The organism is Micromonospora sp. NPDC047557 (genome assembly GCF_043205095.1).
Lineage (GTDB): Bacteria > Actinomycetota > Actinomycetes > Mycobacteriales > Micromonosporaceae > Micromonospora.
On record NZ_JBIDDK010000016.1, the window covers coordinates 57,672 to 114,156 of the forward strand.

General features: G+C 71.6%; 50 protein-coding genes (2 of these 50 only partly in view). 27 read left to right on the forward strand and 23 right to left on the reverse strand.

Translation table 11 applies throughout. From position 1 onward, the window contains the following. Positions 1-200, forward strand: partial view of a UDP-N-acetylmuramoyl-L-alanine--D-glutamate ligase gene (gene murD, locus ACGGAQ_RS28055; RefSeq protein WP_393054299.1) — the 3' end only. The gene continues 1,150 nt to the left of window position 1, outside the view; 200 of the gene's 1,350 nt are visible here — the last part of the coding sequence; its start codon lies off the left edge, out of view; its stop codon occupies positions 198-200. Positions 201-219: 19 nt separating this feature from the next. Here murD and ACGGAQ_RS28060 read toward each other — a convergent pair whose 3' ends face one another. Continuing rightward, positions 220-1,188 carry a hypothetical protein gene (locus ACGGAQ_RS28060; protein WP_393054301.1) on the reverse strand — a complete coding sequence of 323 codons (969 nt, stop codon included), beginning with the start codon at positions 1,186-1,188 and terminating at the stop codon, positions 220-222. Positions 1,189-1,276: 88 nt separating this feature from the next. Between ACGGAQ_RS28060 and ACGGAQ_RS28065 the strand changes: the two genes are divergently transcribed. The 4 genes from ACGGAQ_RS28065 (at position 1,277) to ACGGAQ_RS28080 (ending at position 6,024) form a co-directional block, all read left to right on the forward strand. Further along, entirely contained in the window at positions 1,277-2,149 is an 873-nt protein-coding gene (locus ACGGAQ_RS28065) for a hypothetical protein (protein WP_393054303.1), read from the forward strand. A 19-nt stretch (positions 2,150-2,168) separates the two neighbouring features. After that, positions 2,169-3,035: a hypothetical protein gene (locus ACGGAQ_RS28070; protein ID WP_393054305.1), complete on the forward strand. Its 867-nt coding sequence runs from the start codon at positions 2,169-2,171 to the stop codon at positions 3,033-3,035. A 206-nt stretch (positions 3,036-3,241) separates the two neighbouring features. Continuing rightward, entirely contained in the window at positions 3,242-4,540 is a 1,299-nt protein-coding gene (locus ACGGAQ_RS28075; protein WP_393054307.1) for an aspartate aminotransferase family protein, read from the forward strand. Next, positions 4,537-6,024, forward strand: coding sequence for a CoA-acylating methylmalonate-semialdehyde dehydrogenase (locus ACGGAQ_RS28080; protein ID WP_393054309.1), 1,488 nt, complete (start codon positions 4,537-4,539; stop codon positions 6,022-6,024). The genes ACGGAQ_RS28075 and ACGGAQ_RS28080 overlap by 4 nt, the downstream gene beginning before the upstream one ends. Here ACGGAQ_RS28080 and ACGGAQ_RS28085 read toward each other — a convergent pair. Next, complete coding sequence (locus tag ACGGAQ_RS28085) at positions 5,996-7,438, reverse strand: acyltransferase family protein (RefSeq protein WP_393054311.1); 1,443 nt, start codon at positions 7,436-7,438, stop codon at positions 5,996-5,998. The genes ACGGAQ_RS28080 and ACGGAQ_RS28085 overlap by 29 nt on opposite strands. A gap of 191 nt (positions 7,439-7,629) precedes the next feature. On the opposite strand from ACGGAQ_RS28085, the gene ngcE (ACGGAQ_RS28090) reads away from it, so the two are divergent. The 6 genes from ngcE (ACGGAQ_RS28090) to ACGGAQ_RS28115 are packed head-to-tail and all read left to right on the forward strand — an operon-like array spanning position 7,630 to position 12,080. Next, on the forward strand, positions 7,630-9,042 hold the full coding sequence (ngcE, locus tag ACGGAQ_RS28090) for an N-acetylglucosamine/diacetylchitobiose ABC transporter substrate-binding protein (protein ID WP_393054313.1): 1,413 nt from the start codon (positions 7,630-7,632) through the stop codon (positions 9,040-9,042). A 60-nt stretch (positions 9,043-9,102) separates the two neighbouring features. After that, entirely contained in the window at positions 9,103-10,011 is a 909-nt protein-coding gene (locus tag ACGGAQ_RS28095; protein ID WP_393054315.1) for a carbohydrate ABC transporter permease, read from the forward strand. Next, positions 10,008-10,907, forward strand: a complete 900-nt coding sequence (locus tag ACGGAQ_RS28100; protein WP_393054317.1) for a carbohydrate ABC transporter permease — start codon at positions 10,008-10,010, stop codon at positions 10,905-10,907. Before ACGGAQ_RS28095 ends, ACGGAQ_RS28100 begins: the two co-directional genes overlap by 4 nt. A 46-nt stretch (positions 10,908-10,953) precedes the next feature. Then, positions 10,954-11,331, forward strand: coding sequence for a glyoxalase superfamily protein (locus tag ACGGAQ_RS28105; protein ID WP_393054319.1), 378 nt, complete (start codon positions 10,954-10,956; stop codon positions 11,329-11,331). Then, entirely contained in the window at positions 11,324-11,644 is a 321-nt protein-coding gene (locus tag ACGGAQ_RS28110) for a metalloregulator ArsR/SmtB family transcription factor (RefSeq protein WP_355139394.1), read from the forward strand. Before ACGGAQ_RS28105 ends, ACGGAQ_RS28110 begins: the two co-directional genes overlap by 8 nt. Further along, positions 11,637-12,080 carry an SRPBCC domain-containing protein gene (locus ACGGAQ_RS28115; protein WP_393054321.1) on the forward strand — a complete coding sequence of 148 codons (444 nt, stop codon included), beginning with the start codon at positions 11,637-11,639 and terminating at the stop codon, positions 12,078-12,080. Before ACGGAQ_RS28110 ends, ACGGAQ_RS28115 begins: the two co-directional genes overlap by 8 nt. Before the next feature lie 369 nt (positions 12,081-12,449). On the opposite strand, the gene ACGGAQ_RS28120 is transcribed toward ACGGAQ_RS28115, so the two are convergent. Further along, entirely contained in the window at positions 12,450-13,436 is a 987-nt protein-coding gene (locus ACGGAQ_RS28120) for an N-acetylglucosamine kinase (RefSeq protein WP_393054323.1), read from the reverse strand. 205 nt (positions 13,437-13,641) lie between these two features. Here ACGGAQ_RS28120 and ACGGAQ_RS28125 point away from each other — a divergent pair, with 205 nt between their 5' ends. The 5 genes from ACGGAQ_RS28125 to ACGGAQ_RS28145 are packed head-to-tail and all read left to right on the forward strand — an operon-like array spanning position 13,642 to position 18,661. Continuing rightward, entirely contained in the window at positions 13,642-14,595 is a 954-nt protein-coding gene (locus ACGGAQ_RS28125) for a MurR/RpiR family transcriptional regulator (protein ID WP_393054325.1), read from the forward strand. Further along, the gene (locus ACGGAQ_RS28130) at positions 14,592-15,341 is read left to right on the forward strand and encodes a sugar isomerase domain-containing protein (RefSeq protein WP_393054327.1); all 750 of its coding nucleotides are present in this window, start codon (positions 14,592-14,594) and stop codon (positions 15,339-15,341) included. The genes ACGGAQ_RS28125 and ACGGAQ_RS28130 overlap by 4 nt, the downstream gene beginning before the upstream one ends. Positions 15,342-15,368: 27 nt before the next feature. Continuing rightward, positions 15,369-16,808 carry an N-acetylglucosamine/diacetylchitobiose ABC transporter substrate-binding protein gene (ngcE, locus tag ACGGAQ_RS28135; RefSeq protein WP_393054329.1) on the forward strand — a complete coding sequence of 480 codons (1,440 nt, stop codon included), beginning with the start codon at positions 15,369-15,371 and terminating at the stop codon, positions 16,806-16,808. Between the two features lie 18 nt (positions 16,809-16,826). Then, entirely contained in the window at positions 16,827-17,732 is a 906-nt protein-coding gene (locus tag ACGGAQ_RS28140; protein ID WP_393054331.1) for a carbohydrate ABC transporter permease, read from the forward strand. After that, positions 17,732-18,661 carry a carbohydrate ABC transporter permease gene (locus ACGGAQ_RS28145; RefSeq protein ID WP_393054333.1) on the forward strand — a complete coding sequence of 310 codons (930 nt, stop codon included), beginning with the start codon at positions 17,732-17,734 and terminating at the stop codon, positions 18,659-18,661. The genes ACGGAQ_RS28140 and ACGGAQ_RS28145 overlap by 1 nt, the downstream gene beginning before the upstream one ends. Positions 18,662-18,665: 4 nt before the next feature. Here ACGGAQ_RS28145 and ACGGAQ_RS28150 read toward each other — a convergent pair whose 3' ends face one another. Next, a complete protein-coding gene (locus ACGGAQ_RS28150; RefSeq protein WP_393054442.1) occupies positions 18,666-20,363 on the reverse strand; it encodes an ABC transporter ATP-binding protein in 1,698 nt (565 codons plus the stop codon). Positions 20,364-20,413: 50 nt separating this feature from the next. Further along, positions 20,414-22,147: an ABC transporter ATP-binding protein gene (locus tag ACGGAQ_RS28155; protein WP_393054444.1), complete on the reverse strand. Its 1,734-nt coding sequence runs from the start codon at positions 22,145-22,147 to the stop codon at positions 20,414-20,416. A 99-nt stretch (positions 22,148-22,246) separates the two neighbouring features. Between ACGGAQ_RS28155 and ACGGAQ_RS28160 the strand changes: the two genes are divergently transcribed. Then, positions 22,247-23,956 carry a bifunctional 3'-5' exonuclease/DNA polymerase gene (locus ACGGAQ_RS28160; protein WP_393054446.1) on the forward strand — a complete coding sequence of 570 codons (1,710 nt, stop codon included), beginning with the start codon at positions 22,247-22,249 and terminating at the stop codon, positions 23,954-23,956. A 340-nt stretch (positions 23,957-24,296) separates the two neighbouring features. After that, positions 24,297-24,890, forward strand: coding sequence for an NTP transferase domain-containing protein (locus ACGGAQ_RS28165; RefSeq protein ID WP_393054448.1), 594 nt, complete (start codon positions 24,297-24,299; stop codon positions 24,888-24,890). Here ACGGAQ_RS28165 and ACGGAQ_RS28170 read toward each other — a convergent pair. From ACGGAQ_RS28170 to ACGGAQ_RS28235, 14 genes are all read right to left on the reverse strand, one after another. Further along, positions 24,887-25,534: a DJ-1/PfpI family protein gene (locus tag ACGGAQ_RS28170; protein WP_393054335.1), complete on the reverse strand. Its 648-nt coding sequence runs from the start codon at positions 25,532-25,534 to the stop codon at positions 24,887-24,889. The two genes, ACGGAQ_RS28165 and ACGGAQ_RS28170, sit on opposite strands and share 4 nt — an antisense overlap. Before the next feature lie 42 nt (positions 25,535-25,576). Beyond that, positions 25,577-26,533, reverse strand: coding sequence for a GlxA family transcriptional regulator (locus ACGGAQ_RS28175; protein ID WP_393054337.1), 957 nt, complete (start codon positions 26,531-26,533; stop codon positions 25,577-25,579). Positions 26,534-26,608: 75 nt separating this feature from the next. Then, complete coding sequence (locus ACGGAQ_RS28180; protein WP_393054339.1) at positions 26,609-28,006, reverse strand: GH1 family beta-glucosidase; 1,398 nt, start codon at positions 28,004-28,006, stop codon at positions 26,609-26,611. After that, positions 28,003-30,243, reverse strand: a complete 2,241-nt coding sequence (gene yicI / locus ACGGAQ_RS28185) for an alpha-xylosidase (RefSeq protein ID WP_393054341.1) — start codon at positions 30,241-30,243, stop codon at positions 28,003-28,005. The genes ACGGAQ_RS28180 and yicI overlap by 4 nt, the downstream gene beginning before the upstream one ends. Continuing rightward, complete coding sequence (locus ACGGAQ_RS28190; protein ID WP_393054343.1) at positions 30,240-31,121, reverse strand: carbohydrate ABC transporter permease; 882 nt, start codon at positions 31,119-31,121, stop codon at positions 30,240-30,242. Before ACGGAQ_RS28190 ends, yicI begins: the two co-directional genes overlap by 4 nt. Before the next feature lies 1 nt (position 31,122). Then, the gene (locus tag ACGGAQ_RS28195) at positions 31,123-32,091 is read right to left on the reverse strand and encodes a carbohydrate ABC transporter permease (RefSeq protein WP_393054345.1); all 969 of its coding nucleotides are present in this window, start codon (positions 32,089-32,091) and stop codon (positions 31,123-31,125) included. Positions 32,092-32,158: 67 nt separating this feature from the next. After that, complete coding sequence (locus tag ACGGAQ_RS28200) at positions 32,159-33,463, reverse strand: ABC transporter substrate-binding protein (protein ID WP_393054347.1); 1,305 nt, start codon at positions 33,461-33,463, stop codon at positions 32,159-32,161. Between the two features lie 84 nt (positions 33,464-33,547). Further along, positions 33,548-34,597: a LacI family DNA-binding transcriptional regulator gene (locus ACGGAQ_RS28205; RefSeq protein ID WP_393054450.1), complete on the reverse strand. Its 1,050-nt coding sequence runs from the start codon at positions 34,595-34,597 to the stop codon at positions 33,548-33,550. Positions 34,598-34,775: 178 nt separating this feature from the next. Then, positions 34,776-35,708 carry an amidohydrolase family protein gene (locus ACGGAQ_RS28210; RefSeq protein WP_393054349.1) on the reverse strand — a complete coding sequence of 311 codons (933 nt, stop codon included), beginning with the start codon at positions 35,706-35,708 and terminating at the stop codon, positions 34,776-34,778. Next, positions 35,705-36,514: a metal-dependent hydrolase gene (locus tag ACGGAQ_RS28215; protein WP_355067169.1), complete on the reverse strand. Its 810-nt coding sequence runs from the start codon at positions 36,512-36,514 to the stop codon at positions 35,705-35,707. The genes ACGGAQ_RS28210 and ACGGAQ_RS28215 overlap by 4 nt, the downstream gene beginning before the upstream one ends. A 102-nt stretch (positions 36,515-36,616) precedes the next feature. After that, a complete protein-coding gene (locus ACGGAQ_RS28220) occupies positions 36,617-38,251 on the reverse strand; it encodes a protein kinase (RefSeq protein WP_393054351.1) in 1,635 nt (544 codons plus the stop codon). 118 nt (positions 38,252-38,369) lie between these two features. Continuing rightward, positions 38,370-40,229 carry a protein kinase gene (locus ACGGAQ_RS28225; protein ID WP_393054353.1) on the reverse strand — a complete coding sequence of 620 codons (1,860 nt, stop codon included), beginning with the start codon at positions 40,227-40,229 and terminating at the stop codon, positions 38,370-38,372. An 83-nt stretch (positions 40,230-40,312) separates the two neighbouring features. Next, entirely contained in the window at positions 40,313-41,647 is a 1,335-nt protein-coding gene (locus tag ACGGAQ_RS28230; RefSeq protein WP_393054355.1) for a glycosyltransferase family 4 protein, read from the reverse strand. A 137-nt stretch (positions 41,648-41,784) separates the two neighbouring features. Beyond that, positions 41,785-43,728 carry an amylo-alpha-1,6-glucosidase gene (locus tag ACGGAQ_RS28235; RefSeq protein WP_393054357.1) on the reverse strand — a complete coding sequence of 648 codons (1,944 nt, stop codon included), beginning with the start codon at positions 43,726-43,728 and terminating at the stop codon, positions 41,785-41,787. A 42-nt stretch (positions 43,729-43,770) separates the two neighbouring features. Here ACGGAQ_RS28235 and ACGGAQ_RS28240 point away from each other — a divergent pair, with 42 nt between their 5' ends. After that, positions 43,771-46,479 carry a glucosidase gene (locus tag ACGGAQ_RS28240; RefSeq protein ID WP_393054359.1) on the forward strand — a complete coding sequence of 903 codons (2,709 nt, stop codon included), beginning with the start codon at positions 43,771-43,773 and terminating at the stop codon, positions 46,477-46,479. A gap of 136 nt (positions 46,480-46,615) precedes the next feature. Here ACGGAQ_RS28240 and ACGGAQ_RS28245 read toward each other — a convergent pair whose 3' ends face one another. Continuing rightward, on the reverse strand, positions 46,616-47,005 hold the full coding sequence (locus tag ACGGAQ_RS28245) for a hypothetical protein (protein WP_393054361.1): 390 nt from the start codon (positions 47,003-47,005) through the stop codon (positions 46,616-46,618). Positions 47,006-47,160: 155 nt separating this feature from the next. On the opposite strand from ACGGAQ_RS28245, the gene ACGGAQ_RS28250 reads away from it, so the two are divergent. The 3 genes from ACGGAQ_RS28250 to ACGGAQ_RS28260 are packed head-to-tail and all read left to right on the forward strand — an operon-like array spanning position 47,161 to position 48,744. Continuing rightward, on the forward strand, positions 47,161-47,334 hold the full coding sequence (locus tag ACGGAQ_RS28250) for a hypothetical protein (protein ID WP_393054363.1): 174 nt from the start codon (positions 47,161-47,163) through the stop codon (positions 47,332-47,334). Between the two features lie 37 nt (positions 47,335-47,371). After that, entirely contained in the window at positions 47,372-47,992 is a 621-nt protein-coding gene (locus tag ACGGAQ_RS28255) for a TetR/AcrR family transcriptional regulator (RefSeq protein ID WP_393054365.1), read from the forward strand. Positions 47,993-48,033: 41 nt separating this feature from the next. Continuing rightward, entirely contained in the window at positions 48,034-48,744 is a 711-nt protein-coding gene (locus tag ACGGAQ_RS28260; RefSeq protein ID WP_393054367.1) for an HAD family hydrolase, read from the forward strand. A gap of 366 nt (positions 48,745-49,110) precedes the next feature. Here the strand turns inward: ACGGAQ_RS28260 and ACGGAQ_RS28265 are convergent, their stop codons facing one another. The 3 genes from ACGGAQ_RS28265 to ACGGAQ_RS28275 form a co-directional block, all read right to left on the reverse strand. Further along, entirely contained in the window at positions 49,111-49,428 is a 318-nt protein-coding gene (locus tag ACGGAQ_RS28265; RefSeq protein ID WP_354860947.1) for a hypothetical protein, read from the reverse strand. Positions 49,429-49,474: 46 nt separating this feature from the next. After that, positions 49,475-49,903, reverse strand: coding sequence for a hypothetical protein (locus ACGGAQ_RS28270; protein ID WP_393054369.1), 429 nt, complete (start codon positions 49,901-49,903; stop codon positions 49,475-49,477). 185 nt (positions 49,904-50,088) lie between these two features. Further along, entirely contained in the window at positions 50,089-50,790 is a 702-nt protein-coding gene (locus ACGGAQ_RS28275) for a VOC family protein (protein WP_393054371.1), read from the reverse strand. A gap of 573 nt (positions 50,791-51,363) precedes the next feature. Here ACGGAQ_RS28275 and ACGGAQ_RS28280 point away from each other — a divergent pair. The 5 genes from ACGGAQ_RS28280 to malQ all read left to right on the forward strand — a co-directional run. Beyond that, positions 51,364-52,653 carry an ABC transporter substrate-binding protein gene (locus ACGGAQ_RS28280; RefSeq protein WP_393054373.1) on the forward strand — a complete coding sequence of 430 codons (1,290 nt, stop codon included), beginning with the start codon at positions 51,364-51,366 and terminating at the stop codon, positions 52,651-52,653. Then, positions 52,650-53,630 (forward strand): carbohydrate ABC transporter permease, encoded by a 981-nt coding sequence (locus tag ACGGAQ_RS28285; protein ID WP_393054375.1) that lies wholly within the window; start codon positions 52,650-52,652, stop codon positions 53,628-53,630. Before ACGGAQ_RS28280 ends, ACGGAQ_RS28285 begins: the two co-directional genes overlap by 4 nt. Before the next feature lies 1 nt (position 53,631). Then, positions 53,632-54,468: a carbohydrate ABC transporter permease gene (locus ACGGAQ_RS28290; protein WP_393054377.1), complete on the forward strand. Its 837-nt coding sequence runs from the start codon at positions 53,632-53,634 to the stop codon at positions 54,466-54,468. Positions 54,469-54,478: 10 nt separating this feature from the next. Beyond that, a complete protein-coding gene (locus ACGGAQ_RS28295; RefSeq protein ID WP_393054379.1) occupies positions 54,479-55,687 on the forward strand; it encodes an ABC transporter ATP-binding protein in 1,209 nt (402 codons plus the stop codon). Positions 55,688-55,870: 183 nt separating this feature from the next. Beyond that, on the forward strand, positions 55,871-56,485 hold the 5' end (the start) of the coding sequence (gene malQ, locus ACGGAQ_RS28300; RefSeq protein WP_393054381.1) for a 4-alpha-glucanotransferase. The gene runs 1,410 nt beyond the window's last position; only the first 615 of its 2,025 coding nucleotides appear in the window; its start codon is at positions 55,871-55,873; the stop codon falls past the right edge of the window.

The window sequence follows — 56,485 nt, forward strand, 5'->3', positions numbered from 1 at the left end:
CGGCGCTCGACGGGCTGCCCAAGGTGCGGACGGAGCTGGTCGACGACCTGGTGGAAGCGGTCCGGCTGTCCCGGGAGGTGACCCCGGCCGGTGGGGTGGTGCTGCTGTCCCCGGCCGCCCCGAGCTACGGCCGATTCCGCAACTTCGAGCACCGCTCCGAGGTCTTCGCCCAGGCCGTCGCCGACACCGCCGGGGCGTAGGGTCCGTCGGGTCGTCGGGTCACCTCCGGGCGACCTGGTGGTGCAGGGCGCGCAACGAGCGGATGGCCGAGCGGATCTCCTGCAGGTACCGCCCGGGGGTGAGGGTCTGCTCGGGTAGCACCGCCAGGTCGGCCAGCGTCGGGTCCACCCCGACGGTCTCGATGGCGCAGCCGTACGGCACGGCCAGGGTACGTAGCGCGTCGCAGTGCTGGAACGGCACGTAGATCGGCGCGGTGACCATCAGCGCCTCGTCACCCGGGGCGAGCCGGACGTGTCCGGCCCAGAACCGCTGGGTGTCGGCGGTGTGGGCGCGTCGCCGGTCGGGTTCGCTGGACGGCGCGGCCAGCACCCGTACCGGTGGCAGGCCCGTCGGCCGGTAGGTCCGCGACGACCAGGAGTGGTGGGGGTGGCCGGCGTCGACGCCGTCCTGCTCGGTCGGGGCGGTCACCCCGAACACCTGCCGGACCGCCGTGTCCAGCACGTCCACCTCGGTCTCGTCCGGGGGCAGGCCCGCGTCGGCGAGGGTGCCGCGTTCCCACTCGGACAGTTGTCGGAAGCTGCCCAGCACGGCGACCTCGCCGGTCACCCGCAGGCCGGCGCGCAGCAGATGCGCGGCGTACGCGACGCGACGCACGCAGGCGTGCGCCAGGCCGCCCAGCACGACCAGGTGGGCGTACGCCGAGCGGGCCGGCGGCGCCGCACGCGCCATGCCGAGCGCGGCGGCCGCGTCGAGGACCAGCCTGGACGTGAGCGCGTCGAGGATCGGCTCCCGCGCGTCCGGGCGTTCGCGCCCCTGCCGGAAGTCCCAGTGCCGGGCGGAGAAGTCGTCCAGGAACCGCAGCACGTCGGCGAGGTCGCCGGTCGGCCAGTCGCCGCCGAAGTGCCGCACCAGGCCGCGGAGCGCGGTGGAGTCGATCCAGGCCCGGACGTCCGCCGTGATCTGCTCGGCGACCGTGTCGGTCGACGGGGCCGCATCCGCGCTCTGCACGTGCCGGATGCTACCGCTCCGGTCCGGCGGGGTCGGCGGGTTGTGGCTGGCCTCTACCCTGGCGGCACCGGCGGATTGGGGGAGTTCGATGGTCCGTGACGTGGCCCGTCGGCGGCCCCGGCAGCGCGGCGGCGCCTCCGACGGCTTCGCGCGTCTGGTGGCGCACACCGACCCGGTGGCGTTGGTCGGCATCACGTTGTCGATCACCCTCAGCGTCATGCTCGACCTCACCAACGCCGCCTCCGGGGTGGAGTCGCTGCTGGCCGGCCTGATGGGCATCACCATCTCGCTGCTGGTGGACTCGCTGGCCCGCGCGGAGCGCCGGTTTCACCTGCGGACGCTGCTGGACGGTCCGCCGTGGCTCGTCCACACCACCACGGAGCTGGCCGGGGCCATGCGGGAGGCCGCCGAGCAGCACGCGGGCACGCGGGTCGCGGCGGAGGCGCAGCGGCGCTACGAGCAGTTCCGGCTGGAGGCCGAGCAGCTCGCGCAGGGGCGGATCATCAGGCGCGGCGACGAGGACGAGGACCTGGTCGGTGCGACCCGCGGCTGCGTGCACCGGCTCGACGCGCTGACGAACGTGATGCCCCGGGCGAGCGGGGAGCTGAGCTGGTGGCGCAGCGAGATCGGCCGACGGTACTGGGAGGCGAACGTCGCGGCCCTGCAACGGGGCGTCCGGATCACCCGGGTCTTCGTCTACGCCACGCTGACCGACGAGCTGTCCGCGCTCGTGCAGCGGCAGCGCGCGGCCGGGGCGCGGGTGGGTCTGCTGCCCTTCGGTGTGGTCAGTCCACAGCTCCTCGTCAATCTGACAGTCTGGGACGGGTCGAGCTGCTGGGAGGCCCGGATGACCGCGCACGGCGAGATCGGCGAGAACCAGTTCTCGGTCAACCGGACGGACGTCGACCGCCTCACCCGCGTGTTCGACGTCTGCGTGAACGCCGCGACCTTCCAGGACTGACGGCCGAGGCGGGGAAGCCATGACGGTGAGTGCGGTCCTGCTGGTGACGGCCGTGGTCTGGGCGGTCAGCGTGATCCGCTCGGTCCGGCTCCGGGCGCTTGTCTACAGCCTTCCGTTGCCGATGACGCTCGCCCTGGTCAGCACGCCGTACGGAGTGGGCGGCGCACAGGTGCTCGGCGTGCTCGGGCTCAACCTCTTCTTCGTCACCGTGGCGGTCACCCACCAGCGGCTGCGCTGGCCCATCCTGCTCGCCGACGCCGCGGGGATCGCTGTCTACGTGGGGCTGAGCGCAGGTCTGTTGGCCGTCGACATCCCGTTCGAGGCGGCCCTCGGCGCCACGCTCGTGCTCTGGCTGGCGGCCATGCTCCTGCTGCGCCGTCGCGCCCGTACGCAGGTCGCCCACGCCGGCGGAGCGGACGCCGCCGCTGCCGGCGACGCGGACTCCCGCGCCGAGACGCCGGCCGGAGGCCGTCCGGACGGTCTGCCGGCGCTGCTCAAGTTGCTGGTCATCTTCGTCGGGGCGATCCTCACCGCGGTGCTCGGCGCGGTGTTGCGCGGCATGGTGGTGACATTCCCGTACTCGGGGGTGCTGGTCGCCGTCGAGGCTCGCCGTCAGTTGGTCGAGTTCAGCGGGCACTTCGCGCGCAACAGCCTCGCGCTGGTCGGCTTCCTCACCGCGTACCACTACCTTCAGGACGTCTCGTCGGCCGTCGCGCTGGGCACCGGCTGGGCGGCCTTCGCGGTGGTCGCCACCGCCCTGCACCTGCCGCTGCGCCGCCGCGGAGCGGCCCGGGCCAGCCCGCCGAGTCGCGTGTCGAGACCCCTGCGGCCGGCGGCCGAGGCAGCCAGCCACCGTGCCGTGAGCCCGCCTACCGGGCGATCGTGACCAGGTCCGCGTCCGGCGAGGCTGCGGATCGAGTGGCGGTAGGCCGTCGACGCCGCGCGAAACAGCGGTGAAGAGGCGGGATCGTTCCGGAAACCGTTGACGTGCTGTCAGGCCGGAACGGCCTTGCGCTACACCCTGACAGTTGTCCGTGCGGGCCGGCGGTGGGAGCGTGCGGTATCCACGAACGCCGCTGAAGGGTTCCCACCATGACCGACGACCTGCTGGCCCGGCACCGGGCCGTGCTCCCGTCCTGGATGCCCCTCTACTACGACGAGCCGATCGAGCTGGTCTCCGGGTCGGGCCGCCGGGTCACCGACGCGCAGGGCCGCACCTACCTGGACTTCTTCGGCGGCGTGCTGACCAACATGATCGGGTACGACATCCCGGAGATCCGTGAGGCGGTCGAGCGGCAGCTCGCCACCGGCATCGTGCACACCTCGACGCTGTACCTGATCCGCCAGCAGGTCGAGTTGGCCGAGAAGATCGCCCAGCGCTCCGGCATTCCTGACGCCCGGGTGTTCTTCACCAACTCCGGCACCGAGGCGAACGAGGCGGCACTGCTGGTCGCCACCAACTACCGCCGCTCGCACCAGGTCCTGGCCGTGCGCAACAGCTACCACGGCCGGTCGTACGCGGCGATGGGTGTCACCGGCAACCGCACCTGGTCGGCCAGCGCCCTCAACCCGCTCCAGGTGGCCTGGCTGCACTCCGGTGACCGGGTACGCGGGCTGCTGGCCCGGCTCAGCGCCGACGAGCAGGTCGACGCGGCGGTGGAGGACCTGCGCGAGGTGCTGACCACCCAGACCTCCGGTGACGTGGCCGCGTTGATCGCCGAGCCGATTCAGGGCGTGGGCGGCTTCGTGCACCCGCCGGACGGGCTCTTCGCCGGTTGGAAGAAGGTCCTCGACGAGCACGGCATCCTGTTCATCGCCGACGAGGTGCAGACCGGCTGGGGGCGTACCGGGGAGCACTTCTGGGGTTACCAGGCGCACGGCGTCACCCCGGATCTGCTCACCTTCGCCAAGGGCGTCGGCAACGGGTTCGCTCTCGCCGGGGTGGTCGGCCGGGCCGAGGTGCTCCAGGCGGTGCCGGGGATCAGCTTCTCCACCTTCGGCGGCAACCCGATCTCGACGGCGGCCGGCAACGCGGTGCTCGACTATCTGGTCGCGCACGACCTCCAGGCCAACGCGGCCCGCGTCGGCGCGATCCTCGCCGATGGCCTGCGGTCCGCCGTGGGCGGTCTCGACTGCGTCGCCGAGGTACGCGGAAAGGGGCTGATGCTCGGCGTCGAGTTCGTCCGGCCGGGCACCAGCGAGCCGGACCCGACGCTGACCAACCGGGTCTTCGAGGCGTGCCGGGACGGTGGCCTGCTGGCCGGCAAGGGTGGCCTGTACGGCAACGTGCTGCGGATGGGACCGCCGTTGACGCTGACCGAGGAGGAGGCCCGGGAGGGCCTGGCGATCCTGGTCGACGCGATCCGTTCGTCGGCGGAGGTGGCGGCATGAGCATCGGCCACTTCGTCGACGGCAAGCGGGTCGGCGGCACGTCCGAGCGACGCGGTGACGTGTTCGACCCGGCGACGGGTCGGCGTACCGGCGAGGTGGAGCTGGCCTCGACCGCGGACGTCGACGTCGCGGTGCGGTCCGCCGCCCGCGCGGCCCGCGACTGGCGCGACGCGTCGCTGGCGAAGCGGTCGACCGTGCTGTTCGCGTTCCGCGAGCTGGTGCACGCCCGGCGGGACCGGCTCGCCGAGGTGATCACCGCCGAGCACGGCAAGGTGCTCGCCGACGCCGCCGGCGAGGTGCAGCGCGGCCTGGAGGTCATCGAGTACGCCTGCGGCCTGCCGTCGGCGCTGCGCGGCGCGTTCAGCGAGAACGTCTCCACCGAGGTCGACTCGTACACCCTCCGGCAGCCGGTCGGGGTGGTGGCGGTGATCTCCCCGTTCAACTTCCCGGTGATGGTGCCGCTGTGGTTCGTGCCGGTGGCCGTGGCCTGCGGCAACGCGGTGGTGCTCAAGCCGAGTGAGAAGGACCCGAGCGCGGCGCTGCTGCTGGCCGAATGGTTCGCCGAGGCCGGCCTGCCCGACGGGGTGCTCAACGTGGTCAATGGCGACAAGGAGGCCGTCGACGCGTTGCTGGACCACCCGGAGGTGCGGGCGGTGTCGTTCGTCGGCTCCACCCCGATCGCCCGGTACGTCTACCAACGCGGCACGGCCGCCGGCAAGCGGGTGCAGGCGCTCGGTGGGGCGAAGAACCACATGGTGGTGCTCCCCGACGCCGACCTGGACCTGGCCGCCGACGCGGCGGTCAACGCCGGGTTCGGCTCGGCGGGGGAGCGGTGCATGGCCATCTCGGTGCTGGTGGCGGTGGAGCCGGTGGCGGACGCGCTCGTCGAGCGGATCGCCGCCCGGGTCACCGGGCTGCGTACCGGCGACGGCCGACGGGGCTGCGACATGGGGCCGCTGGTGACCGCCGCGCACGCGGCGAAGGTGCGCTCCTACGTGGACGCCGGGGTGGCGGCCGGCGCGGTGCCGGTGGTCGACGGCCGGGACGTGACGCCCGACGGCGACCCGGACGGCTTCTGGCTCGGCCCGACCCTGTTCGACCGGGTGACCCCGGACATGTCGATCTACACCGACGAGATCTTCGGGCCGGTGCTGAGCGTGGTCCGGGTCGGCTCGTACGACGAGGCCGTGGAGCTGGTCAACGCCAGCCCGTACGGCAACGGCACGGCGATCTTCACCAACGACGGCGGCGCGGCCCGGCGCTACCAGCACGAGGTGGAGGTCGGCATGGTGGGGATCAACGTGCCGATCCCGGTGCCGATGGCCTACCACTCGTTCGGCGGCTGGAAGTCGTCGCTCTTCGGCGACCTGCACGCGCACGGCGAGGACGGGGTGCGGTTCTTCACCCGGGGCAAGGTGGTCACCAGCCGGTGGCTGGACCCGCGCCACGGTGGGGTCAACCTCGGGTTCCCCACCCAGACCTGAGCAACCGCAGCACGCCCGCCCCGGCCAGGTACGCCAGCAGCGCCGCGACGGGTGTGCCGAAGGGTTCCCGGGCGTGCGACGGGGTCGCGCTGTTGATCAGCAGCGCGACCACCACGGCGATGTACCCGGCCACGGTCAGCGCCGCGCGGGTGGTGGTGCCCCGGCCAACCCGCGGTGCGGTGCGGTGCCGGGCGCTGCGCGCCTCGACCGGGCCGAAGATCGCGACCAGCGGCGCCAGGACGGCCGCGAGCAGCAACAGCCAGGGGACTCGCCACGCCCACCAGGCGCCTGAACCGGCGGCCGGAGTGGGCAGCGTCCCGGTCGTGTCGAGCAGCCCGATGAGCAGGATCGCGGCGGTCAGGTGCCAGAGGAAGATGGTCAGCACCACCAGGTTGACCCCGATCACCAGCTGCCACGGGCCGGTGCGGCGCAGCAGGCGTTCCGCCGGGCCGCGCAGCAGCAGGATCAGGCCGAGCTGGGCGGTGGCGACGGCCAGCAACGCGAGGCTGGGCGGGCTGAGGTTGTCCAGGCGCTCGCCGGGCACGTGCAGCATCGCCACCGGCCACGGGCCCGGCCCGGTGAGCAGCAGCAGGGCGGCCAGCCCGCTGGTCAGGAACGCCAGCCCGGCCCGCCGGGAGGTGGGCAGCCGCCGCCGGCGTACCCCCGGCTGGTCGGGATCCGACGGCTCGCCGGCGTCGGCGGCGGCTGACGGTGGCGCGGTTTCGGTGGTCGGCGGCGCTGCGGGGGCGGTCGGCGGGGTGGCGCGGGTGTCGTACCAGGCGAAGCCGAGCTGGTGTATGGCCAGCCAGCCGAACAGGTAGCTGCCGTAGCTCAGCTCCACCGACCCGGTCAGCCGGGCCAGATCCCCGAGGCCCACCAGGGCGACCAGCACCAGCGGGACGGCCAGGCCGAAGCGGCGGTGCAGCGCGTACATGGCTGGGGTGAGCACGACGACCGCCAGGTAGGCGACCAGGAACCACAGGGGGATGGTGGCGAACCAGACCACCTCGCGGATTCGGGTCGGGTCGACGCCGCGCAGCCGTGCCACCGCCGCCGCCCCGGTGAGCACGAGCAGCAGCGCGCTCGTGGGGCGGACCAGTCGGGCACTGCGGTCGAGCAGCCAGCCGGCGGCGTTGCCGCCCCGGGCGCGCAGCCGGGTCAGCGAGGCCGCGTTGGCGTAGCCGCCGACCAGGAAGAACACGGGCATGACCTGGGCCACCCAGGTCAGCGGGTACGCCCAGCGCAGGTCGCCGAGCGCGGAGTGCCCGGTGGGCCGCCCGGCCGCGTCCCGCCCGATCGCCGTGACGCCCCAGTGTCCGATAACGACCATGGTGATGGCGAGCGCGCGGAGCAGGTCGACGTACCGCTCCCGTCCGGCCGGGGTGCGCTCGGCGATCTGACGCAGGCGGCGCATCGCCCCAGGTTAGGTGACCCGGTACTGCCCGGTGGTGATAACGGTTCGACCGTCAGGACTTGAAGTCGGGGCCGCACTGTCGTAGAAATTCTTCAGCAACAACGCGTTAACTGAAGAGAATCGACGTGCCTCGCGCGGCGGACGCCTTCCCCCACTTCGGCGATCCGCCCGACCCGACCCGAGGAGATCTGATGAACAGGCGTGACATCTTGCGGCGCAGCGCCGCCGCCGGCCTCCTGGCCACCCCCGCCGCCGGCCTGCTGACCGGTTGTGCGACCGGCGGCGGCGACAAGGGCGATGCCGAGACCTACCAGGGCACCAAGAGCGCCGAGAACCCGCTCGGCGTCAAGGAGGACGCCCCGCTCGAGGTGGTGATCTTCGGCGGCGGGTTCGGTGAGGAGTACGCCAAGGCCCACGAGGCCATGTACACCGCGAAGTACCCGAAGGCGAAGATCAAGCACACGGCCACCCAGGAGATCAGCAAGACCCTCCAGCCGCGTTTCGTCGACGGCACGCCCCCCGACGTGGTCAACAACTCCGGCGCCAGCCAGATCGACTTCAACGGCCTGGTCAGCCAGAACGCCATCGCCGACCTGGGCGAGCTGCTCGCCGCGCCGAGCCTCGACGTTCCCGGCAAGACCGTCAAGGACACCCTGCTGCCCGGCGCGGTCGAGGTCGGCTCGTACGACGGCACATTCCTGGTGCTCAACTACACCTACACCGCCTACGGCATCTGGTACTCCGAGAAGCTGTTCGCCGACCGCAAGTGGGAGTACGCCAAGACCTGGGACGACCACATCGCGCTCTGCAAGCAGATCAAGGCCGCCGGCATCGCCCCCTGGACGTACGCGGGCCTGCACCCGCGCTACATGAGCTGGCCGCTGATCGCCACCGCGATCAAGCTCGGCGGGCCGTCGGTGGCGACCGCGATCGACAACCTGGAGCCGAACGCCTGGAAGTCCGACTCGATGCGGACCGCCGCCGACGCGTGGCACCAGATCGTCAAGGACAAGTTCATCCTGGAAGGCTCGCCCGGCCTGGACCACAAGCAGTCGCAGACCGCCTGGTGCCAGGGCAAGGCCGCCTTCATCTCCTGCGGCTCCTGGCTGGAGAGCGAGCAGAAGGACGTCACCCCGGCCGGGTTCAACATGACCATCGCGCCCACCCCCAGCCTGGGCAGCGGCGACAAGCTGCCGTTCGAGGCGATCCGGGGCACCGCGGGCGAGCCGTTCATGGTGCCGGCCAAGGCCCGCAACGTCGCCGGTGGTCTGGAGTACTTCCGGACCATGCTGTCGTTCAAGGGCGCCCAGGACTTCACGAAGAAGGTCGCCAGCCTCACCGTGGTCGCCGGCGCCACCGAGGGCGTCGAGCTGCCGTACGGGCTCAAGACCGTGGTCAAGGCACTCGACGCGTCCGGGGCCAACGGCTTCAACTGGGTCTACAACAACTACTACCGCAAGCTGGAGCGCAACCTCGTCGACGCGGCGTGCGGCGAGTTCTTCAGCGGCCGGATCGGCCCGGCGGAGTTCCTCGACCAGTGCCAGAAGGGCGCCGACTCGATCGCCCAGGACAGCTCGATCAAGAAGTACAAGCGAGCGGCTTGACAGCACGGCAGGTGGGGGCGACGCCCGCCCCCACCTGCCGCATCCTGGGAGAGGTCCACAGTGAAACATGGCAAGTGGCCGCTGATCGTCACGTTCCTGGTGCCGCCGGTGCTGCTGTACGTCTTCTTCGTCGTCTCCCCGTACCTGCAGGCGTTCCAGATCTCCACCACCGACTGGCTCGGCTACTCGGCCGACGCCAACCAGGTCGGGCTGGCGAACTTCACGGCGCTGTGGCACGACGACTACGTGTGGAACGCGCTGAAGAACAACGCGATCCTGCTGGCCCTGGTGCCCGTGCTGACCATCGGGTTCGGGCTCTTCTTCGCCACCATGCTCGCCCTGGGCGGGCGTCGGGGCCGCGCCGGAGTCACCGGGGTCCGCGGTGGCACGTTCTACCGCACCGTGTACTTCTTCCCGCAGGTGCTCTCCGTGGTGATCATCGCGCTGCTGTTCAAGGAGGTCTACCACCCCAACAAGGGGCTGCTGACCAGCGCGCTGCACGCCGTCGGCCTGCCCGCGCCGACCTGGCTCGGCGACCCGGCGACCGCCTTCTGGTGTGTGCTGGCGGTGATGGTGTGGAGCAACGTCGGCTTCTACGTCGTCCTGTTCGGCGCGGCGATGTCGGCCGTGCCGAAGGAGATCTACGAGGCCGTGCTGCTCGACGGCGCGTCCCGGTTCACCACGCTGCGGCGGATCACCCTGCCGCTGCTCTGGGACACCGTGCAGGTCGCCTGGGTCTACCTGGCCATCTTCGCCCTGGACGGGTTCATCCTCGTGCAGCTGATGACCAACGGCGGGCCGAACTTCTCCACCGACGTGATCGGCGTACGGATGTACGACACCGCCTTCGGCAGCGAGACCAAGTTCGGCTACGCCTCGGCCATCGGCGTGGTGATGTTCTTCCTGACCCTCTCGGTGGCGGTGCTGTCGCTGCGGGTCGGCCGGCGCGATCGGATCGAGTACTCGTGACCACACTGGACCAGCCCACCGCCGCCGCGCCGACGCCGACCCCGGGTCGGGACCGTCCCGTCCGCCGGGAACTCGGCGTCGCCAACGCCCTCTCGCACGGCTTCCTGCTGCTCTGGGGCCTGCTCACCGTCCTGCCGTTGCTGTGGATGTTCCTCAGCTCGTTCAAGACCAACGGCGAGATCCTGGCCGACCCGTGGGGGCTGCCCTCGGCACTGACCTGGGACAACTGGGCCCGCGCGTGGACCGGGGCGCACATCGGCCGGTACTTCCTCAACAGCCTCGTGGTGGTCACCGGCTCGGTCAGCCTCACCATGCTGATGGGCGCCGCCGCCGCGTACGTCTTCGCCCGGTACGAGTTCCGCGGCCGGCAGATCGTCTACTACCTGTTCGTCGGCGGCCTGATGTTCCCGGTGTTCCTCGCCCTGGTGCCGCTGTTCTTCGTGGTCCGCAACGCCGGCCTCTTCGGCACCTGGACGGGACTGATCCTGGTGTACGCGGCCTACTCGCTGCCGTTCACGGTGTTCTTCCTGACCGCGTTCTTCCGGACCCTGCCGACCTCGGTGGCCGAGGCGGCCATGGTCGACGGCTGCGGTCACTTCCGGCTCTTCTTCCGGGTGATGCTCCCGATGGCGCGTCCGGGACTGATCAGCGTGGCGATCTTCAACTTCCTCAGCCACTGGAACCAGTTCCTGCTGCCGCAGGTGCTGATGCAGGGCGACGAGTCCAAGTGGATGCTCGCCCAGGGGCTGTTCGCGCTGTCGGTCAGTCAGGGCTACGCGGGGGACTACGCTCGGCTCTTCGCCGGGTTGAGTATCGCGGTGCTGCCGGTGCTGGCGATCTACGTGGCCTTCCAGCGGCAGGTTCAGACCGGCCTCACCGCGGGCCAGCTCAAGTAGGGTCTCGGCTTGACCGGTAGGAAATCTCCTACCTATTGTGGTCGGCATGACCGTGACCCACGTGCAACTACTCTCCGTACCCGTCACCGACCAGGATCGGGCCCGGGACTTCTACGTCGACGTCCTCGGGTTCGACCTGGTCTGGGACAACCCGATGGGCCCCGACGGCGGGCGCTGGGTGCAGGTGGCGCCCCCGGGCGCCGCCACCGCCCTCACCCTGGTCACCTGGTTCCCGACCATGCCGCCCGGGTCGCTCAAGGGCCTGGTGCTGGAGACCGACGACCTGGACGCGGACGTCGCCCGGCTACGGGAGCGGGGGGTCGTCTTCGCCGACGGGGGCATCCGGTCCGCCCCCTGGGGCCGGTACGCCACCTTCGACGACCCCGACGGCAACGGCATCGTCCTCCAGGCGACCCGTGTCTGAGTCGGCCGTCTTCGCGGCGCTGGCCAACCCGACCCGGCGTGAGCTGCTGCGGCTGCTGCGCGACGGCGGGCAGCAGCCGGTGCAGCGGCTCGCCGACCACTTCGACATGCGCCGGCCGAGCCTGTCCGAGCACCTCAAGGTGCTCAAGGAGGCCGGTCTGGTGGTCGAGCGGCCGGTCGGTCGGCAGCGGCTGTACGCGCTACGGCCGGAGCCGCTGCAGGAGGTCGCCGACTGGCTCAGCCCGTACGAGGCGTACTGGCGCGGTCGACTCGGGGCGCTGCGCGACGTGCTGGACGAGCTTGACGATGAGTGAGCGCGGCACCATCCGAGTGGACCAGTTCCTGACCCACCCGCCGGCCAAGGTCTGGCGGGTGCTGACCGATCCTGATCTCATCGCGCGCTGGCTGATGCGGACCGACTTCGTGCCGGTCGTCGGCCACCGGTTCACCTTTCGCACCGACCCGCGCCCCGGGTTCGACGGCATCGTGCACTGCGAGGTGCTCGACCTGGACCCGCAACGCCTGCTGCGCTGGTCCTGGCGCGGCGGATCGCTGGACACCGTGGTGACCTGGACCCTCGTCGCCGAGGGGCGGGGCACCCGGCTGTTCCTCGAACACTCCGGCTTCGACCCGGACGACCCGCTCCAGCAGCGCACCTACGCCCTGCTCGACGGCGGCTGGCGCTCGCACGTCTGGCGCCGCCTCACCAAGGTCCTCGACGCCCTCCAGCCCTCGACGAATAATCCCTAACCTTTGCCGGGGCGGTGGGCGCAGCCGGCGGCCGGCGGTGACCCTCGGTCACCTCCTGGGGGCGGATGCGGTCGTCAGCGGTATACCTCAGAGTCATATTCATACCTCTGAGGTATACCGCTCAGCAGCACATCGACACGGCGGGCAGCCAAAGCGGATGATCATCGCTCCCGCCCACAGCTCTGCACGCCCATGATCGCGCTCGATCCTGGAAAGAGTCCCACTGCTTCCTGGATCGGGCGCGATCTTGCACGCCGCCAGCGACGCGTCGCCGCCGATGCGTGTCCCGGCGAGGTGGCGTCTGGCAGGGGTGCGGTGGCGCGGCGGGCGCGGTGGCCCGGCGGGGCGCGGCGGGGGGCGGTGGGGTGGTCAGGGGGCGGGGAAGAGGCGGGCGTGCAGGGCGGCCGGGTCGGTGACCTCGGGTAGGGCGCGGGCGGCGAGCCAGGCCGCGGCGGCGGCCCCGTCACCGGCGGTGCGCAGGGGCGCGGACGGCCAGCGTCGGCCGATCTCGGCGCGGACGGCGGTGGCCAGCGGGGTGTCCGCGGTGAGCAGCCCGCCGCCGAGTACCACCGGCGTCGTCGCCCCGGCGGGGCGAATCCGGCCGACGCTCCCGGCGAGGTGGGTGGCGGCCTCGGCGATCAGCGCGGTGGCGACCGGTTCACCCTCGGTCGCGGCGGTGACGACCAGTGGCGCCAGCCGGGCCAGGTCGATCGGCGGCCGGCGGGTGACCGCCTGGATCGTGGCGTCCACGGTGTCGCGGGGGCGGGGAGCGATGTCGGCGCTGCCCACCAGGTCGGTGAGCACCGCCGTGCCCAGCGTGCCCGGCGCGTGGCCGGCGTCCAGGTCGGCGAGGAGCCGGCGGACCGCCTCGCGGCCGAGCCAGAAGCCGGACCCGGCGTCGCCGAGCAGCCAGCCGTGACCGTCGGCCACCCGGTCGAGTCGCAGGTCGACGACCTGCGCGGTGATCGCGCCGGTGCCGGCGATGAGCACCGTCCCGTCGGGCTCGGCGGTGCCGGAGGCGTAGGCCACCAGGGCGTCGCCGTGCACGGCGTACGGGCAGCGCAGGCCGGCGTCGTGCCAGGCCCGGTCGAAGGCGGCCCGTCCGGCGGGGTCGGCGAGCAGTCGGGCTGCGCCGGCCAGCCCGATGGTGCCGGCCGCCACCCGGGTCGGGTCGACGTTGGCGAGCGCGGCGCGCAGCGCGGTCAACAGTTGGACGGCGGCCCGGTCGGCGCCGTGGCTGGTGGGGTTGCCGCCGCCGGCGCGGCCGGTGCCGAGGCGTTCGCCGGCGAGGGTCAGGGCGGTCGCCCGGGTGGACGTACCCCCGACGTCGAGACCGACCACGACGGTGTCGGACATCGGCACGGGCCTCCTTGCGCTGCGCGGTGCTGGGCCTGTTCATGCTGGTCGGCGGTGCCGCGGAGGGCAACTTCGGGCCGGCGTCCAGGGCTGTGCGCCAGGTAACAGTTTGAAAACTTCGCCCACAGTCTTGACACAGAGGGCCGTTCAGTAAGAACTTTTACCACTAACAGTTAACAGTCTTTTCGGAAAGGTGAGGCGACCCATGGTTGATCACGAGGTGGACACCGTCGCGGGGACCGCGGTGGTCGACGCCCACGTGATCGACCGGAGGAACTCACCCTCCGACGGGGTGCTGGCCCGGGTGCGCAACGGGCTCGCCGAGCTGACCGGCGCGCTGCGCCGCGTCGCCGAGCACGTGCTCAGCGACCCGGAGGCCGCCGCTCGCTCCACCATTGTGGAGCTTGCCGAGCGCAGTGGCACCTCGCCGGCCACCATCACCCGCTTCTGCCGGGCGATGGGCTTCGAGGGGTACGCCGACCTGCGCCTCGGCATCGCCGCTGAGACCGGCCGGGCCCGCTTGGCCGGCTGGACCGTCGACATCGGCCGCGAGATCCAGCCCACCGACCCCCTCGCGCGGGTGCTCGACCAGATCATGGCGGCCGACACCCGGGCCATGCACGACACCGCCGCGCTGCTCGACCTCGGCGAGGTGGAACGCGCCGCGGTGGCCATCGCCGGGGCCAGCCGGGTGAACATCTTCGGGGCCAGCGGCAGCGCGCTGGTGGGCGAGGAGATGCAGTTCAGCCTGCACCGCATCGGGGTGGCCGCCTGGGCCTGGAGCGACGTGCACGAGGGGCTGGCCAGCGCCGCGCTGCTCGGCGTCGGCGACGTCGCGCTCGGCATCTCGCACACCGGCCAGACCCGGGAGACGATCGAGATGCTCGCCGAGGCGGGCAGCCGGGGCGCCACCACTCTCGCCCTCACCGGTTTCCCCCGCTCGCCGCTGGCCGAGCTTGCCGACATCGTGCTGCTCACCGCCAGCCAGGCCACCACCTTCCGGCCGGACGCCCTATCGGCCCGCCACCCGCAACTGGTGGTGCTCGACCTGCTCTACATCGCCGTCGCCCAGCGCACCCACGACCGCGCCCACGCCGCCTTCCGGCGTACCGCGCAGGCCGTCGACGGGCACAAGGCCGCGAAAGGGGCCCTCTCATGATCAGTGCCCAGGGGTACGCGGACGCCGTCCGCCCGGTGCTCGACCGCCTGCTCGACTCGGAGGCCGACGGGATCACCCGGGCCGCCGACCTGATCGCCGACAGCCTGCGCGCCGGCGGCGTCCTCCAGGCGTTCGGCGCCGGGCACTCCGAGGCGTTCGCCGCCGAGCTGGTCGCCCGCGCCGGTGGGCTGGTCCCCACCAATCGGCTCTCGGTACGGGACCTGGTGGTGCACGGCGACGCCCCGCGCGACGTGCTCGCCGACCCCAAGCTGGAACGCGATCCGTCCATCGCCCACCAGATCTACGCGCTCGCGGCGCCTCAGCCGCGCGACGTGTTCGTGGTGGCGTCCCAGTCCGGCATCAACGGCTCGGTGGTCGAGCTGGCGGCGCTGGTCATCGAGCGCGGTCACCCGTTGATCGCGGTCACCTCGGTCGAGCACACCGCACGGGTGGCGCCACGGCACCCGTCCGGTCAACGGCTCGCCGACCTCGCCGACGTCGTGCTGGACAACGGCGCGCCGTACGGTGACGCACTGCTGCCGCTCGAGGGCGGCGGCGCGGTCTGTGCGGTCTCCTCGGTCACCACGGCGCTGCTGGCGCAGTTGCTGACCGCCGAGGTCGTACGACGGTTCCACCAGGCCGGGGAGGTACCCCCTATCTACCTCTCCGCCAACGTCCCCGGCGGGGACGAGCACAACATCGCCCTCGAGTCCCGGTACGCCGGACGTCTCCGGCGTACCGCCTGACCCGAAATTCCACAAGGAGAGACGACGATGTCGATTACCCCCGAGCACCCGGCCGCACTCGACCGTCGCACGGTGCTGCGTCGCGCCGCCGCCGTGGGCATGCTCGCCACTCCGGCCATCGGCCTGCTCAGCGCCTGCGCGACGAGCAGCGGCGGTGACAAGGACAACGAGAAGGCCGCCGAAGGCACCAAGAGCGCGACCAACCCGCTGGGCGTCAAGGAGGACGCTCCGATCGAGGTGATCATCTTCAACGGCGGCTACGGCGAGAAGTACGCGACCGACGTGCACGAGCCGCTGTACAAGAAGGCGTTCCCCAAGGCGGAGGTCAAGCACCAGTCCACGCAGGCCGTCTCCACGGTGCTCCAGCCGCGGTTCGCGTCCGGCAACCCGCCGGAGTTCGTCAACAACTCGGGCGAGAAGCTGATCGACTTCGGCTCGCTGGTCGCCGACGGTCAGCTCCAGGACCTCACCGAGCTGTGGGACGCCCCGTCGGTCGACGACCCGGCCAAGAAGGTCCGCGACACCGTGGTGCCGGGCACCGTCGAGGCGGGCTCGTTCAACGGCAAGCCGTACGTCCTGTACTACGTCTCCACCGTCTTCGGCATCTGGTACTCGGCCAAGCTGTTCAAGGACAACGGCTGGGCGCCGGCAAAGACCTGGGACGACTTCATCAAGCTGCTCACCGCCATCAAGGCCAAGGGCATCACGCCCTACGGGTACGCGGGCGCGAACGCGGCCTACTACCAGTGGAACGTGATCCTCACCCAGGCTGCCAAGATCGGCGGCGTCGACGTGCTGAAGAACATCGACAACCTGGAGGACGGCGCCTGGAAGCAGGACGCGGTCAAGCAGGCCGCCGCGGCGTGGGCCGAGGTCGGGGCGAAGTTCAGCGACAAGAGCTTCGAAGGACTCAAGCACACCGACGTGCAGCTGCGGCAGAACCAGTACAAGGTGGCCCTGTACCCCAGCGGCGACTGGCTGGAGGGCGAGCAGAAGCAGGACACCCCGGCCGGCTTCGACTACCAGCTCATGCCGGTGCCGAGCCTCACCGCGTCGGACAAGCTGCCGGCCACTGCCCTGCGGGCCACCGCGGGCGAGGGCTACTTCGTCTCGGCGAAGAGCAAGAACCCCCGGGGCGGTCTGGAGTACATGCGCCAGATGCTGTCCAAGGCGGGCGCGAAGGGCTTCACCGAGGTGGTCAAGGCCCCGACCGTCGTCACCGCCGGTTCGGAGGGCTTCGCCTTCCCGCCCGGTGTGGCCAGCTCGCAGGCCGCGCTCAAGGCGGCCGGCCAGGACGTGTTCAACCTGTACTTCGACGGCTGGTACAAGGAGCTCGACACGGAGGCGCGCAGCGCCACCAACGAGCTGATGTTCGGCCGGATCAACGCGGACGCCTTCGTGGAGCGGATCCAGAAGCGCGCCGACGCGATCAAGAAGGACAGCTCGGTCGCCAAGTTCAAGCGCTGATCGATCGGAGCTAGGGTCATGCGGCACGGCAAGTATCCATTCGTGATCGGGTTCCTGTTCGCCCCGGTCGCGCTGTACGTGACATTCGTGATCTGGCCGTACGCGCAGGCGTTCCAGATCTCGATGACCAACTGGCGAGGGCTCTCCGCCCCGCAGTGGGTGGGCTTCGACAACTACCGGAGGATGCTCGACGACGGCGCCTTCTGGAAGGCGGTCCAGCACCACGGCGTACTGCTGCTTGCCCTGCCGCTGATCACGATCGCCATCGCGCTGTTCTTCGCCTTCCTGCTCAACGTGGGCGGCAAGAGCAGTGGCGGTCAACGCCAGGGGGTCTGGGGGTCGAAGTTCTACCGGGTGGTGTTCTTCTTCCCCCAGGTCCTGGCGGTGGCGATCATCGCGGTGCTGTTCCAGATGGTCTACCGGCCGAACGAGTCCGGACTGATCAATGGCGTGTTGATGAAGCTCGGCCTGGAGCCGATCCTCTTCCTCATCAAGCCGAACCTGGCGCTGTGGTCGATCATCGCGGTGCTGGTCTGGCAGGCCGTCGGCTTCTACGTGGTGCTCTTCTCGGCCGGGATGGCGTCCATTCCCGGTGAGATCTACGAGGCCGCCGAGATGGACGGCGCGAGCAGGGTGACGCTGTTCTTCCGGGTCACCCTGCCGCTGCTTTGGGACACCCTCCAGGTGGCCTGGGTCTACCTGGGCATCGCGGCGTTCGACGCGTTCGCCATCGTGGCGGTGCTCTCGGTGGACAGTGGCGGCCCGGACGGCGCCACCACCGTCCTGGCCGTGGAGATCTACCGCAACTTCACGTACCAGAAGTACGGCTACGCCTCTGCGATGGGTGTGGCGCTCTTCTTCCTCACCATCACGTTCGCGGCGCTGACGCTGCGGCTCACCAAGCGGGAAAGCGTGGAGTACTGATGAACCCGCAGTCGACGCTGCCGCCGACGCCGGCGGCGCTACCGCCGAAGACCGGCGACCCGTCCGCGACCGACGGTCGGCGTGGCAGGGGCCCCCGCTCGGAGGTACGGCTCTTCGCCGGCCTCGGGCACATCGCTCTCGCCGTGTGGGCGGTGATCGTGATCGTCCCGATCCTGTGGACCTTCCTCGCCGCGTTCAAGAACACCAGCGAGATCTTCAGCAGTCCGTGGACGTTGCCGGCGGAGCTGCGCTGGGAGAACTTCGGCCGGGCGTGGACCAAGGCGCACGTCGGCAGGTATTTCCTCAACAGCGTCTTCGTGGTCGCGTGCAGCACGTTCGGCACCATGCTGCTCGGCTCGATGGCCGCGTACGTGCTGGCGCGGTACCGGTTCTGGGGCAACCGGGCGATCTACTACCTGTTCGTCTCAGGGCTGGCGTTCCCGGTTTTCCTGGCCCTGGTGCCGCTCTTCTTCGTGGTGAAGCAGCTCGGCATGCTGGACACCTACCAGGGCGTGATCCTGGTCTACATCGCCTACTCGCTGCCGTTCACGGTCTTCTTCCTGGCCGCGTTCTTCAAGACGCTGCCGTCCTCGGTCGCCGAGGCGGGGATGATCGACGGCTGCGGTCACACCCGGCTCTTCTTCCGGGTGATGATGCCGATGGCGAAGCCGGGCCTGATCAGCGTGACGATCTTCAACATCATCGGGCAGTGGGCGCAGTACCAGCTCCCGCTGGTGCTGCTCTCCAACGCCAAGGACAAGTGGGTGCTCACCCAGGGCATCGCCGACATCTCGGTCAACGCCGGCTACGAGGCGGACTGGTCCGGACTGTTCGCCGCGCTGACCATCGCCATCCTCCCGATGATCATCGTGTACGCCGTCTTCCAGCGTCAGATCCAGGCCGGCCTCACCTCCGGCGCGGTGAAGTAGGCCGTCACCTCTGGCGCTCGTCGGCGTGGGCGTGCCATGAGCGCCAGAGGGCGGCGTACGCCCCGTCGGCCGCGACGAGGTCGTCGTGACTGCCGATCTCGGTGATCCGGCCGTCCGCCAGGACGGCCACCCGGTCGGCGTCGTGCGCGGTGTTCAACCGGTGCGCGATGGCGATGACGGTCCGCCCGACGAGCACGGCTGCGAGGGCCCGCTCGGTGCGCCGGGCGGTGCTCGGGTCGAGCGCCGCGGTCGCCTCGTCCAGGATCAGCGTGTGCGGGTCGGCGAGTACCAGCCGGGCCAGCGCCAGTTGCTGGGCCTCGGCCGCGCCGATCTGTCGGGCGCCGTCGCCGAGCGCGGTGTCCAGACCGTCGGGCAGCGCGTCGAACCAGTCGGCGCCCACCGTGGCCAGCGCGGCGCGCATCTGCTCGTCCGAGGCGTCCGGCGCGGCGAACGCGAGGTTGTCGCGTACCGAGCCGATGAAGACGTGGTGCTCCTGGGTGACCAGGGCGATCCGCCGCCGGCGTTCGGCCGGGTCCAGGTCGGTGACCGGGCAGCCGCCGATGCTGACGACGCCCCGCCGTGGCGCGTCGATGCCGGCCAGCAGCCGGGCCAGGGTCGACTTGCCCGCGCCCGACGGGCCGACGACCGCCAGCCGTTCGCCGGGCCGCACCTCCAGGTCGATGCCGTGCAGCACGTCGTGCCCGTCGGCGTACGAGAACCGCGCCTCGCGCACGACGAGCCGCTCACCCCGCGAGGTGGCCGTGGTCCCCGGCGGCTCCGGTGGGACCAGCCCGACGCCGAGCACCCGGGCGTACGACGCGAAGCCGCGCTGTGCCTGCTCCGTCCACTGCAACAGCCGGTCCAGCGGGTCGATGGCCTGCTGGAGGTAGAGCGCGGCGGCGACCACCGCGCCGAGCGAGACCCGGTCGGCGGCGAACAGGTAGCCGCCGACGAGCAGGACCATGGCGACGGGCAGCGGATAGCTGGCCTCCACGACCGAGAAGAACACGGTCCGCAGCGCGAGCGTCGCCCGGCGGGCCTGCCACACCCGGGTGACGCGGGTGGTGCCGTGCCGGATCCGGTCGTCGGCCAGCCGCAACGCCTCGACCGTGCGGGCCCCCTCGGCGGTGGTGGTCAACGCCTCGGTCAACTCGGCCGCCTCCGCGCCCTCGGTGAGGTACGCGGAGCTGGCCCGCCGCAGGTACCAGCGCGTCACCGCCACGATCGACGGCAGCCCGGCCAGCGCCGCGACCCCGAGCAGGGGATGCAGCAGGAAGACCGCCCCGAACAGCAACGTCAACTGCACCGAGGCGATGACGATGGTGGGCACCACGTCCCGGACGGTGGTCCCGACCGTCGCCACGTCGACCGAGCTGCGGGTGGCCAGGTCCCCGGAGCCGGCGCGCTCGACGACCGAGACCGGCAGCCCGAGCGTGCGGTTGACGAACTCTTCGCGCAGCTCGGCGACGGCCCGCTCGCCGAAGCGGTGGCCGGCGTACTGGGCGTAGCGCGAGAGCAGGGCGCTGACCACGACACATCCGGCGATCGCCAGTGCCAGCCGGTCCACGGTGGCCACGCCGGCGCCGGCGCTGACCCGGTCGACGATCGCACCCAGCAGCCAGGGCGGGGCGAGGCCGGCGACGGCGGCGGCGCTGTGCAGCGCCAGCACGACGCCGACGGCCCGGCGATGCCGGCTGATCATGTCCCGAAGGGCACGGCGTACGGTGCCGCGGTCCGCGATCGGCAGCCGGGTCACCGGTACGCCTCCTCGGCGTCGGCGGGCCGCTCGGCCACCGGATCGTCGCCGCCCCGGGCCACCAGGTGCCGGTAGCCCGGGTCGTGGTCGAGCATGTCCTCGTGCGTGCCGGTGGCGGTGATCCGGCCTCCGCTCAGGTGCGCGACCACGTCGGCGCGGCCGAGCAGCAGCGGCGACGTGGCGAGCACCACGGTGGTCAGCCCCGCCCGAGCCTTCCGCAGCCGCTCGGCGATCCGCGCCTCGGTGTGCGCGTCCACGGCCGAGGTCGGGTCCACGAGGATCAGCACCTCCGGCTCGGCGAGCAGCGCCCGGGCCAGGCGGACCCGTTGGCGTTGACCGCCGGAGAGCGTCCGGGCCCGGGCGTCCAGCGGGGTGTCCAGCCCGGCCGGGAGGGCGTCCACGATGTCGTCGGCCGACGAGGTCCGCAGGGCGGCGCCGAGCCGTTCGTCGCCGGCCCCGGGGCGCAGCACGTCACGCAGTGTCCCGGCGAAGAGGTACGAGTCGTGGTCGGCGACCAGGATCCGGGCACGGACCTCGTCCAGGGCGACCCGGGTCAGCGGGATGCCACCCCAGGTGGTGTCGCTGACCACGTACCGGCCCAGCCGGTCGGCCAGCGCCTCGGCGGCCGCCGGATCGTCGGCGGCGACCGCGGTCAGCCGGCCGGCGCGTACGATCAGCCCGGTCACCGGGTCGTGCAGGTCGGCGGGGCCGTTCGGCGCGGCCACCGCGTGCGGGTGACGCGCGTCGGGGACGGCCGACGGCCACCGGCGACCCGGCCCGCCGACGTCGTCCGGGGTGAGCCGGAGCAGGTCGGTGATCCGCCGGGCGGCGACCCGACCCCGGATGAGCTGGTGGCTGCCCTCCAGGAGGAACCAGACCGGCACGATCAGGCTCGCGACGATGCCGTAGACGGCGACGAGTTCACCGACGCTGACGGTGTCGCTGACCACCATCCGGGCCGTCAGCCACACCACCGCCGCCAGGAACAGGCCGGGGATGGCGACGGTCGCCGCGTCGATCCAGCTGATGACCGCGCCGACGCGGTAGCCCTCGGTGCGCAGGTCCGCAGATCGGGCCGCGTACCGTCGGGCGAAGAGGTCCCGGCCGCCCACCCCGGCCAGCACGCGCAGCCCGGCCACGATGTCGCCGGACCTGGCGGTGAGCGCACCCTGCTGCCTCCGGTAGACCGACTCCGCGCGTTCCAGTCGGCGCAGCAGCGGCCCGACGACCAGCGCGACCGCCGGCATACCCACCAGCACGCAGAGCGCGAGCAGCGGGGAGATCGACCAGAGCACCACGGCGATGACCCCGTACGCGATGATCGCGCCGACCCCCGGCCCGGTCAGTGTCAGCACCTGCGCCGACCAGTCGATGTCGGAACCGCCCACGGTGGCGACCTCACCGGCGGCGGAACGGCGCGGCAGCGCCGCGCCGACCCGGGACAGCTGGCGCAGCAGCACCTCCGCCGAGCGGGCCTTGGCGTCCTCCCGGATGAAGGTCATCGTGCGGTGTCGCATGATGCCCAGGTACGACAACGCCACCCCCGCCACGACGATCGCCACCACCCACAGGGCCAGGGCGCGGCTGTCGCGGGCGCGCAGGCCGTCGTCGACGGCGCGGGCGATCAGGTAGGGCCGGGCCGAGAGCCCGACCATCCAGGCCGTGCCGAGCAGACTGCCGCGCAGCACCCGCCAGGGCTGGCACCGGACCAGCCACCACAGGTACCGCATCGGACCGCGGGTGTCGGGGGTACCGGGGTCGGAGTGCGGGATCTGGGGAGGCACCTGGCCACGCTATCGAGCACCGGGCCGACGCACCGACCTGTTTTCCTGTCGGAGGGGGAAGGCAGAATCACATTCGTGCTGGTGGCGGTGGTGGCGGGCGAACGCGGTGGGGGAGAGCTGCGTCCGCTCGACGCCGCCGGCCGACCCGTCGGCCCGATCCAGACCGTCAGCGACCTCGCCGCCGCGATGGCCGCACGGGAGGCGGCCGAGCACCCGCGGTGGGTCTGGGCCACCGCGGGCGCGATCTACCCGGCGCTGCTGCGGGCCGGGGTGCGCGTCGAGCGGTGCCACGACGTGGAGTTGACCGAGGCCCTGTTGCTCGGGCAGGCCGGCCGTTGGGGTGAGCCCCGCTCGCTGGCCGCCGCGTGGGCCCGCCTGACCGGTGCTCCGGTGCCGCCCGACCCGCCGCCGCGCGCCGCCGCGCCGCCCGGGCACGGCCAGGGCGCGCTCTTCGACACGCTGCCCGGTCCGCCGGGGCCGGGCATCGAGGCACTGACCCGGGTGTACGCCGATCAGGTCGCCCGGCTGGCCACCACCGAGCACCCGGGCCGGTTCCGGCTGCTGGTGGCCGCCGAGTCGGCCGGCGCGTTGATCGCGGTGGAGATGGGCGTCGCCGGGCTGCCCTGGCGGGCCGAGGTGCACGACGCGGTCCTCGCCGAGCTGCTGGGGGAGCCGTCCCCGGTCGGCGGGCCGCCGCGCCGGTTGGCCGAGTTGGCGGCCCGCATCGCCGACGCGTTCGGCGTCCGCCAGCTGCACGCCGACTCCCCGGCCGAGCTGCTCAAGGCGTTCGCCCGGGCCGGGGTGGAGCTGCCCAACACCCGGGCCTGGGTGTTGCGCGGGGTGGACCATCCGGCGGTGCCCCTGGTGCTGGAATACAAGGAGCTGTACCGGATCTGGACGGCGCACGGCTGGTCCTGGCGTGAGCAGTGGGTGCGCGACGGGCGGTTCCAGCCGGAGTACGTGCCGGGCGGGGTGGTCTCCGGCCGCTGGGCGACCCGGGGCGGTGGCGCGTTGCAGATCCCCAAGGTGATCCGCCGGGCGGTGGTGGCCGACCCGGGCTGGCGGCTGGTGGTCGCCGACGCCGGCCAGTTGGAGCCCCGCGTCCTGGCGGCGGTCTCCGGGGACGCGCGGCTGGCGGCGGCGGGCGGCGCCGGTGACCTGTACGCCGCGCTCGCCCGGGACTCGTTCGGTGGTGACCGTCCCCGGGCCAAGGTGGCCCTGCTCGGGGCCATGTACGGGCAGACCGGCGGTGCGGCGGTGCCCGCGCTGGCGGTGCTCAAACGCAGCTACCCGACGGCGTTCGGCTACGTCGAGGCGGCGGCGCGCACCGGCGAGGCGGGCGGGTTGGTGCGCTCGTGGCTGGGGCGCACCTGCCCACCCGGCTCGGTCGGCCTCGGTGACCCCGACGAGGGGCCGACCGATCCGGACGCCGCGGCCGATCGGCAGAGCCCCCGGGCGCGGGCTGCCCGGTCCCGGGGGCGCTTCACCCGCAACTTCGTCATCCAGGCCACCGCCGCGGAGTGGGCTTCGACGCTGCTGGCCACCCTGCGCACCGAGCTGGCCGGCACCGACGCCGAGCTGGTCTTCTTTCAGCACGACGAGGTGATGGCGCACTGTCCGGCCGAGCAGGCCGAGGCCGTGGCGGCGGCGGTGAGCCGGGCGGGTGAGCGGGCCACCGCGCTGCTGTTCGGTGACACCCCGGTGCGCTTCCCCCTGGATCTGTCCATCGTCGACTGCTACGCCGACGCGGCCTGACCGGCTCGCAGGCGTGGCGGAGGTCATCGCGCGATGATCGCCTCCACATCGACGATGAGGCAGCATCCACGTGCCTGAATACCCCCAGGTGGGCGACGTGGAGTCGATCGTCCACCCGGGAGTGCGTCCGCCGGTAGCCGGGCCGTTCGGTGCTGCGGCGGTCGCGGAGGAGGCCATCGCGGGCCTCGCCGCGGCGGTCCGATGCGTAACGGTTGCGCTATTTTCCCTTTTCGCCCCGCTACCCGTGCGCGACCCTCCTCGTTGCAGTGTCCGTAGGAGGGGCCGGCCGGTCACGGTCGGTCCCGTGCTTGAGGGGGCGCAGCTGAACCGGATCGCAGGAATGATCATCGCCGCAGGTGGGGGACGCCGTATCGGGGGTCCCGAGGCGCTGCTGCACCAGGGAGAAAAGCCCCTGGTCAACCAGATGATCGACACGATGACCGAGGCGGGCTGCGAGCAGATCGTGGTCGTGCTGGGGGCCGCCGCCGACCAGGTCCGGGAGACCGCCGACCTGGCCAAGGCGACCGTTGTGATCAACAAAGCGTGGGGCACCGGGGTCGGCTCGTCCATCCGCGCCGGTCTGGCCGCCATGGACGACGCGGGGATCGAGGCGGTGGTGGTGGTGCCCGTCGACATGCCGGGCCTGACCGCCGCGGCGGTCCGCCGGGTGGCCGCGCTGCCGTACCCGGATGTGCTGGTCTGCGCCACCTACGACGGGCTGCGCGGGTACCCGATGCTGTTCGGCCGCCGGCACTGGCCCGGCATCGCGACCCTGGCCAGCGCCGACGTGGGCGCCCGGCCGTACCTGTTGGCGCACAAGGACCAGATCGTCGACATCGCCTGCGACTCGGTGGCCGACGGCAGCCGCGTCGACACCCCGGAGTTGATGGCGCTCTACGGGCTCACCGTCCCGCCGCAGCGCGTCGGGGTCTAGCGCGCCACTCTGGCCGCGCTCTCGTACGCCGCCGCTCGTGCGATCACCTCGGGGGTCGCGCGGGAGGGGTGGCCGCTGTCGAAGGGCGGTTGCGGGTCGTACTCCATCCAGAGCTGTATCGCTTCCGCCGTCGTCCGGTCGGTGAGGAGTTCGACGAGTCTCAGCCCCATGTCGAGGCCACTCGACACGCCGGCGGCCGTGATGATGCGGGCGTCCGGCTCCTCGACCACTCGCTGGTCCGTCGGCTCGGCACCGAAATGGATCAGCTTCTGCGTCACCCGGTAGTGGCTGGTGCCCCGTCGTCCCCGCAGCAGTCCGGCGGCCCCGAGCAGGAGCGAGCCGGAACACACGGAGGTCGTGAACGTCGTCGTGGCGTGGATCCGCCTGATCCAGGCCGGCAGAGGGCCGGTGAGAGCGGGACCGGTCCCCGGTCCTCCCGGAACGACGAGAACGTCGGCCGCCTGCACGTCGTCGAGCGCGGCCTCGGCCACGAGGGAGACCATCCCGCAGTCGTCGCGGACGGGACCGGGACGGTCGGCCACCAGGACCACGTCGACGCCCGGTGTGAGGGCCAGTGGCTGGTAGACGCCGATGACGTCCAGAGCGGTGAAACGTTCGTACAGCGGGATGACGACGTGGGTCACCAGAGGTCCCTTTCGGTCGTGTGCGGAGGCCGTGGACTGCGGTCAGAGGGTCGAGAAGCGCGCGCGGAACGCGCCCGGCGTCGTGCCGAGCCGTTCGCCGAAGACACGTCGGAGCGACTCGGCGGACCCGAACCCCGCCCGGACCGCCACGACGTCGAGAGCGAGGTCGGACTGCACCAGAAGGCGTTTGGCGGTCTCCAGACGAAGCTCGGTGCGGTAGCGCCCGACGGTGAGTCCCGTCTCGCGTGCGAAGAGACGCTGGAAGTGCCGGGGCGACATGGCGAGCTGCGCGGCAAGATCGTCGACACGGTGTGTCGCGGCCGGATCGGCGTCGATGGCACGCTGCACGGCGGCTACCCGCCGGTCGGTGGCGCGTTCCAACCACACCGGTCCGGAGAACTGTGCCTGCTGACCGGGGCGGTGCAGGAACATCACGAGCCAGCGGGCGATCTCCTGTGCGACCCGTGCGCCGTGATCGGCCGCCACGACGGCAAGCGCCAGGTCAATCCCCGAGGTGACACCACCCGACGTCCACACCGGACCGTCGTGCACGTAGAGGGCGTCATGGTCGACGGTGAGGTCGGAGAATCGCCGAGCGAGCTCCCCGGACAGCGACCAGTGGGTGGCCACCCTGCGACCACCGAGCAGTCCGGCCCGTGCGCACAGGAACGCCCCGGAACAGATCGACACCAGGCGTGTCGGCCGGCATCCCCGCAACCAGGTGACGAGGTCGTCGTGCTCGTCCCCGGCGGCCGCCGTACGGCCACCGGGGACGACGAGGGTGCCACCGCTGACGGGCTCTCCGAGCGCGTCGGCGACCAGGACGAGGCCGCTCTCGGACGCCACCTCGGCCTCCGTGCCCACCAGCCTCAGGTCGTACGCCCGGTGGTGACCCCGTGCCGTCCGATACCGGTTCGCCCCGGTGAGGACCTCCCACGGCCCAGCGATGTCGAGGGACTGCACACCCCCGAAGGCGACGACGGTGACGCGCTCAACCATGCCCTGAGTCTGTCGGCAGGGCCGGCGTGGCGCCATGACGCGCTACCCACGGATAGTGACACCGCGCGGGACGCGTCAGTCGAGACGACCGGTGGCCGCGAGCCGCCCGTACCAGTGCGCGCTGTCCTTCCAGATGCGTTCCTGCGTGTCGTAGTCGACCCGGATGATCCCGAACCGGCGGTCGTAGCCGTAGCCCCACTCGAAGTTGTCCAGCAGCGACCAGACGAAGTAGCCCCGCACATCCACGCCCTGCTCGCGGGCGTCCGCCACGGCGGAGATGTGCCGGCGCAGATAGTCGATCCGCAGGTCGTCGTGGATCCGGCCGTCGGCCGACACGGTGTCGTCGAAGGCCGCGCCGTTCTCGGTGATCATCAGCGGCTGCCCCGGGTACTCCCGGCCCAGCCGCAGCAGCAGCTCGGTCAGGGCCGGCGGGTCGATGTTCCAACCCATCGCCGTGTACGGGCCGGGCTGCGGCAGGAAGTCGACGTCGTCGGCGCCGACCCACGGCGAGTGTGCCGACGCGCCGTGACCGTCGGCGTCCGAGCGCGCCGAGTGCCCGTCCCAGGCGCGGACCAGGGTGCTGGAGTAGTAGTTGACACCAAGCACGTCCAGGGGCACGGCGGCCACCTTCTCGTCGCCCTGGTGCACGAACGACCAGTCGGTGACGCCCGCCGTGTCGGCCAGCAGGTCGGCCGGATACGCCCCGTTCAGCATCGGGCCGAGGAACGCCCGGTTGGCCAGCGCGTCGATGCGGCGGGCCGCGTCGACGTCCGCCGCCGAGTCGGACGCCGGGCGGATCACGTGCAGGTTCAGCGTCACCGACAGCTCGGCGGTCGGGGCCAATTCCCGGACCACCCGGCCGGCCAGGCCGTGCGCGAGGTTCAGGTGGTGCACCGCCGCCAGCGCGGCCACCGGCTCGGTCCGTCCCGGCGCGTGCACACCGGAGCCGTAGCCCAGGTACGCCGAGCACCACGGCTCGTTGAGCGTGGTCCAGGTGTGCACCCGGTCGCCGAGCGCGGCGACGATCCCCGACGCGTACTCCTCGAAGCGCAGCGCCGTGTCCCGCACCGGCCACCCACCGGCGTCCTCCAGCTCCTGCGGCAGGTCCCAGTGGTACATGGTGGCGACCGGGCGGACGCCGCGCTCCAGCAGGCCGTCGACTAGCCGGGAGTAGAAGTCCAGGCCGGCCTGGTTGAACCGGCCGGACCCGCCCGGCTGCACCCGCGGCCAGGAGATCGAGAAGCGGTACGCGCCCAGGCCCAGCTCGGCGATGTGGTCGAGGTCCTGCGGCCAGCGGTGGTAGTGGTCGGCGGCCACGTCACCGGTGTCACCGTTCAGCGTCCGCCCGGGGGTGTGGCTGTAGGTGTCCCAGATGGACGGCCCTCGGCCGTCCTCGGTGGCCGCGCCCTCGATCTGGTACGCCGCCGTGGCCGAGCCCCAGAGGAAGCTCTCCGGAAAGGTGCGTGCCGTCATCGTCCTGCTACCTCCGTCCCGGCGACCACGCAGTGGTACGCCGACGAGTCACCCGCCACCAGTTCCGCGGTGGCCACGCCGTCGCGGAAGCTCACCTCGAACTCCGCGCCCGGCCCTTCGCCGGGCGACGGAATCCGTACCCGTTGCCGTTGCCCCTGGGCCGGAGCGTAGAGGCGCAGCTCGACACCGTCCGCCCACTCGTAGTCGGGCCGGTCGGAGCGCGATCCGAACGGGATCACCGCGCCCGGCCGGACGAGCACCGGCAGGCTGTCGAACTCGTGCTTCTCGGTCACCCAGGCCGGGCCGGTGAGCTGCGCGCCGGTCACCAGGTGCGTCCACGTGCCGGCGGGCACGTAGAAGGTGACCTGGCCGTCGGCGCTGAGCACCGGCGCGACCAGCACGTCAGGGCCGAGCATGTACTGCCGGTCCAGGTGCGCGGCGGCCGGATCGTCCGGGAACTCGACGATCATCGGGCGCATCACCGGGATCCCGTCGCGGTGCGCCTCCTGCGCGGCGGCGGCCAGGTACGGCATCAGGCTGAGCTTGAGCCGGGTGAAGTGCCGCAGCACGTCGACGGCCTCCTCGTCGTACGCCCACGGCACCCGGTACGAGCCGGAGCCGTGCAACCGGGAGTGCGAGGAGAGCAGCCCGAAGGCGATCCACCGTTTGAACACGGCCGGATCGGGGGTGCCCTCGAAGCCGCCGATGTCGTGGCTCCAGTAGCCGAAACCGGACGACGCCAGGGACAGCCCGCCGCGCAGCGACTCGGCCATCGCGACGAACGTCGCCTCGCAGTCGCCGCCCCAGTGCACCGGGAACTGCTGCCCACCGGTGGTGGCCGAGCGGGCGAACACCACCGCCTCGCCCTCGCCCCGCTCGGTCTCCAGCAGCTCGAAGACGGCCTTGTTGTAGAGGTAGGAGTAGTAGTTGTGCATCCGCTGCGGGTCCGAGCCGTCGTGCCACACCACGTCGGTTGGGATGCGCTCGCCGAAGTCGGTCTTGAAGCAGTCGACGCCCATGTCCAGCAGGACCTTGAGCTTGCCGGTGAACCAGCGGACCGCGTCCGGGTTGGTGAAGTCGACAAGGGCCATGCCGGCCTGCCACTTGTCCCACTGCCAGACCGACCCGTCCGGGTTGCGGACCAGGTAGCCGGCCTGGCGGCCCTCCTCGAAGAGGTACGAACGCTGCGCGATGTACGGGTTGATCCAGACGCACACCTTCAGGTCGCGCTCGTGCAGCCGGCGCAGCATCCCCTCGGGGTCGGGGAAGGTCGCCGGGTCCCAGACGAAGTCGACCCAGTGGAACTGGCGCATCCAGAAGCAGTCGAAGTGGAACACCGACAGCGGCAGGTTGCGCTCGGCCATCCCGTCGACGAACTCGGTCACCGTCTTCTCGTCGTACGAGGTGGTGAACGACGTGGACAGCCACAACCCGTACGACCAGGCGGGCACCCGGGCCGGCCGGCCGGTCAGCGCCGTGTACCGGCGCAGCACGTCCTTCGGGGTGGGCCCGTCGATGACGTAGTAGGTGAGCGACTGGCCCTCGACGCTGAACTGGTTCTGCGCCACGACCTCCGAGCCGACCTCGAACGACACGTGCTCGGGATGGTCCACGAAGACCCCGTAGCCGGCGCTGCTGAGATAGAACGGCACGTTCTTGTACGCCTGCTCGCTGGCGGTGCCGCCGTCGGCGTTCCAGATGTCGACGGTCTGGCCGTTCTTCACGAACGGGCCGAAGCGCTCGCCCAGCCCGTACACCGTCTCGCCGACGCCGAGCGCGAGCCGCTCGTGCACGTACCGGCGGCCCTCGCCGTCGGTGACGATGCCCACGCTGCGCGCGGTGGACGCGGTGATCAGCCGGTCGCCGTGCTGGAACTCGACCCGCCAGCCGTCGATGAGCGCCACCCGGGCGGTCAGTTCACCGGTGGTCAGCGACGCGGTGATGCCGGTGATGTCGACGGTGACCGGGTGCGCGTCGTCGGTGCTCAACCCGAAGTGCGGCTCGCGGGGCAGCCCGCCGCTGTGGTGGCCGATGGTCACCCCGACGACGCCAGCGGCGGGGGAGAAGAACCGGACGGTGACGACGGGCCGGTTGAGGGTGTCGCCCCGACCGGTGATCTGACCGGCCGGCGCGAAGACGGTGAAGCCGCGCTCGTCCGGCTCGACCGATTCCACTGTGCCGGGGCGCAGCACGCTGACCCCCGGGCGCAGTTGCCAGTACCCGTCGGTGAACTTCACTTCTCGGCTCCTGCCGTGATGCCGCGCGCCAGAGTGCGCTGGAAGATGAGGAAGAAGAGGATGGCCGGCACCAGACTGATCAACGCGCCGGCGTTTGTCGTCGGGGCGTCCATCAGCCGGTCGCCCTGCAACGACGCGAGCGCGACCGGGATGGTCTGCGTCTGGTTGTCGATGAGCATGACCAGCGGGATCAGGAACTCGTTCCAGGTCCAGATGAAGAAGAAGATGAGGAGTACGGCGAGCGTGGGCCGCAGGTTGGGGAAGACCACCCGCCACAGCACCGTCCACTTGCCGGCGCCGTCGAGCGCGGCGGCCTCCAGCAGTGAGCGCGGGAACGTGCCCAGGACCGAGGCCAGCAGGTACGTGCCGAACGCGCTCTGGATCACCGTGAAGATGATGATCACCGAGAGCCGGGTGTTGTAGAGGCCGATCTCCTTCGCCACGTAGTAGAGCGGGTAGATCAGCGCCTCCTGCGGCAGCATGTTGGCCAGCAGGAACAACCCGACGATCCACAGCCGGCCGCGGACCCGGCCGATGCCCAGGGCGTACGCGTTGAGCAGGGACACGACGACGCCGAGCACCGCCACGGAGCCGGCGATGAGCGCCGAGTTCCACAGCTTGAGGGGGAAGTTCACCTCGGTCCAGTACGTCCGCAGACCCTTGGTGTAGAACTCGCCCGGCCAGCTCAGCGGCCCGCCCGACGAGTAGTCACCGGGCGACTTGAACGCGTTGAGCAGCATGAACGCGAACGGCACCAGCATGACGAGCGCGCCGAGCGTGACCAGGACGAGCACGACCCAGCGGCTGACTCCGCGGTGGTGCCGGTCGCGGACAGGCCGGTGCACCGGTGTGGGCACCGGCGTGAGCGTCACGGTCATGTCAGAACCCCCGGTCCCGGCGCTCGCTGCGCGCCTGCATCCAGATGAAGACCACGGCCACCACGACGATGATCAGCGTGAGCACGGTGGAGATCGCGGAGCCGTAGCCGACCTGGAGTTTCTTGAAGAACGTGTAGTACGCGAAGTACGACGGCACGTTCGTGGCGTTCTCCGGGCCACCCCGGGTCAGCGCGAAGATCGGCCCGAACACCTTCAGCGCGGCGATGGTGCAGGTCAGGGCCACCACGAAGGTCTCCGGCCGGATCTGCGGGAGGGTGATCGCCCGGAACCGGTGCAACCAGTTCGCGCCGTCGACCTCGGCCGCCTCGTACAGCTCCGGGTCGACCCGCTGCAACGCCGCCATGAAGACGACCACCGGGTAGCCGATCTGCACCCAGATCATCACCGCCATGACGGCCGGCAGAGCCGTGCCCGGGTCGCCGAGCCAGTCGTGGCGCAGCGCGCCGAGGCCCACCGCGTCGAGCAGGCTGTTGAACGCGCCGTCGGGGCGCAGGATCCAACCCCAGACGATGCCGGCCACCACCACGGGCAGCACCTGCGGCAGGTAGAACGCGGCCCGCAGCGCGGCGGCGGTACGCGGTGTGAACCGGCGCCCGATGACGTCGAAGAGCACCGAGGCGAGCAGCAGCCCGAGCAGGGTGGGCACCACCACCATCGCGACGATCATCGCCACGGTGTTGCGGAACGACGCCCAGAACACCTCGTCGTGCAGCAGGCGCTGGTAGTTGTCGAACCCCACGAAGGTGGGGTCGCCGATGCCGGACCACTTGGTCAGCGACAGGTAACCGGTGCCCACCAGCGGCGCGCCGATGACCAGGACGAACAGTACCGCTCCGGGGAGCAGGTAGAGCCAGTACGCCGCGGTGCGGCCGCGCGGTGCGCGGCGGGGCTTGCGCGGGGTGGGGGTCGCCGTCGGGGGTGGGGCGGCGACGGTCTCGGAGACTGCCATGGAAGATCCTTCCCGGCGGGGCGGGCGGGCACGCCGGTCGTGCCGGTCGTGCCCGCCGCTCGCCGTGTCACTTGCCGGTGATCTCCTTGACGCCATCGGCGTACGGCTTGGCGATCGTGTCGAGCACCTGGTCGGGGGACTTCGACCCGTTGATCAGGCCCTGGAAGCCACCGACCAGCACGTCGTAGTAGCCGGGCACCGGCCAGTCCGGGTAGAAGGCCAGGCCGTCCTGCTTGCTGACCGTGTTGAAGTCCTCGATCAGCTTGCGGTCCTTCGGGTCGCTGATCTTCGACGCGTCAGCGGCGACCGGGACGCCACCGTTGTTGCCGATCAGGTCCTGGATCTCCGGACGCAGGGTGATGTCGATGAAGTCGTACGCCAGGCTCTTGGCCTTGCTGTTCGACGGGACCACCCAGATGTTGCCCGACGACCCGGCGTTGAGGGTGTTGCCGGGGAAGAGGAACGTGTCCCAGTTGGCCTTCATCTCGGTCTTGAACCGGCCGTACCACCAGCTGCCCGAGACGATCATCGGGGTCTTGCCGGCGATGAACGCGGTACCCATGTCCTCGGCCTTGAGGCTCGCCGAGTTCTTGGCCACGTAGCCCTTGCGCACCCACTCGGCGAAGGTGTCCGCGCCGTACTTGAGCGGGTCGGCCTTGAAGTCGACCGGGTTCTTGTAGAGCTGGTAGTTGTCGACGAACTGCCGGTCGGCCTTGGAGAGCGCCAACTGGTAGAAGAGCTGCCCGGCCGGGTACTCCGCGCCGGCCATGCCCAGCGGCGTGACGCCCTTGCCGACGAAGGTGTCCATCGCGGCGGTCATCTCGGCCAGGCTGGTCGGCACCTTGACGCCGTTGCGGTCGAACAGGTCCTTGTTGTAGTAGACCGTGACGTACTCGCCGTAGTTCGGCACGCCGAACCAGTTGCCCGACCCCATCACGCCCTTGTCGCTGTACCGGGCGGTGGTCTGGAGGCTGGGGCTGAGCTTGCCGGCCCAGCCGCGCTTGTCGGCCTCGGCGCTCAGATCGGTGAGCAGGCCCTGCGACGACAGCAGGCCGGCCGTCGCGTTGCCCTTGTTGTACTCCATGATGTCCGGGCCCTCGGACGAGTTGATGATCATGCCGGCGTTCTGCTGGATCTGTTCGAACGCCTTGCGCTCGAAGCGCACCTCGACGCCCGGGTGCTCGGCCTTGAAGATCTCGATCGCCCGGTTCCAGCCGACCCCCATCGCGCTGTTCTCGCTCTCGTAGTGCCAGAGCTTGAGGGTCTTGGCCCCGCTGTCGTCCTCGCTCTCGCCGCCGCCGCACGCGGCCACGGTGGTCGTCGCGGTCGCCGCCAGGGCGATCGCCGCGACGATCCGGCGGAATCGCTGCATTGCTATCCTCCTCGTTGAGTATCGAGCCCGGTACTTCTGGGTCCGTCGTCGCGTTGCCGCGCGGCGGCGGGCCGTTTTCGCTGGTCAGCCCCCGCCCGTCGGGGGCGGTTCGGTGGTGACTCGTGCCGGCCGACGTGGCCCGGCGGTCGATCCCCGGATCTCCAGCGCGCACGGCAGCAGCTGCTGGTGGCGCTCGTGACCGGGCCCGTCCAGGTGGCGCACCAGCGCCTCGATCGCGATCCGGCCCAGGGTCGACCCGGGCGACGTCATCGCGGTCAGCGCCGGGGTGGCCAGCTCGGCGACCTGCGGCGAGGTGACCATCGAGACGACCGAGATGTCGTCGGGCACCGACAGGCCCCGTCCGGTCAGCTCGCCGAGGATGCCGAAGATCGCGGACTCGTTCATCGCCAGCACGGCGGTCAGCTCCGGCGTCCGCGCGAACGCGGCGGCCAGGGCGGCCCGCCCGCCGGCGGCGCTGTCCTCGGCCGGGATCATGACCGGCTCCAGGCCGTGCCCGGTCATCGCCGCGACGAACGCGTCCCGGGTGCGCAACGCCGGACCGTAGCCGCTGGCCAGCGTGGCCGCCGAGTGGTTGACGTAGACGATCCGGCGGTGTCCCAGGCCGACCAGGTGCGCGACGGCTTCCCGCACGGTCTGTTCGAAGTCGATGTCGACGTAGGAGAGCCCGGTGGTGTCGCGGGTGCGCCCGATCAGCACCAGCGGCACGCCCGCCTCCTGGAGCACGGTGACCCGCTCGTCGGCGAGCTGCACCTCCATCAGCACGACACCGTCGAGCATCCGCTGGCTGGCCAGCCGCCGCAGGTCGTCGAGGTTGCCGCCGCCGACCGGCGAGAGCACCAGGTGATAGCCGACGGCGCTGGCCGCGGCGGCGGCGCCGGTGACGAACGCGGTCTCGGTCGCGCCCAGGCCGCGCTCGTCCATCGGCATCAGCAGGCCCAGGATGCGGCTACGCCGGCTGGCCAGCCCGCGGGCCATGGCGTTGGGCTGGTAGTCGAGCTCGGCCATCGCGGCGAGCACCTTGTCCCGGGTGGCCTGGGAGATCGGCCGGGTGCCGGTGAGCACGTACGACACGGTGCTGACCGACACCCGCGCAAGGCGGGCGACGTCGTGCATCGTGGCCACCGCGCACCTCCTCCGGCCCCTGCGTGGAATCGCTCCCGAATGATCGTCGAAGCGTTTCGACGAAGCGTTTCGACAGACGCTAGGCCACCTGTTACGGCGACGTCAATAGCCGATGTCGAAAACAAGTCGGGCCCACCGACCCGGCTGGGGCGGCCCCGGCTGGGGCGCTTTACGGCAGGTCGAACAGGGTGGCGGCGTTGTTCCAGCAGACCGCGCGTAGCCAGTCGTCACCGAGGTCCAGCCGGGCCAGCCCGGTCAGCTGGTCCGCGTACGGGTAGGGGATGTTGGGGAAGTCGCTGCCGAGCAGCACCTTGCCGGCGAGGCCCAGGTCGCGCAGTCGGGGCAACTCGTCGGCGGGAAAGGGCACGAACTGGTCGAAGAACGGCGTGAACGCCATGGTGGTGTCCAGCCGGACCCGCTCGTACGCGTCGGCGAGGTCGAGGAAGGCTCGGTAGTCCGGCGCGCCGAGGTGCGCCACCACGGCGGTCAGTCGTGGGTGCCGGGCGAGCAGGTCGGCGAACGGGGCGGGCCCGGTGTGTGTCGTCCCCACCGGGGCGTGCCCGGCGTGCACCACCACCGGCACCTCGGCGTCGGCCAGCGTCCCCCACACCTCGTCCAGCGCCGGGTCGGTGGGGGAGAAGCCGCCGACCTGTACGTGCACCTTGAACAGCCGGGCTCCGTCGGCCAGCGCGGCCTCGACGTAAGCGGCGGCGCCGGGCTCGGGGAAGAAGGTCGCCGAGGGCAGGCAGCCCGGGGTGTCCCGAGCGAACTGCAGCGTCCAGCGGTTGAGGTCCGCCGCCATGCCCGGTCGGTGGGGGTACGCCAGCGCGCTGAACGCGCGTACCCCGAGGCGGCGCAGGTGGGCGACGCGGTCCGCATCGCTCCACCGGTAGCGGATCGGCCACTCGGTGCCGACCAGCGGCCCGGCGGCGTCGAAGTACTCCCACACGCGCCGCAGCAGCCTCGGCGGCAGGAAGTGCACGTGCACGTCCGCCAGCCCGGGAAGTCCCAGCGCGCGCCAGAACTCCGGCACCCGCGCGTCCTCGGCCGGCGGTGACGGCGGGCTCTCCGCCGAAGATGACGCGGCTGCGGCGTGGGTCATACGTCGATGTTGAACCGTTGCAGCACCGATGGCGCGACCAGGCCGGCGGTGGCGAGCACCGAGACCACGGTCAGCACGGCGCGCAGCACGACCACCTCGGTCTTGCTGCCGGTCCGCAGCGCGATGCTGTTGGGCAGGCCGATCATCGTCCACATGCGTCGGCGGATCGGGATCGGCCAGAGGATCGGCACCCCGGCTCTGGTGATCATGTCGCCGAGGATGTGCACGAAGCAGCCCACCCCGACGGCCGTGCCGATCAGGGGGTAGCCCCGCCCACCCGGCAGGTTGGCGAAGGTGAACCAGGCCGCGCCGGCCGACGCGAGCGTCACGATCACCCAGCCGGCCCGTTCGGCCCACTCGTCGAAGAGCCCGCGCAGGGCGAGACCGAACATGAAGAACAGGATCGTGATCACCGCCCACTTGCCGTACGCGGCGCAGAGGGCGGTGGTGCCCCAGCCGACCAGCAGCGTGAACGGAAGCGTGTGGGTGAGCGTCCGGTGCCCGTTGTTGCGACGCGGATCCTTGCTGAGCTTCGTCGCGTAGTAGACACCGAGCGAGATCTTCTCCATCACCTCGGCGACGAAGAGCGAGAAGACCCCGAACGTGCGGGCGACGGTGGCACCACCCTGGTTGCGGGTCACCTTGCCGGAGAGGTCGAGGTCGGGAAAGAGCGCTCCGCCCGCGCACACCGCCGTGCCCACCGCCAGCGCCAGCGGCGACTGGTGGTAGTCGGCGAACTGGTCCAGCGCCCAGGACCCGGCCAGCCATACCGCCGCGCCGGACAGCGCGTGCGACGGTCCCATCATCTCGGCTCACCCTCCCCAGGGATCTTGAGCGCCAAAACTACGCCACTGTAGCCAGCGCCGGTGTCGCAGGGGCGTCAGTCGCGCTGTCCACAACGGACAGTGTCAGAGGGTGGGCGTGAAGCTCTGCCGGATCATCACGAAGTATGCCGCGTTGACCTGCCAGTCGAACTCTTTTGTCAACCACGAGACGGTGTAGGCGCGCCCGGCCGAGGTGTTGGCGAGCAGCCGGATGCTGTGCACCCGCTCACCGGCGGCGTTCTCCCAACTGCACTCCCAGAGAGCCCCGCCGTCGAAGACGTCGAGCGCCGAGATGTCCACCTTGCGGTAGCCCGGCAGCGCGTCACCGGCGACGAGCCGCTTCTCCTCGGCCTTCCAGTGCGCTACCGGATCGACCTGCGGCGGCCCCGCCTCGACGCTGAGCACCCGGGCCCCGCTGGGCTCCCGGAAGCAGGTCACCGCCCCTTCGGTCCAGCGTGCCCAGGCCACCGGCGCCGCGATGCGAAAGCCGGCCGGGTCGACGTGCCAGGTCCAACCGTCCCGCAGCCCGTACCGCGCGTCGCTCGGCGGCGACACCGACGGCACCGGGGTGGCCGTCGGCGGCGGAGGCGCCGCGCAGGCGAACGCGACAGGTCGGGTGGCGGTCGCGCCACCTCCGGCGCCAGACGGAGGCATCCGCTCGTCCGGGCGGTTGAGCAGCGCCGCCGTGACACCCCCGGCGACGAGCAGGACGGCGGCGGTCGCCGCGCCGCTGAGTGCGATCAGCCGTCCGCGTCGGCCGTTCGGGCGGGCCGTCGGCGGGCGGATCGACGGCGCCGCGTCGTCCGCCGGACCCGCCGGGCCGACCGGGGTGGACGCTGCCGACCGGCCCGCGCTGCGGACCGCCGCCACCGCCGAGGAGGGAGCCGGCCCGGCCGGCCGGTCGTGGTCGGCGGCCGCGGCGCGCAGCAGCTGCTCGGCCTCGATGGCGGTCAACCGCCGCCAGGGGTCGCGCTGCAGCAGGCCGGTGATCACCGGACGCAGCGGGCCGGCCCGACGCATCGGATCCGGCGGTTCGATGGCCAGCGCGCTCAGCGTCGCCATGGCGCTGGACCGGGCGTACGGGGACTGCCCCTCTACCGTGGCGTAGAGCGTCGCGCCCAACGACCACAGGTCGGTACGCGGATCCGACACGCCCTCGCGGGCCCGCTCCGGCGCGACGAACTGCGGCGAGCCGAGCACCAGGCCCGGGCCGGTCATCGCCCCGTCCCCGCCGTCGAAGGTCGCCAGCCCGAAGTCGGTGAGCACCACCCGCCCGTCGTCGGCGACCAGCACATTGTGCGGCTTCACGTCGCGGTGCAACACGCCGGCGCTGTGCGCCGCCCGCAACGCCGCGAGCACGGCCAGCCCGATCCGGGCGGTACGTTGTGGACTCAGCGGGCCCTCGGTGTTGAGGATCTGCTGCACCGACCGGGATGGCACGTACTCCATCACGATCCACGGATTTTCCCGGTCGTGCACCACGTCGTAGAGACGTACGACGTTGGGATGGTTGAGCCGGGCCGCCGTGCGGGCCTCGCGCATCGTCCGCAGTCGTAGTTCGGCGCGCTCGGCCTCGGCCAGCCAGGATGGCGGCACGACCTCCTTCACCGCCACGTCCCGGTGCAGCATCTCGTCGCGGGCCAGCCATACCCGGCCCATCCCGCCGGTGCCGACCAGGTCGAGCAGCCGGTACCGACCCGCGATCAGCAACTGCTGCACGGTCGCTCCCCCTCGGTCACCCCGAGTTACACGATAGCCACCAACGCGGCTTTTCTCATCCGCTGAGCGGCCTCGATCCACGCCGGACGGAGGGCCGAGCAGGGCCATACGGCGCAGGTCAGCGGGGTGGTCGGAAACTCTTTCGCACCGTTGTCCAGTCCGCGTCGGCGGCTGTCCAGTCCCGGTCGTCGGTGATCCAGCCCAGGGTCCAGCGCTCGCCCGGGAGGACCTGTTGCCGGGCGTGCAGCACCGGGCCGTACGGGGCCGTCCACCGGCACTCCCACTCCGCGCCGCCGCCGCCCGCGGCGAGCCGGATCTCGTCGTAGTTCGGCAGCGCCCCGATTCGGGCCGCGTCGTCGCGGGCCGACCGCAGTCGGGTAAGCGGGTCGGCCTCCGTGCCCTGCGCGACGCTCAACGCCCGACCGGTGGCCGGGTCCTGGAAGCAGACCAGCGCGCCTTCGCGTGAGTAGTGCCAGGTCGCCGGCACGGAGACCCGGAAGCCGGTGCTGTCGGCGTGCCAGACCCAACCCGCGGGTGGCCGGAACCGCTCGCCCGGCGCGGGTGACCCGGCCGCGACCGGCGGCCCCGCGACGTCCGGATGGACGCAGGGGAACGGCGGCGGGGGCACGTCGCGGCCATTCGGCGGCGGGCCGGGCCGGCCGGGACCACCACCGCCGTACGGCCCGCCACCGCCGTACGGGCCGCCCCGGTCATCGCCGGAGCCCTCGTTCGCGCCGCTGCCGTCGTTCGGACGATTCGCCGGCGTCGCGGTGGACCGCCCGGCGGTGTCGGTCGGGGCGTCACCGGCGACGGCCAGCGCGGTGCCCACGCCGGCCGCGGCGGACACGAGCAGCGCGGTGACGACAAGCGCGGCCCGCCGCGCCGTCGGCCGCTCGCCCAGTCGTCCGCCCAGTCGCTCGGACGTCGCAGGGGCGGGGGTTGTCACATCCGCCGAGGCCCGGACGCCCGGTTCGCCGCTCGGGCGGGCGTCGGTCGCAGCGTTTCCCGGTGGAACGGCCTCGCTGCCGCTGGTGGTGGCGGCCGGGTCGGACTCGGGCAGCGCGATGGTGACGTCCTGGTCGCCCGGTTCCCCGGAGGCGGACGCCGCCGCGGCCGAGGAGCCGGACGGGGCGTCGGCTGCGGCTTCCCGCGAGTGCGGCGGCGGGCTGGGATGGCCGGTCGTGGCGGCGGTGAGCAGCCGGCGGGCGTCGTCGTGGTCGAGGCGGTCGCGCGGGTCGCGGCGCAGCAGCCCGGCGAGCACCGGGGCGAGCGGACCGGCGTGCGGGGCCGGGTCGGGTGGGCCCGCGGCCAGGGCGCTGAGCGTGGCCATCGCGTTGCTGCGGGCGTACGGGGAGCGGCCCTCCACGGCGGCGTGCAGGGTGGCCCCGAGCGACCACAGGTCGGCGGCCACCGTGGACACGCCCTCGGCGGCGCGCTCCGGGGCGACGTACTGCGGGGAGCCGAGCACCATCCCGGGGCGGGTCATCGCGCCGTCCCCGCCGTCGAAGGTGGCCAGCCCGAAGTCGGCGAGCATCACCCGGCCATCGTGGGCGACGAGCACGTTCTGCGGTTTGACGTCGCGGTGCAGCACTCCGGCCGTGTGCGCGGCCTCCAGCGCGCCGAGCAGGGCCAGGCCGATCCGGGCGGCGCGGGCCGGCGCCAGCGGCCCCTCGGCGTCGATGACGTCCTGCAGGGTGCGCGACGGGACGTACTCCATCACGATCCACGGGCTGCCCTCGACCGGGACGACGTCGTAGAGCCGGACCACTGCGGGGTGGTTGAGCCGGGCCGCGGCGCGCGCCTCCCGCAGCGTGCGGGAGCGCAGCTCGGCCCGTTCGTGGTCGGCCAGCCAACTGGGCGGTACGACCTCCTTGACCGCGACCTCGCGGTGCAGCATCTCGTCGCGGGCTCGCCACACCCGACCCATGCCCCCGCGACCCACCAGGTCGAGCAGCCGGTACCGACCGGCGATCAGCACCTGCGCACGCTCCTCCTCAGCCGCTGTCCGAGGTACACCCTAACCAGCGGATCGGAAGTCACCTATCGGTCGTCCGACTTGGCTCAGCAGGCGGCGTGGTCGGCGGCGGCGAGCAGATTGCCCTCCGGGATGGCGATCCGGTCACGCCCGCCGGCCAGTCGGGCGGCGGCCCGCCGGGCCTGGAGCGGGCCGTGCTCGCGACGGGCGGTGGCATAGGTGGCGGCGGTGCGGGCCGCGATGCTGGCCCAGCCGTACCGCTCGCCGACCATGCTGCGGGCCCGTCGGGCCACCCGTCGGGCGAAGACCTCGTCGCCGAGCAGTTGGTCGACCGCTCCCGCGAGGGCCGCCGGGTCGCTGTGCGGGAACGTCACACCTGTCACGCCGGACTCGACGATCTCGGCGAGGCCGCCGGTGCGGGCCACCGCCAGCGGCGCTCCGGCGGCCGCCGCTTCCAGGGCCACCATGCCGAACGGCTCGTAGAGGCTGGGGACCACAGTCGCGTCGGTCGCGCCGAGCACCGCCGGCAGTTGGGTGGCGTCGAGGAAGCCCGTGAAGCGGACGGTCGAGCCGAGCGCCAGGCGGCGGGCCTCGGCCTCCAACTCGGGGCGGTACGGGCCGTCGCCGGCGATCACCACGCGCAGGCCGGGGTGCCGCTCGCGCAGCCGGGGCACCGCGTGCACGAGGTGCTGCACGCCCTTCTCGTACACCAGGCGTCCGGCGTACCCGACGAGGGGGCCGTCCGCGGCGAACCGTGCGCGGGCCGTGGCGACCGCGCGCGGGCGGGCCCGCCAGGCCCGGTCGTCGACCCCGTTGGGCACCACGTCGACCAGCCCGGTCGGCACGTCGAACAGCGCGCTGACCTGGTCGCGCATGTAACCCGAACAGGTGATCACCCGGGTGGAGGACCCGCTGAGCCAGTGCTCGACGCCGTGGATGGTGCGGTTCATCTCCTCGGGCAGCCAGCCCTGGTGCCGGCCCGCCTCGGTGGCGTGAATGGTGGTGACCAGCGGCAGGTCGAGGTGTTCGGCGAGGGTGGTCGCGGTGTGGGCGACGAGCCAGTCGTGGGCGTGGATGACGTCGTAGCTGCCGGCCTGGGTGGCGCGTAGGGCGGTGCGGGTGAGGGTGTGGTTGAAGGCCATGGTCCAGGCGAGCAGGGAGCCGGTGGCGAGGGGGAACGTCACCGGGTCTTCGGGAGCGCGCAGGATGCGCACGCCGTCGGCGTACTCCTCCAGGGGTGCGCCCTCGGCGTGGCGGGTGACGACGGTGACCTCGTGGCCGGCGGCGGCGAGGGCGACGGAGAGGGCGTGCACGTGTCGGCCGAGGCCGCCGACGAGCACCGGCGGGTACTCCCACGACAGCATCAGCACCCGCAGCTGACGGGCGGGGTGGATGTCGATCACGTGGGCGTCGGGTGACATGCGGCCCCCTTTGAGTTGTCCCCGGGCGCGCGCCGACCGACACCGGAGTCGGTGTCGCCGTCGCGTCTGGATCGGGGCCAATCCTGCCGGGGCCGAGATAACCAGCGGAGACACCGCCGTTGCGGTCGTGTAAAGCGCTACTGGCCCTTTCGGCGCACCCGCAGCAGCTCGGCCACCGACCACGCCTGGAACGGGCAGCCGGTCGCGGAGTGCGGCGCGACGCCGTCGGCCGTCTCGCTTACCGAGCCTAGCCCATATTCGGTCAGATGGGACTCAATACCGATCAATACGTCATCGACTGACATCTTGCCCCGGCGGGCGGCGTCCACGTACGGCCCGAGCAGCCACGGCCACACCGTGCCCTGGTGGTAGCCGCCGTCGCGCTCGGCCGGGCCACCCCGGTGCCGACCCACGAACTCGGGCGAGTCCGGGGCGAGGCTGCGGGGCCCGAGAGGGGTGAGCAGCCCGGCCGCGATCCGGCGCAGCGTCGGCTCGTCCGGCTCCAGCGGCGCGAACGGCAACGACCAGGCCAGCAACTGGTTGGGGCGCAGGGCGTCGTCGTCGTGCAGGGCCGCCCCACCGAGTGGGTACGCCGGCGCGGGCGCGTCCAGCACGTCGTGCAGCCAGCCGGTCGGGGACGGGAAACGGTCCCGGAACGACGCGGTCGCCTGGGCGTGCCGCCGCCACAGTTCGCCCGCGTCCTGCCCGGCCAGCTCGGTCAGCTCGGCGAGACCGGCCAGCCCGTTGATCCACAACGCGTTGACCTCGACCGGCTTGCCCGTGCGCGGGGTGACCGGCACCCCGTACACGCGGGCGTCCATCCACGTCAGGGCGGTGCCCGGGGCACCCTGGGCGAGCAGCCCGTCGGCCGGGTCGACGGCGATCCCGTAGCGGGTGCCGGCCACGTGCGCGTCGACGACCGTGCGCAGCGCCGGCAGCAGCTCGTCACCGAGATCGGTGTCGCCGGTGACCGTCACGTGCCGGCTCACCGCGTGCAGGAACCACAGCGTGCCGTCGACGGTGTTGTACTCCACCCGGCCGGTGTCGGCCGTGTTGGCGAGCATCCCCTCGGACAGCGTCGCCGCGTACGCCCGCAGCAGCTCGCGCCCCTCGGCGGCCCGGCCCGTGCAGAGGAACAATCCCTCGTACGAGATCATCGTGTCCCGCGACCAGGCGCCGAACCACGGGTAGCCGGCCACCACGTCGACCGCCGCGCCGGCGGGACGGACCACGAACGCGTCGGCGGCCAGCGCGAGCGTCGCGTCCACCTCGTCGGCCGGCTTCGCCGCGGCCACCACCTGCCGGTTGCGTCGCCGGGCCGTCGCCACGATCTCGGCGGCCGGCGGCGGTTCCTCGTCCAGCCGGCCCGCCCAGGCCCGCACCGACACCGTGTCGCCGGGGCGTTCCAGCTCGCCGGCGAAGCGTCCCGCGTACCAGAGGTCCTCGTCCGCGTTCAAACCCCGGTTGGCCTCCTCGCGGTGGTGCACGCCCAGCCACCACTGCCCCTCCGGCGTCCAGCCGGGCCCGGCGAGCCGGTACGCGCCCTCGACCACCGCGCCGTCGGCGACCGCCTCGACCTGCGGCGTCGGGCCGTCGGCCCGACGCTCGCCGTGCGCGTCGCGCCAGGTGCACGCGGCCGACAGCTCCAGCCGGACCGGACCGCCGGCGACCAGCCGGTGGACGACCGCCACGCAGGAGCGGCCGGGCAGCATGGCCAGCTCCCGCTCGATCACGACCGCGCCGATCCGCCACCGCCACCGGGGCAGCCCGTCGACCAGGTCGAAGCGTTCCAGCAGCTCGAAGCCGCGCGGGTCGACGACGCCGGAGGACCACTCGTGGGCGCCGAGCCGGACCCGGGCGCCGGACGGCAGGGTGACCGCCGGGTCGAGGCTGACGAGTCCCACCTGGCGGGACGCGGGAGTTTCGCCCGGCACCACCAGCAGACCGTGGTAGCGGCGGGTCCGCAGCCCACCGACGGTGCCCATCGCGTACCCGCCGAGGCCGTCGGGCACCAGCCACTCCCGGCTGGACGCGCTGGTCAGATCGCCGCAGACCTGCGGGCCGAAGTGAATGTCGATCAACTTTCCTCCACCGCCGCCGAGGTGTAACACGCCACGACGAGAATGGCCGCTGTGGTGAAGTACCTCGGCGGCGTCAAAGATGTGCACGTGATCACTGACCGATCGTCCTCCGACGCCTCGCCACCCGACGCTGAGCGGCTCCGGCTCGCCCAGGCCGACTCGGGGGAGCAGGACTGGCGTGCATGGGGTCCCTATCTGTCCGAACGGGCGTGGGGGACGGTACGGGAGGACTACAGCGAGCACGGTACGGCGTGGGACTACTTCCCACACGACCATGCGCGGTCCAGAGCCTACCGCTGGAATGAAGACGGGATGGCAGGCGTCTGCGACGACCGACAGACCTTCGCCTTCGCCCTGGCGCTGTGGAACGGCAAGGACCCGATCCTCAAGGAGCGGATGTTCGGCCTCGGCGGCGACGGCGGCAACCACGGGGAGGACGCCAAGGAATACTGGTGGTACGAGGACTCCACGCCCACCCACTCCTGGATGCGCTGGCGCTACCACTACCCGCAGGCCGCCTTCCCGTACGACGAGCTCGTCGCGGTGAACGCGCTGCGTGGCCGGGACGACACCGAGTACGAGCTGGTGGACACCGGGATCTTCGACGACGACAGGTACTGGGCGGTGACCGTCGACTACGCCAAGGCGTCACCGACCGACCTGTGCATGGTGGTGACCGTGGCCAACCGGGGCGATGAGGCGGCGACCCTGCACGTGCTGCCCACCCTGTGGTTCCGCAACACCTGGGCCTGGGGGCTGCCCGGCGGCGACCGGATCCCCCGGCTCACCGGGGAGGGCACCCGGCTGGTCGGTGAGCACCGGGTGCTCGGCCAACTGCTGCTGGAGGGCGACGGCGGCCCGGTGCCGCTGCTCTGCGACAACGACACCAACGCCGAGCGGCTGTGGGGGCTGCCCGGCCGCTCGCCGTACCCGAAGGACGGCATCAACGACCACGTGGTCAACGGCGCCCCCACGGTCAACCCGGCCCGCGAGGGCACCAAGGGCGCGTTGCACTACGTGCTCGACGTGCCGGCCGGCGGCCAGCGCCAGATCCGGCTGCGGCTGACCCGTACCGCGTCGCCGCCGGCCGCCGCCCCGCCACCCCCGGCCGACCTTCGGGACGGCTTCGAGGCCGTGGTGTGGGCACGGCGGGCCGAGGCGAACCGCTTCTTCGCCGGTGTGATCCCGGAGGCCGCGACCCCGGACGAGGCGCTCGTGGCGCGACAGGCCATCGCCGGGCTGATGTGGGGCAAGCAGTTCTACCACTTCGACGTCAAGCGCTGGCTGGACGGCGACCCGGGCTCGTCGCCCCCGCCGGCCGGGCGCCGGCACGGGCGCAACAGCGCCTGGTGGCACATGACCAGCTTCGACGTCATCTCGATGCCCGACCCCTGGGAGTATCCCTGGTACGCGGCGTGGGACCTGGCCTTCCACTGCGTGAGCATCGCCCGGGTCGATCCGGGCTTCGCCAAGGAGCAGATCCTGCTCCTGCTGCGCGAGTGGTACCTGCACCCCAACGGGCAGATCCCGGCGTACGAGTGGGCGTTCGGGGACGTGAACCCGCCGGTGCACGCCTGGGCGGCGCTCAAGGTGTTCGAGATCGATGGCGGCAAGGACTTCGAGTTCCTGGGCCGGGTGATGCACAAGCTGCTGCTCAACTTCACCTGGTGGGTCAACCGCAAGGACACCGGCGGCAACAACGTCTTCGAGGGCGGCTTCCTCGGGCTGGACAACGTCGGGCCGTTCGACCGCTCGGCGGCGCTGCCGGTGGCCGGTGTGCTGGAGCAGTCCGACGGCACCGGCTGGATGGCCATGTACGCCCTCAACCTGCTCGACATGGCCATCGTGCTGGCCGAGCACGACCGGACGTGGGTGGACACCGCCACGAAGTTCTTCGAGCACTTCCTCTACATCGCCGCCGCCGCGTACGAGCAGGGGCTGTGGGACGACGAGGACGCCTTCTTCTACGACGTGCTGCGCCTCGCCGACGGCACGAAGGTGCCGCTGAAGGTCCGCTCGGTGGTCGGGCTGCTGCCGCTGGCCGCCACCACCCGCCTCACCGCCAAGACCCTGCACCGGCTGCCGGAGCTGGGCGCCCGGCTGCGCTGGTTCCTCACCAACCGCCCCGAGTACGCCCAGGTGATCGGCACCCGCCGGCTCGGCCCGGACGGCCGCCAGCAGCGGCTGCTGTCCATGGTCGGCCAGGATCAGGTGGTCCGGCTGCTCGCCCGGATGCTCGACCCCGACGAGTTCCTCTCCGACTTCGGCCTGCGGACGCTGTCCCGCGCGCACCTGGACAAGCCGTTCTCCGTCACCCTCGGCGGGCAGGAGTTCTCCGTCGGCTACGAACCGGCCGAGTCGACGAGCGGCCTGTTCGGCGGCAACTCGAACTGGCGCGGGCCGATCTGGATGCCGACGAACTTCCTGTTGATCAGCGCACTACGCGACTACGCGGCGTTCTTCGGCGACGACCTCCAGGTGGAGTATCCGACCCGCTCCGGGGTGAAACGCTCGCTGGACGAGATCGCCGACGACCTGTCCGCCCGGCTGATCTCGCTCTTCACCCAGGACGACTGGGGCCGACGGCCGATCTACGGCGCCGCTCAGATGTTCCAGACCCACCCGGACTGGCGCGACCTGATCGCCTTCCCGGAGTACTTCCACGGCGACAACGGCGCCGGCCTGGGCGCCTGGCACCAGACCGGCTGGACGGCCCTGATCGCCGACCTGATCCTCACCCTGCGCCGCTGACCGGCCGCGCCCCGCCCGCGCCGCGCCGCCCCGCACCCGCAAGATCCGCGCAACTTCAGGGAAGGTGCTGCATCACGGTGGCCGGAGGCAGCAACTTCGCCGAAAGTGTGCGGATCTTGCGGGTGCGGGGCGGCGCTCACTCGTAGCCGACGTGGATGACCAACTGGTCGTTCCTCGGTTCCGCCACCACGTAGACGGACCCGGGGTCGAGCAGTCTCGGCGGCAGGTCCTGCTCCTCGGAGAGGCCCATCTGCTCGGCGAGTTCCGCCGGGGACTGTCCGGCCGGGGGTGCCACCGTGACCTGCCACGAGCACCCGCCGGAGGCACACGTCTGGCTCTGGTCGACGACTGTCGCCCCGGCGGGTACCTCCGGGATGCGCCACTTCGGCGGCAACGATCCCTCGTCGCCGAACGCCCACAGCGACAGGAACCACAGGCCCCAACCACAGGCCAGCAGGCCCACGACGCCGAACCCGGCCACGAGGAGGCGTCGCGTGCGTCGACGCAGCAGGGTCCGCGATGTCATCGCGCCAGGCTAGCGAGGCGGTGTGGAGTTCCAGTGAACGCGGATCTCAGCCGGTGAAGGGCTCGGGGCCGAGCCGGCCCCAGGCCACGAAGGCGGCCAGGGCGAGGTACACCAGGTTCACCGCGACGAACCTCGCCTCGTCGTAGCGCAGGTGGGTGATCATCGCGCCGCTGCTGACCACGCCCGACGTCGCCGAGGACGTCGAGTTGGCGGAGAACGTCTCGATGGCGATGCTGCTGGTGCGGGAGACGCTCGTCCCCATCGAGCGGGCGGTGTTCGTCCTGCGCTCCGGTCCGCAGAGCAGGCGAACAGTCACCAATCCGTCATGAGGCGGATACGAACAGTGCTGGTCGTTACGCTCGGCCCGTGTCCGTACCTGCCGAGGAGGCCACCGAAGAGGACCGGCGACATCTCATCGTCACGGTCGCCCGCGAGCTGGCCGAGGCCGAGGGTTGGACGGGGCTGAACGGCCGACGACTCGCCGAGCGGGCCAACGTGGACGTCGGCGACCTCTACCGGCATTTCGCCGACCAGGAGGCGCTGCTGGCGGCCGTCGCGGTGCACGGCTTCGCCGAGCTGGCCGCCGAGCTGACCGCCGCCCACGCCGACAACCCCTTCCCGGAGCGGGCCTGGGCGGTGATGGCGAGCGCGTACCTCGACTTCGCGTACGCCAATCCGGCTGTCTACGACGCGATGCTCGCGCTGACCCCGGACCTCGCCCTCGGCGCGGCCGGGGTGCCGGCGGCGCCGCGGGCGGTCTTCGCCGCGCTGCGGGCGGCCCTGCTCCCGCTGGCCCAGGGGCGTGATCCGGACACCCTCGCCGAGGTGGGCTGGAGCCTGCTGCACGGCGTCGTGATGCTCACCCGCGGCGGCCGGCTGCGCCCCGAGGCGCAGGAGGAGCGGGAGGCGATGATCATGGAGAGGCTGCTGTGGTGGCCCTGCCCGGCGGACGGGAACTCGCTGGGTGCCCGGGGCGCAATGCCCTAGAGTTCGCGTCCGCACGAGCATGATCGCGAGGAGGTGCCGGCATGACCGCGGACCAGGCGGCCCGTCGACGGGCACAGGTATTGATCTTCGACGCGGACGACACGTTGTGGGAGAACAACGTCGTCTTCGAGCGGGTGATCGACGACTTCCTGGCCTGGCTCGACCACCCCACCCTGGACCGGGCGGAGACTCGGGCGATCCTCGACGACATCGAGCGGGCCAACGCGGTGGCGCACGGGTACGGCAGCAAGGTCTTCCTCCGCAGCCTCGCCGAGTGCCTGGAGCGGCTGCGCGAACGGCCGGCCACCGACGCCGAGCGTCAGGAGATCGACCGGCTGGCCCTGGCGCTGGTGGAGCACCGGGTGGAGCTGATGCCCGGTGTCGCCGAGGCGCTCGACGAGTTGGCCGGCCGGCACGAACTGCTGCTGCTGACCAAGGGTGAGCAGGAGGAGCAGCAGCGCAAGCTGGATGCCTGCGGGCTGCTGCACCACTTCGGCGCGGCGCACATCGTCGCCGAGAAGAACGTCGACACCTACCGGTGGCTCATCCGCGAGCACGGGTTCGAGCCGGCCGACGCGTGGATGATCGGTAACTCCCCGAAGTCCGACATCCTCCCGGCGCGGGCGGCCGGACTGAACGCGGTGTTCATTCCTAACGAGAACACCTGGGTGTTGGAGGACGACGAGCTGGACCCGACCGACACCGGCGTGCTGCGACTGGCCGCCTTCCGGGACCTGCTCCGGCACTTCTGACCGTCGAACCCGAACAGCGTCGAAGATCATGAACGCGTTACGCGCACATGCCGCTTTTTCCCCTTGAGATCAGTCACGTGCCGGACGGTCCCGCAACGCTTGTCCGGCCCTCCGGGATCCGCCTAACCTGGGCCGGCGCTCACGGCCTTTCGGGGTGTGCCGGGGGCGCACCGGTGTCCGGCGGGTGGGCACCGTGGAGCTGAGTGCAGGGCGGCCGGACCTCCCCGCCGGGCCGCGTGGCGTCGTGCCGCGCACACGCGCGCGGTGGGTGCCGGACCTGTCCGCTCCCCGTCGGACGGCCGGACGTCAGGACCGGGTAGTTGCGGACCCGGTCCTGACCCGGCCACTGCGATCGGCGCCGGCCCGCTAGGCGCGGTGCCGGCCGTCGCCGGTGGGGCGGGCGTCCGGCTCGTCGGACCCGCCACGCACGATCGAGATCGCCACCCGGCAGAACTCGTCCATATCCGGGTTGAACCCGGCCGCGATGTCGGGATGCAACCCGGAGCGGGTCTCGTCCAACAGCCGCTGGCACACCTGCTCGACCGGCTCGCCGGCGTACCCGGCGCGAATCCGGTCGGTGGCTGCCTGGAGAGCCGAGGTCAGCTGGTCCTCCAGCGGCCCGCGCAGCTTCTGCTGCACGGGGTCGAGCCCGCGCGGGTCGAGCGTGACATGTGGCTCCGACATCGTGCTCCCTTCGTCGGCGTCCGCGATACCCCACCGCGGCCGTCGGTCAAACGCCGGAAGGTACGGCGGCTACCCGCACCTGGTACGAGAAGTCCTCCGCCGGCTCCTCGTGGTACGACAAGCGGCGGATCTGCCGGTCGTCGTAGAGGGCGACATCCACCAGGACGCCGAGGTGCGCCAGGCCGATGGTGGAGACCCGCTTCTTGTCCTGCAGCACCGCGCAGACGCCGCCGAGCAGGGTGCTGGCGTCGGATGTCCGGTGCCCGGGCGGGCAGCGCAGAACCAGGTCCACCTCGATCGGCCCGGGCAACGGCGTCCAGCCGGTGCGCTGGGCCGCGTCCAAGGCGGCCTGGAGCAGGGTGCGGACCCTCGTCGCCTGCCGGTGCCCGGCGGCGAAGATGGACAACGCTTCGGTCTTGACCGGTGGCAGGCCGCTCACCTCGAACGTCAGGGCGAGAGCGCGGGTGTCCTGCACGACGGCACCTCCCTCATTGGGACGATCCTGCCGAACCGGTGCAGCGGCGGTGGGACGTTCCCGCGATAACCAACCGATCGGGCAGGCTGGGCCGGCCGGAGGCGTGTCGACGTCGGCGGCGAACGCGCTGGCTGCGGCGCTACGGAAACGCTAGTCGACGCCGCCCGCGCTGGGTAGTCGGTCGTTCACCCGGTGGGACGTGGCGCAAAGGCGCAGAACTCGTTGCCCTCCGGGTCGGCCAGCACCCACCAGCGCGCCGTGTCGACCGGCTCGCGCAGGAGCATCGCCCCCGCGTCCAGTAGCGCGGTGGGCTCCGGGGCCGTCATCTCGACGTCCCAGTGCATCCGGTTCTTGACAGCCTTGGGTTCCGTCACCCCGTCGAACACCCAGCTCTCCCCGGGAAAGCCGGCGGCGTCGAGCAGCGATGTCGACGTCGGTCCAGGCGCGATCGTGCCGCCGAGCACGCCGGCCCACCAGGTCGCCTGCGCGGCCGGGTCGAGCGCGTCCACCACCAGCGCGACCGGGCCCGGCCGGGTCGCGTCACGAGCGGCGAGCGCGCAGAACTCGTTGCCGTCCGGGTCGGCCAGCACCCACCTGTCGCCGACGCCGTCCGGTTCCCGGACCAGTCGGGCGCCGGCCGCGAGCAGCGCCGCCGGGTCCGCGTCGGCCAGGCGCAGATCCAGGTGTACGCGTGTCCTGCCGATCCTCGGCTCGGGCACCCGGTTCACCCAGATCGACTCGGCGTCCGAGCGCGCCGAGCGGGGATCGATCCGCGTGTCGCCGTCACCGACGTCGGTCACGTCGGCGTCGAGCACCCGCGCCCAGAAGCCGCCCAGGGCGAGCGGGTCGGCGGCGTCCAGACAGAGATCCTTGAAACGTGCGATCACGGTCCCAGCATGCCTGGTGCGGATGCGCCTGTCCGCTGCGGGACCGGGAGCCGATTGCGGCAGCCATCGTCCGGAAGGCGACGCAGATCTTGGACAGTTACCGTTCTGACAGAACGGTAACTGTCCAAGATCTCCATCTGGTGGGGCCGCGCGCCCCGCCGGGGTCGGTGACAGGTTGGCGTAACCCGAACGCCTTCCAGGCCGTCGGGGTAAGGCGCGGGGCGCCGCCGTCGCGAACTGCGCGATGAGCTGGTTGTCAGCGTGCGCCACCCGCTCGCCCTCCGGCATCTTGAACTGACCGGCCAACCCTGATGAACGAGGCGACGCTCCAGCTCACCCAGCTCCACCCGGACCACCCACCCGCCCGGATGACCGAGCGCTTCCTCTCCTGCGCGCGGGCGCGGGCTGACGACGGCTGTTACGGGCAGGTTTCGCGGCGCGGTGAGTGGGGCAGTGTAGCCGCACGGAGTATCCGAGCGGGGCGTTTTCGCAGCTCCTGGGCTCGGAGAAGCTCGCCGTGCGCCGGGGCACGGATGCCCTCCCCGGTGTGTTGCGCAAGAGAGGGGGAGGGCGATGACGGACCCCGAAACGGCTCGACACCGGCGTCGGCCGGCTGCCCGGCTTGGCGCCGCGGCCGCCGCGCTGGCGCTGGCCGCGCCGCTGGCCGCGTGCGGCGCCGACGACGGTGGCGGCGGTACGCCGACGATCAACCTGTACTACCCACCGGAGCAGAACCTGCAGAAGGTGGTCGACGACTGCAACGCGCAGGCCCAGGGACGATACAAGATCGTTTACCGGGTGCTGCCCCGTCAGGCCGACGACCAACGGGTGCAGATGGTGCGCCGGCTGGCCGCCGAGGACACCGGGATGGACGTGCTCGGCCTGGACGTCACCTGGACCCAGGAGTTCGCCAGCGCCGACTGGATCCGCGAGTGGACCGGCCAGGAGAAGTCCGACGTCGAGCAGGGCACCCTCGCCGGACCGCTGGACACCGCCCGCTACGAGGACAAGCTCTACGCCGCGCCGAAGAACACCAACGTCCAACTGCTCTGGTACCGCAAGGACCTGGTGCCGCAGCCGCCGACCACCTGGGACCAGATGATCACGGCCGCCCAGCAGCTCAAGGACCAGGGCAAGCCGTACCAGGTGCTCACCATGGGCGCCCAGTACGAGGGTCTGGTCGTCCTCTACAACACCCTGGCCGAGAGCGCCGGCGGAAAGGTCCTCTCCGACGACGGCAAGAAGGCCGTGATGGACGACGGCACGGTCCGGGCGCTGGAGCAGTTGCAGCGGTTCGCCACGTCGGGCGTGACGTCGCCGTCGTTCAGCAACGCCACCGAGGACCCGGTCCGGCTGGAGTTCCAGTCCGGCTCGGGCGCGTTCCAGGTGAACTGGCCGTTCGTCTACCCGGCGTTGCAGGAGGCCAACCCGGAGCTGGCCAAGCAGGTCGGCTGGGCGCGGGTGCCCGGCATCGACGAGAACACCCCCAGCAAGGTCACCATCGGCGGCGTGAACCTGGCGGTCAGCTCCTACTCCCGGCACCCGGAGCAGTCGTTCGAGGCGGCCCGGTGTCTGCGCAGCCCCGAGCACCAGAAGTTCTCCGCCATCAACGACGGCGTGCCACCGACCATCGAGGCGGTCTTCGACGAGCCGGAGATGACCGAGGCGTACCCCATGAAGGACACCATCCTCGAAGAGCTGAAGGACCCGGCGACCCGTCCGTTGACCCCGGCCTACCAGAGCATCTCGACCGTCATGTCGGCGATCCTGTCGCCGCCGTCGGCGATCCGTCCGCAACAGACGGCCGATGAGCTGCGCGGCGCCATCGCCGACGCCCTCCAGTCCAAGGGGGTCCTGCCGTGAGTGTCAATGCCACGCCGGCCGGCGCGCAGGTGAGCGCCGAGGCCGAACGGGCCACCACCGTCCCCACCCAGCGGGGCGGTCGTCGCAAGCCGCCGCTGAGTGAGAACAAGAAGGCCGAACGGCGACTCGGTTGGCTGCTCTGCGCGCCCGCCGCGCTCGTGATGGTCGCGGTGACCGCGTACCCGATCATCTACTCGGTCTGGCTGTCGTTGCAGCGCTACGACCTGCGCTTTCCCGACCAGCGTGAGTTCATCGGGCTGGAGAACTACGTCACCGTGCTCACCAACGAGTTCTGGTGGACGGCGTTCGGGGTGACCACGCTGATCACGGTGGTCACCGTGGCCGTCGAGCTGGTGCTCGGCATGGGGCTGGCGCTGATCATGCACCGTACGCTGGTCGGGCGCGGCCTGGTGCGGACCTCGGCGCTCATCCCGTACGGGATCGTCACGGTGGTCGCCGCGTTCTCCTGGCGGTACGCCTGGACGCCCGGCACCGGCTACCTGGCCGACGTGTTCAGCGACGGCGCGCCGCTCACCGAGCGGGCCAGCTCGCTGGCGATCATCATGCTGGCGGAGATCTGGAAGACCACGCCGTTCATGGCGCTGCTGCTGATGGCGGGGTTGGCGCTGGTCCCGGAGGACCTGCTCAAGGCCGCGTCCACCGACGGGGCGACGGCCTGGCAGAAGTTCACCAAGGTGATGCTGCCGGTGATGAAGCCGGCGATCCTGGTCGCGCTGCTGTTCCGCACCCTGGACGCGTTCCGGGTCTTCGACAACATCTTCGTGTTGACGGCCGGCGGCAACGAGACCTCGTCGGTGTCGATGCTCGCCTACAACAACCTGATCCGGGGTCTCAACCTCGGCATCGGCTCGACGATGTCGGTGCTCATCTTCATCACCGTGGCGATCATCGCCTTCGTCTTCGTGAAGCTGTTCGGCACCGCTGCCCCCGGTAGCGACGACTCCGAGAGGCGCTGACATGGCTGTCGAAACCACCACCCGGGCGAAGGTGCGCTGGGGTCTGCTCGACGTCCTCGTGATCGTCTTCGCGCTGATCCCGGTGCTGTGGATCGCCTCGCTGTCGTTCAAGACGCCGGCCACCCTCACCGACGGGAACTTCATCCCCCGGGAGTGGACGCTGGACAACTACCGGACGATCTTCGACACCGACCAGTTCGTCCGCGCGCTGATCAACTCCATCGGCATCGCCCTGATCGCCACGCTCATCGCGGTGGTGCTCGGCGCGATGGCCGCGTACGCGATCAGCCGGCTGGACTTCCCCGGCAAGGGGTTGCTGGTCGGGGTGTCCCTGCTGATCGCGATGTTCCCGCAGGTGTCCCTCGTGTCACCCCTGTTCGAGATCGAGCGTCAGCTCAAGATCTTCGACACCTGGCCGGGGCTGATCCTGCCGTACATCACCTTCGCGCTGCCGCTGGCGATCTACACGCTGTCGGCGTTCTTCAAGCAGATCCCCTGGGACCTGGAGAAGGCGGCGAAGATGGACGGCGCCACCCAGGCACAGGCGTTCCGGCGGGTGATCGCGCCACTGGCCGCGCCCGGCCTGTTCACCACGGCGATCCTGGTCTTCATCTTCTGCTGGAACGACTTCCTGTTCGCCATCTCGCTGACCTCCACCGAGCGGTCCCGCACGGTGCCGGCCGCGCTGTCGTTCTTCACCGGCGCGTCGCAGTTCGAGGACCCCACCGGGGCGATCTGCGCCGCCGCCGTGGTGATCACCGTACCGATCATCCTGTTCGTTCTCTTCTTCCAGCGCCGCATCGTTTCCGGCCTGACCTCCGGCGCAGTCAAGGGATAGGTGAGTAGTCATGGCTGACATCGTGCTCGACAAGGTGAGCAAGAGTTTCCCGGACGGGACCGTCGCCGTGCAGGACGTCGACCTGGAGATCGCCGATGGCGAGTTCGTGATCCTGGTCGGACCCTCGGGCTGCGGCAAGTCCACCACCCTCAACATGATCGCCGGGCTGGAGGACATCAGCTCCGGCGAGCTGCGCATCGGCGGCCAGCGGGTCAACGACAAGGCCCCCCGGGACCGGGACATCGCCATGGTGTTCCAGTCCTACGCGCTGTATCCGAACATGACCGTGCGGGAGAACATGGCGTTCCCGCTGCGGCTGGCCAAGCTCGACAAGGAGACCATCAACGCCAAGGTCGACGAGGCGGCCAAGGTGCTGGAACTGGTGCCGCTGCTGGACCGCAAGCCGGCCAACCTCTCCGGTGGTCAGCGTCAGCGGGTGGCGATGGGCCGGGCGATCGTCCGCCAGCCCAAGGCTTTCCTCATGGACGAGCCGCTGTCCAACCTGGACGCTAAGCTGCGCGTGCAGATGCGCACGGTGGTGTCCCGGCTCCAGAAGCAGCTCGGCACCACCACCGTCTACGTCACCCACGACCAGACCGAGGCGATGACCCTCGGCGACCGGGTGGTCATCATGCGGGGTGGCGCGATCCAGCAGGTCGGGCCTCCGCAGGAGCTGTACGACCACCCCCGCAACCTCTTCGTGGCCGGCTTCATCGGCTCGCCGTCGATGAACTTCCTGCACGCCGCAGTGCAGGACGGCAGCCTGCACACCGCGCTGGGCGAGGTGCCGCTCGGCGACCGGGTCCGCCGCGAGCTGGAGGCGGCCGACGCGCCCCGCGAGCTGATCCTCGGCGTACGCCCCGAGCACTTCGAGGACGCCGAGCTGGTCGACGAGGACACCCGTCGCCGGGGCCTGGAGTTCGAGGCGCCCGTGGAGATCGTCGAGTCGATGGGCTCGGACAAGTACGTCTACTTCACGGTGGAGGGGGAGCGGGCCAGCGCCGCCGAGTTGGAGGAGCTGGCCGCCGACGCGGGCGGGGGCGACTTCGCCGGCACCGGTGGCAACCTGGTCACCCGGTTGTCGGCCGAGTCGCCGGTCGCGGAGGGACAGTCCCGCCGCGTCTGGTTCAACCTGGAGAAGATCCACCTGTTCGACCCGACCAACGGCCGCAACCTCACCCTGCACGAGGGGAGGTCGGCCGGCGCGCTCGCCGACTGACGGCCCGACCCCGCTGCCAGTCCCGCCGATCTTGCAGTTCCTGTTGTCGACCTGGGTCGAATGTCCCCTGTGTCGCGACAGGAGCTGCAAGATCGGCGGGGGCAGGGGGTCTTGCCTTGCGCTGCGGTCGGTGGGTGGGCGTGGCAAGGTGGTCGAAGGTCGCATCGTGAGGCGGGGGGCGGGATGGACCGACGACTGGCCGCGCTGGCCAAGGCGCACGGCGTGTCCAGCTGGTACGAGGACTGGCGGCACCGTCGCGTCGAGGTCGCACCGGAGACCGTCGTGGGCGTGCTCGGCCTGCTCGGCGTGGACGCCACCAGCCCGGCCGCCGTGGCCGACGCGCTCGCGGCCGCCCGCGCGGTCGATCCGACCGCGTTGCCGGCGACGGTGGTGCTGACCCAGGGCACAACCCGGGCGCTGCCCGGCCCGGGCGTGGTGACCCTGGAGGACGGCGGCCGCCGGGACGTCGACGGCGAGTTGCCGAAAGACCTGCCGCTGGGCTGGCACCGGTTGGGCTGCGCCGGCCGAGAGGCGACGCTCGTGGTGGTGCCCCGTCGGCTGCCCGTGCCGCCGCGCACCTGGGGTTGGATGCTCCAGCTCTACGCGCTCACCTCGGAACGCTCCTGGGGCATGGGCGACCTCGGCGACCTGGCCGAGTTCACCGGCTGGGCCGGTGCCACGGGTGCGGGGCTGGTGCTGCTCAATCCGCTGCACGCGGTGGGGCCCGCGCATCCGGTGGCCGGCTCACCGTACTCTCCGGCCAGTCGGCGCTTCGTCAACCCGCTCTACCTGCGCGTC

Excerpts from the sequence above, each read along its gene's own strand:
- ACGGAQ_RS28065 (WP_393054303.1), top strand. The coding sequence starts at position 1,277 with ATGGTCCGTGACGTGGCCCGTCGGCGGCCCCGGCAGCGCGGCGGCGCC.
- ACGGAQ_RS28070 (WP_393054305.1), top strand. The coding sequence starts at position 2,169 with ATGACGGTGAGTGCGGTCCTGCTGGTGACGGCCGTGGTCTGGGCGGTC.
- ACGGAQ_RS28075 (WP_393054307.1), top strand. The coding sequence starts at position 3,242 with ATGACCGACGACCTGCTGGCCCGGCACCGGGCCGTGCTCCCGTCCTGG.
- ACGGAQ_RS28080 (WP_393054309.1), top strand. The coding sequence starts at position 4,537 with ATGAGCATCGGCCACTTCGTCGACGGCAAGCGGGTCGGCGGCACGTCC.
- ACGGAQ_RS28085 (WP_393054311.1), bottom strand. The coding sequence starts at position 7,438 with ATGCGCCGCCTGCGTCAGATCGCCGAGCGCACCCCGGCCGGACGGGAG.
- ngcE (WP_393054313.1), top strand. The coding sequence starts at position 7,630 with ATGAACAGGCGTGACATCTTGCGGCGCAGCGCCGCCGCCGGCCTCCTG.
- ACGGAQ_RS28105 (WP_393054319.1), top strand. The coding sequence starts at position 10,954 with ATGACCGTGACCCACGTGCAACTACTCTCCGTACCCGTCACCGACCAG.
- ACGGAQ_RS28115 (WP_393054321.1), top strand. The coding sequence starts at position 11,637 with ATGAGTGAGCGCGGCACCATCCGAGTGGACCAGTTCCTGACCCACCCG.
- ACGGAQ_RS28120 (WP_393054323.1), bottom strand. The coding sequence starts at position 13,436 with ATGTCCGACACCGTCGTGGTCGGTCTCGACGTCGGGGGTACGTCCACC.
- ACGGAQ_RS28125 (WP_393054325.1), top strand. The coding sequence starts at position 13,642 with ATGGTTGATCACGAGGTGGACACCGTCGCGGGGACCGCGGTGGTCGAC.
- ACGGAQ_RS28130 (WP_393054327.1), top strand. The coding sequence starts at position 14,592 with ATGATCAGTGCCCAGGGGTACGCGGACGCCGTCCGCCCGGTGCTCGAC.
- ngcE (WP_393054329.1), top strand. The coding sequence starts at position 15,369 with ATGTCGATTACCCCCGAGCACCCGGCCGCACTCGACCGTCGCACGGTG.
- ACGGAQ_RS28140 (WP_393054331.1), top strand. The coding sequence starts at position 16,827 with ATGCGGCACGGCAAGTATCCATTCGTGATCGGGTTCCTGTTCGCCCCG.
- ACGGAQ_RS28145 (WP_393054333.1), top strand. The coding sequence starts at position 17,732 with ATGAACCCGCAGTCGACGCTGCCGCCGACGCCGGCGGCGCTACCGCCG.
- ACGGAQ_RS28150 (WP_393054442.1), bottom strand. The coding sequence starts at position 20,363 with ATGATCAGCCGGCATCGCCGGGCCGTCGGCGTCGTGCTGGCGCTGCAC.
- ACGGAQ_RS28155 (WP_393054444.1), bottom strand. The coding sequence starts at position 22,147 with ATGCGGTACCTGTGGTGGCTGGTCCGGTGCCAGCCCTGGCGGGTGCTG.
- ACGGAQ_RS28165 (WP_393054448.1), top strand. The coding sequence starts at position 24,297 with ATGATCATCGCCGCAGGTGGGGGACGCCGTATCGGGGGTCCCGAGGCG.
- ACGGAQ_RS28175 (WP_393054337.1), bottom strand. The coding sequence starts at position 26,533 with ATGGTTGAGCGCGTCACCGTCGTCGCCTTCGGGGGTGTGCAGTCCCTC.
- ACGGAQ_RS28180 (WP_393054339.1), bottom strand. The coding sequence starts at position 28,006 with ATGACGGCACGCACCTTTCCGGAGAGCTTCCTCTGGGGCTCGGCCACG.
- ACGGAQ_RS28190 (WP_393054343.1), bottom strand. The coding sequence starts at position 31,121 with ATGACCGTGACGCTCACGCCGGTGCCCACACCGGTGCACCGGCCTGTC.
- ACGGAQ_RS28195 (WP_393054345.1), bottom strand. The coding sequence starts at position 32,091 with ATGGCAGTCTCCGAGACCGTCGCCGCCCCACCCCCGACGGCGACCCCC.
- ACGGAQ_RS28200 (WP_393054347.1), bottom strand. The coding sequence starts at position 33,463 with ATGCAGCGATTCCGCCGGATCGTCGCGGCGATCGCCCTGGCGGCGACC.
- ACGGAQ_RS28205 (WP_393054450.1), bottom strand. The coding sequence starts at position 34,597 with ATGCACGACGTCGCCCGCCTTGCGCGGGTGTCGGTCAGCACCGTGTCG.
- ACGGAQ_RS28210 (WP_393054349.1), bottom strand. The coding sequence starts at position 35,708 with ATGACCCACGCCGCAGCCGCGTCATCTTCGGCGGAGAGCCCGCCGTCA.
- ACGGAQ_RS28215 (WP_355067169.1), bottom strand. The coding sequence starts at position 36,514 with ATGATGGGACCGTCGCACGCGCTGTCCGGCGCGGCGGTATGGCTGGCC.
- ACGGAQ_RS28230 (WP_393054355.1), bottom strand. The coding sequence starts at position 41,647 with ATGTCACCCGACGCCCACGTGATCGACATCCACCCCGCCCGTCAGCTG.
- ACGGAQ_RS28240 (WP_393054359.1), top strand. The coding sequence starts at position 43,771 with ATGGCCGCTGTGGTGAAGTACCTCGGCGGCGTCAAAGATGTGCACGTG.
- ACGGAQ_RS28245 (WP_393054361.1), bottom strand. The coding sequence starts at position 47,005 with ATGACATCGCGGACCCTGCTGCGTCGACGCACGCGACGCCTCCTCGTG.
- ACGGAQ_RS28260 (WP_393054367.1), top strand. The coding sequence starts at position 48,034 with ATGACCGCGGACCAGGCGGCCCGTCGACGGGCACAGGTATTGATCTTC.
- ACGGAQ_RS28265 (WP_354860947.1), bottom strand. The coding sequence starts at position 49,428 with ATGTCGGAGCCACATGTCACGCTCGACCCGCGCGGGCTCGACCCCGTG.
- ACGGAQ_RS28280 (WP_393054373.1), top strand. The coding sequence starts at position 51,364 with ATGACGGACCCCGAAACGGCTCGACACCGGCGTCGGCCGGCTGCCCGG.
- ACGGAQ_RS28290 (WP_393054377.1), top strand. The coding sequence starts at position 53,632 with ATGGCTGTCGAAACCACCACCCGGGCGAAGGTGCGCTGGGGTCTGCTC.
- ACGGAQ_RS28295 (WP_393054379.1), top strand. The coding sequence starts at position 54,479 with ATGGCTGACATCGTGCTCGACAAGGTGAGCAAGAGTTTCCCGGACGGG.